Annotated in this window: 50 protein-coding genes, 2 pseudogenes and 1 riboswitch (1 of these 53 cut by a window edge); of the genes and pseudogenes, 37 read left to right on the forward strand and 15 right to left on the reverse strand. The window is 71.7% G+C overall.

What is annotated here, in order from left to right; translation table 11 throughout:
* The first annotated feature begins 190 nt into the window (after positions 1-190).
* From ACH4SI_RS40840 to ACH4SI_RS40885, 10 genes are all read left to right on the forward strand, one after another.
* A complete protein-coding gene (locus ACH4SI_RS40840) occupies positions 191-799 on the forward strand; it encodes a CDP-alcohol phosphatidyltransferase family protein (RefSeq protein WP_398305708.1) in 609 nt (202 codons plus the stop codon).
* Between the two features lie 104 nt (positions 800-903).
* A complete protein-coding gene (locus ACH4SI_RS40845) occupies positions 904-3,399 on the forward strand; it encodes a sugar phosphate nucleotidyltransferase (RefSeq protein ID WP_398305711.1) in 2,496 nt (831 codons plus the stop codon).
* Positions 3,400-3,517: 118 nt separating this feature from the next.
* Complete coding sequence (locus ACH4SI_RS40850) at positions 3,518-4,456, forward strand: DUF881 domain-containing protein (RefSeq protein ID WP_398305714.1); 939 nt, start codon at positions 3,518-3,520, stop codon at positions 4,454-4,456.
* Entirely contained in the window at positions 4,453-4,785 is a 333-nt protein-coding gene (locus ACH4SI_RS40855; RefSeq protein ID WP_014058688.1) for a small basic family protein, read from the forward strand. The genes ACH4SI_RS40850 and ACH4SI_RS40855 overlap by 4 nt, the downstream gene beginning before the upstream one ends.
* A gap of 815 nt (positions 4,786-5,600) precedes the next feature.
* Positions 5,601-6,482, forward strand: a complete 882-nt coding sequence (locus tag ACH4SI_RS40860) for a DUF881 domain-containing protein (RefSeq protein WP_398305890.1) — start codon at positions 5,601-5,603, stop codon at positions 6,480-6,482.
* 133 nt (positions 6,483-6,615) lie between these two features.
* On the forward strand, positions 6,616-7,470 hold the full coding sequence (locus ACH4SI_RS40865; protein WP_398305717.1) for an FHA domain-containing protein: 855 nt from the start codon (positions 6,616-6,618) through the stop codon (positions 7,468-7,470).
* 21 nt (positions 7,471-7,491) lie between these two features.
* The gene (locus ACH4SI_RS40870; protein ID WP_398305719.1) at positions 7,492-8,265 is read left to right on the forward strand and encodes a MerR family transcriptional regulator; all 774 of its coding nucleotides are present in this window, start codon (positions 7,492-7,494) and stop codon (positions 8,263-8,265) included.
* A gap of 52 nt (positions 8,266-8,317) precedes the next feature.
* Positions 8,318-8,791, forward strand: coding sequence for a bifunctional nuclease family protein (locus tag ACH4SI_RS40875; RefSeq protein ID WP_009713203.1), 474 nt, complete (start codon positions 8,318-8,320; stop codon positions 8,789-8,791).
* 168 nt (positions 8,792-8,959) lie between these two features.
* Entirely contained in the window at positions 8,960-9,595 is a 636-nt protein-coding gene (locus tag ACH4SI_RS40880; RefSeq protein ID WP_398305723.1) for a MerR family transcriptional regulator, read from the forward strand.
* Positions 9,596-9,656: 61 nt separating this feature from the next.
* Entirely contained in the window at positions 9,657-11,420 is a 1,764-nt protein-coding gene (locus ACH4SI_RS40885) for a DNA polymerase IV (protein ID WP_398305726.1), read from the forward strand.
* Here ACH4SI_RS40885 and ACH4SI_RS40890 read toward each other — a convergent pair.
* Complete coding sequence (locus ACH4SI_RS40890) at positions 11,396-11,725, reverse strand: PRC-barrel domain-containing protein (RefSeq protein ID WP_398305729.1); 330 nt, start codon at positions 11,723-11,725, stop codon at positions 11,396-11,398. The two genes, ACH4SI_RS40885 and ACH4SI_RS40890, sit on opposite strands and share 25 nt — an antisense overlap.
* A gap of 115 nt (positions 11,726-11,840) precedes the next feature.
* A riboswitch (glycine riboswitch) is annotated at positions 11,841-11,938 on the forward strand.
* A 189-nt stretch (positions 11,939-12,127) separates the two neighbouring features.
* On the opposite strand from ACH4SI_RS40890, the gene gcvP reads away from it, so the two are divergent.
* A complete protein-coding gene (gcvP, locus tag ACH4SI_RS40895; protein WP_398305732.1) occupies positions 12,128-15,034 on the forward strand; it encodes an aminomethyl-transferring glycine dehydrogenase in 2,907 nt (968 codons plus the stop codon).
* 77 nt (positions 15,035-15,111) lie between these two features.
* Here gcvP and ACH4SI_RS40900 read toward each other — a convergent pair whose 3' ends face one another.
* Complete coding sequence (locus ACH4SI_RS40900) at positions 15,112-15,318, reverse strand: DUF5999 family protein (protein ID WP_055551180.1); 207 nt, start codon at positions 15,316-15,318, stop codon at positions 15,112-15,114.
* A 269-nt stretch (positions 15,319-15,587) separates the two neighbouring features.
* Entirely contained in the window at positions 15,588-16,175 is a 588-nt protein-coding gene (locus ACH4SI_RS40905; protein ID WP_398305735.1) for a hypothetical protein, read from the reverse strand.
* Positions 16,176-16,635: 460 nt separating this feature from the next.
* Here ACH4SI_RS40905 and ACH4SI_RS40910 point away from each other — a divergent pair, with 460 nt between their 5' ends.
* Positions 16,636-18,138: a glutamate--cysteine ligase gene (locus ACH4SI_RS40910; protein ID WP_398305738.1), complete on the forward strand. Its 1,503-nt coding sequence runs from the start codon at positions 16,636-16,638 to the stop codon at positions 18,136-18,138.
* Positions 18,139-18,222: 84 nt separating this feature from the next.
* Here ACH4SI_RS40910 and ACH4SI_RS40915 read toward each other — a convergent pair whose 3' ends face one another.
* On the reverse strand, positions 18,223-20,064 hold the full coding sequence (locus ACH4SI_RS40915) for a substrate-binding domain-containing protein (protein WP_398305741.1): 1,842 nt from the start codon (positions 20,062-20,064) through the stop codon (positions 18,223-18,225).
* Positions 20,065-20,224: 160 nt separating this feature from the next.
* Between ACH4SI_RS40915 and ACH4SI_RS40920 the strand changes: the two genes are divergently transcribed.
* Positions 20,225-21,025, forward strand: a complete 801-nt coding sequence (locus ACH4SI_RS40920) for a CPBP family intramembrane glutamic endopeptidase (protein WP_398305744.1) — start codon at positions 20,225-20,227, stop codon at positions 21,023-21,025.
* Positions 21,026-21,063: 38 nt separating this feature from the next.
* On the opposite strand, the gene ACH4SI_RS40925 is transcribed toward ACH4SI_RS40920, so the two are convergent.
* Entirely contained in the window at positions 21,064-21,879 is an 816-nt protein-coding gene (locus ACH4SI_RS40925) for a PhzF family phenazine biosynthesis protein (protein WP_398305747.1), read from the reverse strand.
* Between the two features lie 141 nt (positions 21,880-22,020).
* Here ACH4SI_RS40925 and ACH4SI_RS40930 point away from each other — a divergent pair, with 141 nt between their 5' ends.
* A complete protein-coding gene (locus ACH4SI_RS40930) occupies positions 22,021-22,665 on the forward strand; it encodes a PadR family transcriptional regulator (RefSeq protein ID WP_398305750.1) in 645 nt (214 codons plus the stop codon).
* Between the two features lie 4 nt (positions 22,666-22,669).
* Here ACH4SI_RS40930 and ACH4SI_RS40935 read toward each other — a convergent pair whose 3' ends face one another.
* The gene (locus ACH4SI_RS40935) at positions 22,670-23,098 is read right to left on the reverse strand and encodes an SRPBCC family protein (protein WP_398305753.1); all 429 of its coding nucleotides are present in this window, start codon (positions 23,096-23,098) and stop codon (positions 22,670-22,672) included.
* A 4-nt stretch (positions 23,099-23,102) separates the two neighbouring features.
* Positions 23,103-23,720, reverse strand: a complete 618-nt coding sequence (locus tag ACH4SI_RS40940) for an HAD domain-containing protein (protein ID WP_398305756.1) — start codon at positions 23,718-23,720, stop codon at positions 23,103-23,105.
* A 245-nt stretch (positions 23,721-23,965) separates the two neighbouring features.
* On the opposite strand from ACH4SI_RS40940, the gene ACH4SI_RS40945 reads away from it, so the two are divergent.
* Both ACH4SI_RS40945 and ACH4SI_RS40950 read left to right on the forward strand, forming a co-directional pair.
* Positions 23,966-24,484, forward strand: coding sequence for a peptidase (locus ACH4SI_RS40945; protein WP_398305759.1), 519 nt, complete (start codon positions 23,966-23,968; stop codon positions 24,482-24,484).
* A gap of 41 nt (positions 24,485-24,525) precedes the next feature.
* Entirely contained in the window at positions 24,526-25,578 is a 1,053-nt protein-coding gene (locus ACH4SI_RS40950) for an EamA family transporter (RefSeq protein WP_398305762.1), read from the forward strand.
* Positions 25,579-25,594: 16 nt separating this feature from the next.
* Here the strand turns inward: ACH4SI_RS40950 and ACH4SI_RS40955 are convergent, their stop codons facing one another.
* Entirely contained in the window at positions 25,595-26,275 is a 681-nt protein-coding gene (locus tag ACH4SI_RS40955) for a pyridoxamine 5'-phosphate oxidase family protein (RefSeq protein ID WP_398305765.1), read from the reverse strand.
* Positions 26,276-26,311: 36 nt separating this feature from the next.
* Between ACH4SI_RS40955 and ACH4SI_RS40960 the strand changes: the two genes are divergently transcribed.
* A complete protein-coding gene (locus ACH4SI_RS40960) occupies positions 26,312-27,646 on the forward strand; it encodes an aminotransferase class I/II-fold pyridoxal phosphate-dependent enzyme (protein WP_398305768.1) in 1,335 nt (444 codons plus the stop codon).
* A 17-nt stretch (positions 27,647-27,663) separates the two neighbouring features.
* Here ACH4SI_RS40960 and ACH4SI_RS40965 read toward each other — a convergent pair whose 3' ends face one another.
* Positions 27,664-28,602 (reverse strand): DMT family transporter, encoded by a 939-nt coding sequence (locus ACH4SI_RS40965; protein ID WP_398305771.1) that lies wholly within the window; start codon positions 28,600-28,602, stop codon positions 27,664-27,666.
* Positions 28,603-28,676: 74 nt separating this feature from the next.
* Here ACH4SI_RS40965 and ACH4SI_RS40970 point away from each other — a divergent pair, with 74 nt between their 5' ends.
* Positions 28,677-29,582 carry a LysR family transcriptional regulator gene (locus ACH4SI_RS40970; RefSeq protein ID WP_398305774.1) on the forward strand — a complete coding sequence of 302 codons (906 nt, stop codon included), beginning with the start codon at positions 28,677-28,679 and terminating at the stop codon, positions 29,580-29,582.
* Between the two features lie 41 nt (positions 29,583-29,623).
* Here the strand turns inward: ACH4SI_RS40970 and ACH4SI_RS40975 are convergent, their stop codons facing one another.
* Entirely contained in the window at positions 29,624-30,091 is a 468-nt protein-coding gene (locus ACH4SI_RS40975; RefSeq protein WP_398305777.1) for a pyridoxamine 5'-phosphate oxidase family protein, read from the reverse strand.
* A gap of 34 nt (positions 30,092-30,125) precedes the next feature.
* Between ACH4SI_RS40975 and ACH4SI_RS40980 the strand changes: the two genes are divergently transcribed.
* The gene (locus ACH4SI_RS40980; protein ID WP_398305780.1) at positions 30,126-30,794 is read left to right on the forward strand and encodes an isochorismatase family protein; all 669 of its coding nucleotides are present in this window, start codon (positions 30,126-30,128) and stop codon (positions 30,792-30,794) included.
* On the opposite strand, the gene ACH4SI_RS40985 is transcribed toward ACH4SI_RS40980, so the two are convergent.
* Positions 30,781-31,287, reverse strand: coding sequence for a Rieske (2Fe-2S) protein (locus ACH4SI_RS40985; RefSeq protein ID WP_398305784.1), 507 nt, complete (start codon positions 31,285-31,287; stop codon positions 30,781-30,783). The genes ACH4SI_RS40980 and ACH4SI_RS40985 overlap by 14 nt on opposite strands.
* 187 nt (positions 31,288-31,474) lie before the next feature.
* Between ACH4SI_RS40985 and ACH4SI_RS40990 the strand changes: the two genes are divergently transcribed.
* Positions 31,475-33,061, forward strand: a complete 1,587-nt coding sequence (locus tag ACH4SI_RS40990; protein WP_398305787.1) for a Re/Si-specific NAD(P)(+) transhydrogenase subunit alpha — start codon at positions 31,475-31,477, stop codon at positions 33,059-33,061.
* A gap of 6 nt (positions 33,062-33,067) precedes the next feature.
* Positions 33,068-34,501 (forward strand): Re/Si-specific NAD(P)(+) transhydrogenase subunit beta, encoded by a 1,434-nt coding sequence (gene pntB / locus ACH4SI_RS40995; RefSeq protein ID WP_398305790.1) that lies wholly within the window; start codon positions 33,068-33,070, stop codon positions 34,499-34,501.
* Here pntB and ACH4SI_RS41000 read toward each other — a convergent pair.
* From ACH4SI_RS41000 to ACH4SI_RS41010, 3 genes and pseudogenes are all read right to left on the reverse strand, one after another.
* Positions 34,502-34,770 (reverse strand): annotated as a pseudogene (locus tag ACH4SI_RS41000) (DNA-binding response regulator); the annotation flags it as partial.
* A pseudogene (locus ACH4SI_RS41005) lies at positions 34,765-35,408 on the reverse strand (MMPL family transporter); the annotation flags it as partial. The pseudogenes ACH4SI_RS41000 and ACH4SI_RS41005, both read right to left, overlap by 6 nt.
* A 51-nt stretch (positions 35,409-35,459) precedes the next feature.
* Complete coding sequence (locus tag ACH4SI_RS41010) at positions 35,460-38,516, reverse strand: LuxR C-terminal-related transcriptional regulator (RefSeq protein WP_398305793.1); 3,057 nt, start codon at positions 38,514-38,516, stop codon at positions 35,460-35,462.
* A gap of 527 nt (positions 38,517-39,043) precedes the next feature.
* Here ACH4SI_RS41010 and ACH4SI_RS41015 point away from each other — a divergent pair.
* The 6 genes from ACH4SI_RS41015 (at position 39,044) to ACH4SI_RS41040 (ending at position 44,979) form a co-directional block, all read left to right on the forward strand.
* Positions 39,044-39,511, forward strand: coding sequence for a transposase (locus tag ACH4SI_RS41015; RefSeq protein ID WP_398305796.1), 468 nt, complete (start codon positions 39,044-39,046; stop codon positions 39,509-39,511).
* Between the two features lie 160 nt (positions 39,512-39,671).
* Positions 39,672-40,439: a class I SAM-dependent methyltransferase gene (locus ACH4SI_RS41020; protein WP_398305799.1), complete on the forward strand. Its 768-nt coding sequence runs from the start codon at positions 39,672-39,674 to the stop codon at positions 40,437-40,439.
* A 21-nt stretch (positions 40,440-40,460) separates the two neighbouring features.
* A complete protein-coding gene (locus tag ACH4SI_RS41025) occupies positions 40,461-41,411 on the forward strand; it encodes an FAD binding domain-containing protein (protein ID WP_398305893.1) in 951 nt (316 codons plus the stop codon).
* Complete coding sequence (locus ACH4SI_RS41030; protein WP_398305802.1) at positions 41,402-41,932, forward strand: (2Fe-2S)-binding protein; 531 nt, start codon at positions 41,402-41,404, stop codon at positions 41,930-41,932. The genes ACH4SI_RS41025 and ACH4SI_RS41030 overlap by 10 nt, the downstream gene beginning before the upstream one ends.
* Entirely contained in the window at positions 41,929-44,190 is a 2,262-nt protein-coding gene (locus ACH4SI_RS41035; RefSeq protein ID WP_398305805.1) for a molybdopterin cofactor-binding domain-containing protein, read from the forward strand. The genes ACH4SI_RS41030 and ACH4SI_RS41035 overlap by 4 nt, the downstream gene beginning before the upstream one ends.
* Before the next feature lie 12 nt (positions 44,191-44,202).
* On the forward strand, positions 44,203-44,979 hold the full coding sequence (locus ACH4SI_RS41040; RefSeq protein ID WP_398305809.1) for a class I SAM-dependent methyltransferase: 777 nt from the start codon (positions 44,203-44,205) through the stop codon (positions 44,977-44,979).
* Positions 44,980-45,098: 119 nt separating this feature from the next.
* Here the strand turns inward: ACH4SI_RS41040 and ACH4SI_RS41045 are convergent, their stop codons facing one another.
* Positions 45,099-45,395, reverse strand: coding sequence for an ArsR/SmtB family transcription factor (locus ACH4SI_RS41045; protein WP_398305812.1), 297 nt, complete (start codon positions 45,393-45,395; stop codon positions 45,099-45,101).
* An 80-nt stretch (positions 45,396-45,475) separates the two neighbouring features.
* On the opposite strand from ACH4SI_RS41045, the gene ACH4SI_RS41050 reads away from it, so the two are divergent.
* From ACH4SI_RS41050 to fabG, 10 genes are all read left to right on the forward strand, one after another.
* The gene (locus ACH4SI_RS41050) at positions 45,476-46,927 is read left to right on the forward strand and encodes an MFS transporter (RefSeq protein WP_398305815.1); all 1,452 of its coding nucleotides are present in this window, start codon (positions 45,476-45,478) and stop codon (positions 46,925-46,927) included.
* Positions 46,928-47,395: 468 nt separating this feature from the next.
* Complete coding sequence (ribA, locus tag ACH4SI_RS41055; RefSeq protein ID WP_398305818.1) at positions 47,396-47,974, forward strand: GTP cyclohydrolase II RibA; 579 nt, start codon at positions 47,396-47,398, stop codon at positions 47,972-47,974.
* A complete protein-coding gene (locus ACH4SI_RS41060) occupies positions 47,971-49,659 on the forward strand; it encodes a WD40 repeat domain-containing protein (protein WP_398305821.1) in 1,689 nt (562 codons plus the stop codon). The genes ribA and ACH4SI_RS41060 overlap by 4 nt, the downstream gene beginning before the upstream one ends.
* Before the next feature lie 76 nt (positions 49,660-49,735).
* Positions 49,736-50,770 carry a formylglycine-generating enzyme family protein gene (locus ACH4SI_RS41065; protein ID WP_398305824.1) on the forward strand — a complete coding sequence of 345 codons (1,035 nt, stop codon included), beginning with the start codon at positions 49,736-49,738 and terminating at the stop codon, positions 50,768-50,770.
* An 89-nt stretch (positions 50,771-50,859) separates the two neighbouring features.
* Entirely contained in the window at positions 50,860-51,954 is a 1,095-nt protein-coding gene (gene ribD / locus ACH4SI_RS41070; RefSeq protein ID WP_398305896.1) for a bifunctional diaminohydroxyphosphoribosylaminopyrimidine deaminase/5-amino-6-(5-phosphoribosylamino)uracil reductase RibD, read from the forward strand.
* A 436-nt stretch (positions 51,955-52,390) separates the two neighbouring features.
* Positions 52,391-53,722, forward strand: a complete 1,332-nt coding sequence (locus ACH4SI_RS41075; RefSeq protein ID WP_398305827.1) for a flavodoxin family protein — start codon at positions 52,391-52,393, stop codon at positions 53,720-53,722.
* Positions 53,719-54,306 (forward strand): class I SAM-dependent methyltransferase, encoded by a 588-nt coding sequence (locus ACH4SI_RS41080; RefSeq protein ID WP_398305830.1) that lies wholly within the window; start codon positions 53,719-53,721, stop codon positions 54,304-54,306. The genes ACH4SI_RS41075 and ACH4SI_RS41080 overlap by 4 nt, the downstream gene beginning before the upstream one ends.
* 289 nt (positions 54,307-54,595) lie before the next feature.
* Complete coding sequence (locus ACH4SI_RS41085) at positions 54,596-55,420, forward strand: HipA family kinase (protein WP_398305833.1); 825 nt, start codon at positions 54,596-54,598, stop codon at positions 55,418-55,420.
* Positions 55,393-55,812, forward strand: a complete 420-nt coding sequence (locus ACH4SI_RS41090) for a DUF3037 domain-containing protein (protein ID WP_398305836.1) — start codon at positions 55,393-55,395, stop codon at positions 55,810-55,812. Before ACH4SI_RS41085 ends, ACH4SI_RS41090 begins: the two co-directional genes overlap by 28 nt.
* A gap of 146 nt (positions 55,813-55,958) precedes the next feature.
* Positions 55,959-56,395, forward strand: partial view of a 3-oxoacyl-ACP reductase FabG gene (gene fabG, locus ACH4SI_RS41095; RefSeq protein WP_398305839.1) — the 5' portion only. Its footprint extends 325 nt past the window's final position; the window shows 437 of its 762 coding nt (coding positions 1-437); its start codon is at positions 55,959-55,961; its stop codon lies beyond the right edge, outside the window.

Consider the following 56,395-nt stretch of genomic DNA (forward strand, 5'->3'; position numbering starts at 1 on the left):
TGCAGGGGGGACCCTGTGGGAGAGTAGGACGCCGCCGAACAATCTTTGGAAAAGGCCCTGTGGAGAGCTGATAGCTCCCCACAGGGCCTTTTCGCATATGTACCACCACCTCCCCGGTGAGGGGCCCTGGTGGCACTACCGGTAGAGTCATGGGGCATCATCGACTGATTCCCTCACAGGAGGCCCCCGGGTGGAGGTTCAGGAGACACGGGTCCAGACGGATCGTGTACTCACCATCCCGAACATCCTCAGCACCGCGCGCCTCTTCGGCGTACCGCTTTTCCTGTGGCTGATCCTCCGGCCCGAGTTCGGCGGGCCCAAGAGTGACCTCTGGGCCCTGCTGGTGCTGGCGCTCAGCGGGGTGAGCGACTATCTGGACGGCATGCTGGCCCGCCGCTGGAACCAGATCAGCAGCCTTGGCCGGCTCCTCGACCCCGCCGCCGACCGGCTCTACATTCTGTCCACGCTCATCGGCCTCACCTGGCGGGACATCCTGCCGCTCTGGCTGCCCATCGTTCTCCTCGCCCGCGAGGTCGTGCTCGTGGTGATGGTGTGGATCCTCCGGCGTCATGGCTATCCGCCGCCGCAGGTGAACTTCCTCGGCAAGGCGGCGACGTTCAACCTCATGTACGCCTTCCCCTTGCTCCTTCTGAGTGATGGAAGTGGCCCACTTCACACGACCGCCGCTATTTTCGGATGGGCGTTCGCCGGATGGGGTACAACACTCTATTGGTGGGCAGGAGTCCTCTACGTGGTTCAGGTCCGCCGACTGGTGAAGGCGGACGCCGCGGCCGACTGAGTTCGCCGTCGTGGGCAACCCAGGACCGGGTGCCCGTAGCAATCACGGGCCATCGGGCGTGCGCGGTCGGCGTGACTGTCTCTTTCGAGGAGGACGCTTCCGACATGAAGGCCGTCGTAATGGCAGGGGGCGAGGGTACTCGTCTGCGCCCGATGACCGCGACCATGCCCAAACCGCTGCTTCCCGTGGCCAACAGGCCGATCATGGAACATGTGTTGCGGTTGCTCAAGCGGCATGGCCTGTCCGAGACCGTGGTGACCGTGCAGTTCCTCGCGTCCCTGGTCAAGAACTACTTCGGGGACGGCGAGGAGCTCGGCATGGAGCTCACGTACGCCAACGAGGAGAAGCCGCTCGGTACCGCGGGCAGCGTCAAGAACGCGGAAGAGGCGCTCAAGGACGATGCCTTTCTGGTGATTTCGGGCGATGCCCTGACCGATTTCGACCTGACCGAGCTGATCAATTTTCATAAGGAAAAGGGTGCGCTGGTCACGGTGTGCCTGACCCGTGTCCCCAATCCGCTTGAATTCGGAATCACCATCGTCGACGAGGCGGGTCAGGTCGAGCGCTTCCTCGAAAAGCCCACCTGGGGCCAGGTCTTCTCGGACACGGTCAACACCGGCATCTATGTCATGGAGCCCGAAGTCTTCGACTACGTCGATCCGGACGTTCCCGTCGACTGGTCCGGTGATGTGTTCCCGCAGCTCATGAAGGAGGGCAAGCCCATCTTCGGCTACATCGCCGAGGGCTACTGGGAGGACGTCGGCACGCATGAGAGCTATGTGAAGGCCCAAGCCGATGTGCTGGAGGGGAAGGTCGACGTCGAACTCGACGGCTTCGAGATCTCGCCCGGCGTCTGGGTCGCCGAAGGCGCGGAGGTGCATCCCGAGTCCGTGCTCCGCGGGCCGCTCTACATCGGTGACTACGCCAAGGTGGAAGCGGGCGCAGAAATCCGGGAGCACACCGTCGTCGGCTCCAACGTCGTCGTGAAGACCGGCGCCTTCCTGCACAAGGCCGTCGTCCATGACAATGTCTACGTGGGCCAGCAGAGCAATCTGCGCGGCTGCGTGATCGGCAAGAACACCGACATCATGCGCGCCTCCCGCATCGAGGACGGGGCGGTGATCGGTGACGAGTGTCTGATCGGTGAAGAATCGATCGTCCAGGGGAATGTCCGGGTCTATCCGTTCAAGACCATCGAGGCGGGCGCGTTCGTCAACACCTCGGTCATCTGGGAGTCCCGGGGACAGGCCAATCTCTTCGGGACCCGGGGCGTGTCCGGGATCCTCAACGTGGAGATCACCCCCGAGCTGGCGGTGCGGCTGGCCGGGGCGTATGCCACGACCCTCAAGAAGGGCTCCACGGTCACCACGGCGCGCGACCACTCCCGTGGCGCCCGCGCCCTGAAGCGGGCCATGATCTCCGCCCTGCAGACCAGCGCCATCGACGTCCGGGACCTGGAGAACGTGCCACTGCCCGTGGCCCGCCAGCAGACGGCCCGGGGCAGCGCCGGCGGCATCATGATCCGTACGTCCCCCGGTGTTCCCGACTCCGTCGACATCATGTTCTTCGACGAGCGCGGCGCCGATCTGTCCGCGGGCGGCCAGCGCAAGCTGGACCGCGTCTACGCGCGCCAGGAGTACCGCCGCGCGTTCCCCGGGGAGATCGGTGACCTGAGCTTCCCGTCGAGCGTCTTCGACTCGTACACCGGCTCGCTGCTGCGGGCCCAGGACGTCAGCGGCATCGCCGAGTCCGGTCTCAAGGTCGTCGTGGACGCCGCGAACGGCAGCGCGGGGCTCGTTCTCCCCAGCCTCCTGGGACGGCTCGGAGTGGACGCGCTGACGATCAACCCGGGGCTGAACGAGTCGCGCCCCACCGAGACCGCCGACGGCCGCCGCTCCGGGCTCGCCCGGCTCGGGGAGATCGTCGCTTCGGCCCGCGCGGCCTTCGGCGTCCGGTTCGACCCCGTCGGCGAGCGGTTCTCGCTCGTGGACGAGCGCGGCCGCATCGTGGAGGACGACCGGGCGCTGCTGGTGATGCTGGACCTGGTGGCCGCGGAGCGGCGGAGCGGGCGGGTGGCGCTCCCGGTGACCACAACCCGTATCGCCGAGCAGGTCGCGGCGTACCACGGCACCCAGGTGGAGTGGACGACGACCGCGGCGGACGATCTGACCCGGGTCGCCCGATCGGAGACGACGATCTTCGGCGGCGATGGCCGCGGTGGCTTCATCGTCCCCGAGTTCAGCAGCGTCTTCGACGGTACGGCCGCCTTCGTCAGGCTCATCGGACTGGTGGCGCGCACCCAGCTCACGCTCAGCCAGATCGATGCGCGGATTCCGCGGGCCCATGTGCAGCGGCGTGATCTGGCCACCCCCTGGGCGGTCAAGGGCCTGGTCATGCGGCACGTGGTGGAGGCCGCCGGCGACCGGTCCGTGGACACCACCGACGGCGTGCGGGTGGTGGAGGCCGACGGCCGCTGGGTGATGGTGCTGCCGGACCCGGCCGAGGCCGTCACACATCTATGGGCGGAGGGCCCGGACGACGCCTCCGCACAGGCGCTGCTCGACGAGTGGGCCGGTGTCGTGGACAGCGCCGGGCGCTGATCCGGAGGGTCTTCCGTGGGCTCTTGAACCCGTTTGGACACGTTGGGGCGCCGTCTCCCGACCCCGGATCCGGCACGCCGGTGGGGCCATTGGGAGGCGGCGCCCCCGACGTGCGACGATGTGCGGCATGTCGCAGCAGCCCCCCGTTCGGAGTACAGAAACGTCGAGCCCGCGCCCGCGCCTCGACGCGTCCATGTCGCTGCTGACCAACGTGATGGACCACAGCCTCGACGACGGCTACGCCGAGGCGGCCGCGCGGCGGGGCGAGACCGGGCGGTCCCGTATGCCGCGCACCCTGCGCGGCCGGCTGACGGTGGCCTTCGGCCTGGTGATGGTGGCGGTCGTGGTCACCATCGGGGCGGCCGAGGCCCGGATATCGGCGCCGACGCTGGCCAAGGAGCGGGGAGAACTGATCGACCGCATCGAGTCGGGGAACGAGAAGGCGGACCAGCTCGCCAAGAGCGTGGACAAGCTCCGCGGCGAGGTGGGCGAGAAGCAGCGGCAGGCGCTGGAGAAGCACGGGGGAGCCAAGGGCGACCTGGTGGCGCTGCTCTCGGGAGCCACCCCGGTGTCCGGCCCCGGCGTCAAACTGACGGTCAACGACGCGAAGCAGTCCACGTCGGGGAGCGGCGGGGGTCCCAGGGAGAGCAACGACTTCTCCGATACGGGGCGGGTACGCGACCACGACATGCAGCGGGTCGTCAACGGCCTGTGGGAGTCGGGCGCGGAGGCTGTCTCGATCAACGGACAGCGGCTGACGGCGCTGTCGGCGATCAGGGCCGCGGGAGACGCCATACTGGTCGACAACAAGCCGCTGGCGCCGCCGTACACGGTGCTCGCGGTGGGGGACGGGCAGCGGCTGAGCACCGCTTTCCAGGACAGTGCCGATGGGCAGTACCTGCACGTGTTGCAGGAGAACTACGACATCCGCACCAGCATTTCCGCCCAGGACACGGTCCGGCTGCCTGCCGCGCCGAGCCTGATCGTACGTAGCGCAGAACCCATGGTCGGCGGTGCCGGCAAGGGTGGCACCGAAACAGGGAAGGGCACATCGTGATCGCCGTATTGGGCCTCATCGTGGGAGTCGTGGTCGGACTGGTGGTCCGACCCGTGGTGCCGACGGTGGTCGAGCCCTATCTGCCGATCGCCGTCGTCGCGGCGCTCGATGCCGTGTTCGGTGGCTTCCGGGCGATGCTGGACGGGATCTTCGACGACAAGGTCTTCGTCGTATCGTTCCTTTCCAACGTGGTGGTGGCCGCACTGATCGTCTTCCTCGGCGACAAGCTCGGCGTCGGCGCCCAGCTGTCCACCGGGGTCGTGGTCGTCCTCGGCATCCGTATCTTCTCCAACGCCGCCGCGATCCGTCGGCACGTGTTCCGGGCGTGAGGCCGATGACCACCGACGACACCCCCGAGAAGCCGGAGCGGCCCGAGATGCCGCGTGAGCCGGAACGGCCGGAGCAGGCCGAGCAGGACGGGAAGCCCGAGCAGCTCGGGGGTTCCCGGCAGGCCCCGAGCGCCGAGCGGCCCGCAGCGCCGCGCGAGTCGGAGCGGCTCGAACAGGCCGAGAAGCCCCGGTCGGCCGAGTCGCCCGAGAAGCGGGACACGGCGGAGCCGCGCAACACGGCGGAAGAACCGCGAGACTCCCAGCGCGCGCCCGAGCGGCCCGGTGCAGCCGAGCGGCCCGGTGAATCCGCGCAGCAGGGCGCGCCCGAGCCGCCTGCCCCGCCCGGGCGGTCCGCGAAGCCTCGGCAGCAGGACGAACCGGAGCGATCCGGGGCCTCCGAGCAGCCGCCGAAGCCGCGACAGCAGGGCGCGCCCGAGCGGCCCGCCGCTTCCGAGTCGTCCGGGAAGCCGGGCGCGAAGGGCGCGTCGGAGCAGCGGGCGGTCCCGCCGCGGTCGTCGTTGCCCAAGCCGCCGGAGAAGCGCGCGGAGGCGAGCGGTAAGCCCGAGCACCCCGAGGGGGACGAGCGGCGCAAGGCCGCCCCGCTGAAGCCCCCGGCGCCCCAGGCGGCGCGCCCCGGGCCTGGCGGGCCGGGCGGTCCCCGCCCAGCCCTCAGGGCTCCGCTGCCACAGAGCACCCCGCCCCGCGGCCCGGCCCCCAAGGGCCAGGCTCCCCAGGGCCCGGCCCCCAAGGGCCGGGGGCCCCAAGGCGTTCGGGGACCGGCCCCTCAGGGCGGTCGGGGCCCGGCGCCCAAGGGCGTGCCGCCTCGGGGCCCGGGTGCGGCGGGTCTTCCCTCGGCCTCGGTGCCGAACGGGCGGCGCCCGGCCGAAGGCGCGGGCAGCGGCGGTGGGCCGTCGAACGGGACCGCGCCGCGCGCCGCGTTCACGCCCGGAAACGGGAAGCCCGAGGGCGCGGAGGAGGAGACCGGCAGGCAGCGCCTGCTGAAGGGCGTGTGGCCGCCCCGGGTGACCCGGGCGCAGATGATCGTCGCCGTGCTGCTGTTCGGGCTGGGCCTGGGCCTGGCCATCCAGGTGCGTTCGACCAACGAGAACAGCGTGCTGCGCGGGGCCCGCCAGGAGGACCTGGTGCGGATCCTGGACGAGCTGGACTCGCGCACCCAGCGGCTGCAGGACGAGAAGCGCCGTCTGGAGAATCAGCGCACCGAGCTGGAGAACAGCTCGGACCAGGCGGAGGAGGCCCGTAAGCAGACGCTCCAGAAGGAGCAGCAGCTGGGCGTGCTCGCGGGCACGGTCGCCGCGCAGGGACCGGGGATCACGATCACCATCCACGACGCCCAGGGCTCCGTGGAGGCCGACATGCTGCTGGACACGGTGCAGGAGCTGCGGGCGGCGGGCGCCGAGGCGATCCAGATCGGCTCCGTGCGGGTGGTCGCCGACTCCTACTTCTCGGACTCCGGCGGTTCGGTGGAGATCGATGGACGGAAAGTGACGCAGCCGTACGTCGTGAAGGTGATCGGCAAGCCGGAGGATCTGGAGCCGGCGCTGAACATTCCGGGCGGAGTGGTGCAGAGTCTGGAGAAGGAGCAGGCCACCGTGTCCGTTCGGCGGGAGAAGAAGATCGTTGTGGACGCCTTGCGGTCGGGGAAGCGCCCTGACTACGCTCGGTCGTCATCACGGTGAGGCGGTTCGATATGTGGGTCTCTCGGCGAGACCATGTGGATGCGGGGGGTCGGCGCACCAGAAGAGTCGCGCGTGATGGAAACTGTCTGGTGGTCACGGACGTTGTGAGGATGTCCGGACCGTCTGCTGGTGTGTGCATCGAGGGTTTGTCCTGCCCCACGGGCGGGTCTGTTTCAGTCAAGGGGAATCGCCCGTGAAGTTGTTCGGGAAGTTGTTCGGGAAGAGTGCACGCCAGGACGGCGGCAGCGGCACCGCTCGCCACCGCGCGGGGCGTGGTGCGGACGAGAGCGGAGGGGGAAGCGAGGAGCGCCCGCTGTTCCGGGATCAGGTCGGCGGCCAGGGCGGTGACATTTCGGGCGGCCAGGGCGCGTCTTCTGTTGACCCCTCGGCGGCCGGGCGCATAGGTTTCGAGGACTCATCGGCCTCGCGTAGTGGTGGAGGTCCCGGAATGCCTGTTTGTACGAGGTGCGGGCATCGGAACGCGGAGGACAGCCGGTTCTGCTCCAACTGCGGCGCGCCGCTGCGGGGCCAGGCGCCCTCCGAGCGTGCCTCGGAGACCACGTCGACGATCTCCATCTCCGGTATCGAGGCGTACGACTCCGAGGTGACCGGGCAGAACCCGCTGCCGTCGCTGAGCCCGGAGGCCCAGGCCGCCGTGGAGGCGCTGCCGCTGGGTTCCGCGCTGCTGGTGGTCCGCCGCGGGCCGAACTCGGGCAGTCGCTTCCTGCTGGACAGCGATCTGACCACGGCCGGCCGTCACCCGCAGAGCGACATCTTCCTGGATGACGTGACGGTCTCCCGCCGCCATGTGGAGTTCCGGCGCGGCCAGGACGGCAGCTTCACCGTCGCCGACGTCGGCAGCCTCAACGGGACGTACGTCAACCGGGAGCAGATCGACGCGCCGGTGGTCGTGGCCAGCGGCGATGAGGTGCAGATCGGTAAGTACCGGCTGGTCTTCTACCCGAGCCAGCGGGGCGTCGGCATCTGACCCGTCCGGGGAGGTCCGTCCATGCTTCAGACACCGTCGGGCGGTGCCGATACCGGCACCGCCCCCGCGGGCGGCCCGGGCGGCCGGTCGATGAGTATCGGCACCGTGCTGAAGCTGCTGCGGGACGAGTTCCCCGAGGTCACCATCTCCAAGATCCGCTTCTTGGAGGCCGAAGGGCTGGTGGAGCCGCGGCGTACGCCGTCGGGCTACCGCAAATTCGGTCAGGAGGATGTGGAGCGGCTCGCTCTCATCCTCCGCATGCAGCGTGACCACTACCTGCCACTCAAGGTCATCCGGGAGCACCTGGAGGCCCTGGAGCGGGGTGAGCGGCCGCAGCTTCCTGCCGTTTCGCAGGGGCCGCAGCCGCGCGAGCTGCTGGAGCCGGGGGCCGACGACCAGGGGGCCGCGCCCCCGGAAGGCCCGACCGTGGCCCGCGTGGGCCGGGCCGAGCTGCTGGCATCCGCGCAGGTCAGCGAGGCGGAGCTGGCCGACTGGGAGTCGTACGGCCTGATCGCGCACGACGCGGACGGCGGATACGACGTCGAGGCGGTGACGGTCGCCCGGCTGATCGCCGAGCTGGGCCGCTTCGGTCTGGAGCCACGCCATTTGCGGATCATGAAAGCGGCCGCCGAGCGCGAGGCCGGACTGGTCGAGCAGGTGGTCGCACCGCTGCGGCTGCATCGAAATCCGCAGACCAGAGCGCATGCGGAGGCCAGCGCGCGCGAGCTGGCGACGCTCTCCGTCCGGCTGCACGCGGCCCTGCTGCAGTCGGCGCTGCGGGCCGCCGCACACTGACCGATCCGGCCCCGACTATCCAAACCGGCCGGGCACGTCCTAGGGTTGCTGTGTGAACGAGCTCGACGTCGTGGGTGTCCGGGTGGAAATGCCCTCCAACCAACCGATCGTGCTCCTGCGTGAAGTGGGAGGCGACCGCTACCTCCCCATCTGGATCGGACCAGGGGAGGCGACCGCGATCGCCTTCGCACAGCAGGGCATGGCTCCGGCACGCCCGCTGACCCACGACCTTTTCAAAGACGTACTCGAAGCGGTCGGCCAGACGCTCACGGAGGTCCGGATCACGGATCTGCGGGAGGGGGTCTTCTACGCCGAGCTGGTCTTCGCCAGCGGTGTGGAGGTCAGCGCACGGCCGTCCGACGCCATAGCGCTCGCGCTGCGCACCGGGACGCCGATCTACGGCAGCGACGGCGTGCTGGACGACGCCGGTATCGCCATCCCGGACGAGCAGGAGGACGAGGTGGAGAAGTTCCGCGAGTTCCTCGACCAGATCTCGCCCGAGGACTTCGGAAGCAGCAGCCAGTGAAGCGGTCTGCCGGACCTCGCTAGCGCATTCGAGTAGCCTTTCCCGGACGAGGGACACGGGAAACCACTCTCAGGGTGATTATCACTCGGCGTGCCGAGTGTGGCGATCGTTGACGCACCCCGGGTGACTGCCTACCTTCGAGGAGGCAGGTCGAGGACGGAGGTCGGCGTGAGAAGCACCGGCGACGGCACGGCAGCCGGCGGTCCGTATACGCTCCAGGGGGGCGCACCGGCCGATCCGGCACTGAAGGCTCGGGTCGCGGCACAGCCCACGGCACCACGCGAGCCCGCCACGGGGGGCGCGGGGGGTGCGGAGACGGTCGGCTACCGCGGACCCACCGCGTGCGCCGCCGCGGGCATCACCTACCGCCAGCTGGACTACTGGGCGCGCACCGGCCTGGTGGAGCCGAGCGTACGGCCCGCGTACGGGTCGGGCAGCCAGCGGCTGTACAGCTTCCGGGACGTGGTCGTCCTCAAGATCGTCAAGCGACTGCTGGACACCGGTGTGTCACTGCAGAACATCCGGGCCGCCGTGCAGCACCTGCGCACCCGGGGTCTCGACGATCTGGCCCAGATGACGCTGATGAGCGACGGCGCGACGGTGTACGAGTGCACCTCGCCGGACGAGGTCGTGGACCTCCTCCAGGGCGGCCAGGGCGTCTTCGGGATCGCCGTGGGCGTGGTGTGGCGGGACGTGGAGAGCGCGCTGTCCCAGCTGCACGGGGAGCGGGTGGACACCGGCGAGACCCTGGTGGGGCACAACCCCGCCGACGAGCTCGCCCGGCGCCGCAACCGGGCGGGCTGAGAGCGCTCCCTCCGGGCGCCGGCATCACCGATTGTCAGTGGTGTGCGGCAGCATCGGACGTGTGAGGGGTGCGCCGACGATTCTCCATCTGGACATGGACGCCTTCTACGCTTCGGCGGAGCAGGCGGCCAAGCCCAGCCTGCGCGGAAAGCCGGTGATCGTGGGGGGCCTCGGTCCGCGCGGGGTGGTGGCCACGGCGTCGTACGAGGCGCGGGTGTTCGGGGTGCACTCGGCCATGGCGATGGCGCAGGCCCGCAGGCTCTGTCCGAACGCGGCCTACCTCACCCCCCGCTTCTCGCTCTACCGCGAGGTCAGCGACCAGGTCATGGGGCTGCTGCGGGCGCTGTCGCCGCTGGTGGAGCCGCTGAGCCTGGACGAGGCGTTCGTGGACCTGGAGGCGGGCGGCACCGAGTCGCGGGTGGCGGCGGCACGGGCGGTGGGGGAGCGGCTGCGGGCCGACATCCGCGCCGTGACCGGGCTGACCGGCTCGGTGGGTCTGGCCGGTTCCAAGATGCTCGCCAAGATCGCCTCCGAGCAGGCCAAGCCGGACGGGCTGGCGGTCATCGAGCCCGGCACGGAGCGGGAGCTGCTGGATCCGATGCCGGTGCGCACCCTGCCGGGTGTCGGCCCGGCCACCGCGGAGGCGCTGCGCCGGGTCGGTATCCACACCGTGGCCGAGACGCGGGAGGCGGGCGAGGCGGAGCTGGTCCGGCTGCTGGGCCGGGCCCACGGGGCGTCGCTGTACCTGATGGCCGATGGGCGGGACGAGCGGCCGGTGGTCGCCGAGCGGGACGCCAAGTCCGTCTCGGTGGAGGACACCTTCGACGTCGACCTGACCGACCGCACCCGGGTGCAGCTGGAGGTGGCGCGGCTGGCCGACCGCTGCGTGCGGCGGCTGCGGGAGGCGGGCCGTTCGGGGCGCACGGTCGTGATCAAGGTGCGGCGGTACGACTTCTCGACGCTGACCCGTTCGGAGACCCTGCGCGGGCCGACCGACGACCCCGGCGTGGTCAAGGAGGCCGCGGCGCGGCTGATCGACGGGGTGGACACCACGGCGGGTGTGCGGCTGCTGGGCGTGGGCGTGTCGGGTCTCACGGACTACACGCAGGAGGATCTGTTCGCCCAGGCCGCGCAGTCCGCCCACGAGGCCCTGGAGGAGCCGGAGAGGGCCTCGGGGCCGGAGACGGCCGAGCCGGGAGGCCCGGGCGCCTCAGAGGCCCCTGAGGGCGCTGGGAGGCCGCGTACCTGGCTGCCGGGGCTCGATGTGCGGCACGTCGAGTACGGGGCGGGCTGGGTGCAGGGCAGCGGGGTGGGCCGGGTGACCGTGCGGTTCGAGATGCCCTGGTCGGAGCCCGGGCGGGTGCGCACGTTCGCCGTGGACGACCCGGACCTGGAGCCGAGCGACCCCCTGCCCCTGGTACGACCCCCCGAGCCCACCGAGCCCCCACCCGCCCCGCCGGGCGATGGGCCGGGCGGGCCGGACGGGCGGGGCGATGCGCCGATTGGCGGTGAAGGGCGCGGCGGCGAGCTGGGCGGGAGCGAAGAGCCGCGCGACGCGCCGGGCGGGGGTGAGGGGCCCGGCGGCGAGCCGGGTGGGGACGTTGTGCGCGGCGACGTGCCGGGCAGGGGCCGGGGGCAGGATGGCGAGGCAGGCGGGAGCCAAGGGGCGGGCGATGCGCTGGGCGGAGGCGGGCACGATGAGTGCGGCGACGCGCTGGGTGGGAGCCAGGGGCAGGGCGGCGAGTCGGGTGGGAGCGATGGGCCGGGCGGGGGCCGGGAGTTGGGCGGGGAGCGGTGGGGTCAGCCGGTGACGTCCAGGCCGTAGTGGTGGTACAGCTGCAGCTCCTGCTCCGGGGAGAGGTGGCGGCCGACTCCGAGGTCCGGGGCGTCTTTGATCAGCGCACGGTCGTACGGGACCCGCAGCGAGTCGCCGACGACCTCGCTCGGTTCGAGCGGCACGAAGACGTCCCGGCTGAACAGGCCGGTGCGTACCGCCGCCCACTCGGGCTCGCCGGTCGCGTCGTCGAGGTAGACCTCGTCCACGGTGCCGATCTTGGCGCCCTCGCGGTCGAATGCCTTGCGGCCGATCAGGGTCCGCGGGTCGATGTCCGTCTGCACGCTCTCTCCCACAGGTGGCGATGGTCCAGTGATACCTACCAAAAGCCACATCCCCGCATGCGGCCACTCGAGCACCCGGCGGCCCACTACCCGGCGACAGACGCGCTGGTACCCTGGCTGTGGCTGCAGACCCCGTGCGGGAGAGTCCACCGACAATGGCGTCGGGGGCGCCGAAGGAGCAAATCCTCCCCGGAATCTCTCAGGCACACGTACCGTGCGGGCGAGGTCACTCTGGAAAGCAGGGCGGGCCACGGGGAGCACAGCTCCGGAACCCCTCCTCACCGACGGTGAAAGCCGGTCAGACGCTCGTGGACCGGTGAAGCTCTCAGGTTGCGATGACAGAGGGGGAGGCCGTCCGGGCACCCGCACCGCGGTGCCCCTCGCCGGTCGATCGAGACCAGGAGGCCCCCGCAGATGACCACTCATCGCATCTCGCTCGCCGAACTGGAGCGCGGTACTCCATTCGAGCAGCGCCATATCGGCCCCGACGCCGGAGCGCAGGCCAAGATGCTGGCGCAGGTGGGCTTCGGCTCCCTCGACGAGCTGACCGCCGCCGCCGTACCGGAGGTCATAAAGAGCGCCGAGGCGCTGCAGTTGCCGTCGGCCCGCAGCGAGGCGGAGGTCCTCGCCGAGCTGCGCGCGCTCGCCGACCGCAACCAGGTGCTGCCGTCCATGATCGGCCTCGGCTACTACGGCACCTTCACCCCGCCGGTGATCCTGCGCAACGTCCTCGAGAACCCGGCCTGGTACACCGCCTACACCCCGTACCAGCCGGAGATCTCCCAGGGCCGGCTGGAGGCGCTGCTCAACTTCCAGACCGTCGTCGCCGACCTGACCGGCCTGGACACCGCCGGTTCCTCGCTGCTGGACGAGGCCACGGCCGCCGCCGAGGCCATGGCGCTGTCGCGCCGCGTCGGCAAGGTCAAGGGGGGCGTCTTCCTGGTCGACGCCGACTGTCTGCCGCAGACCATCGCGGTCATCGAGACCCGCGCCGAGCCGACCGGCGTCGAGGTCGTCGTCGCCGATCTGACCGACGGCATCCCGGACGAGCTCGCCGAGCGCGGCGTCTTCGGCGTGTTGCTCCAGTACCCGGGCGCCTCCGGCGCGGTCCGCGATCCGCGGCCGGTCATCGAGCGGGCCCATGAGCTGGGCGCGATCGTCACCGTCGCCGCCGACCTGCTCGCGCTCACCCTGCTCACCTCGCCCGGCGAGCTGGGCGCGGACATCGCGGTCGGCAGCACCCAGCGGTTCGGTGTGCCCATGGGCTTCGGCGGCCCGCACGCCGGGTTCATGGCCGTGCGCGCCGCTCACGCCCGCAGCCTGCCCGGCCGCCTCGTCGGGGTCTCGGTCGACGCCGACGGCGACAAGGCGTACCGGCTCGCGCTGCAGACCCGGGAGCAGCACATCCGCCGGGAGAAGGCCACCAGCAACATCTGCACCGCTCAGGTCCTGCTCGCGGTGATGGCCGGGATGTACGCGGTCTACCACGGCCCGGACGGGCTCGCGGCCATCGCCCGTCGCACCCACCGCTACGCCGCCGTCCTCGCCGAGGGGCTGCGGGCGGGCGGCGTCGAGGTGGTGCACGGCGCCTTCTTCGACACCCTCACCGCGCACGTCCCCGGCAAGGCCGCCGACGTCGTCGCCGCCGCCCGGGAGGCGGGGGTCAACCTCCGGCTGACCGACGCCGACCACGTGGGCATCGCGTGCGACGAGACCACCGGGCGCGCCCAGCTGGCCGCCGTATGGTCCGCCTTCGGCGTCGAGGGCGGGGACGGCAGCGGCGCCCCCGGCATCGACGAGCTGGACGCCGCGGCGGCCGACGCGCTGCCCGCGGAGCTGCTGCGCTCGGGCACGTACCTGACCCATCCGGTCTTCCACCAGTACCGCTCCGAGACCGCGATGCTGCGCTACCTGCGGCGGCTGGCGGACCGGGACTACGCCCTGGACCGGGGCATGATCCCGCTCGGCTCCTGCACCATGAAGCTCAACGCGACCACCGAGATGGAGCCGGTCACCTGGCCGGAATTCGGCGCGCTGCACCCCTTCGCACCGGTCGAGCAGGCCCACGGCTATCTGACGCTGATCCGGGAGCTGGAGGAGCGGCTGGCCGACGTCACCGGCTACGACAAGGTCTCCCTCCAGCCGAACGCCGGATCGCAGGGCGAGCTGTCCGGGCTGCTGGCCGTGCGGGCGTACCACCGGGCCAACGGCGAGCCCCAGCGCACGGTGTGCCTGATCCCGTCCTCCGCGCACGGCACCAACGCGGCCAGCGCCGTCATGGCGGGCTTGAAGGTCGTCGTCGTCAAGACCGGCGAGGACGGTGAGGTGGACGCCGCCGACCTGCGCGCCAAGATCGAGCAGTACGGCGAGCAGCTGGCCGTCCTCATGGTCACCTACCCGTCCACCCACGGCGTGTTCGAGGAGCACATCACCGAGATCTGCGCGGCCGTGCACGACGCGGGCGGCCAGGTGTACGTGGACGGTGCCAACCTCAACGCGCTGGTCGGGCTGGCCGAGCCCGGCCGGTTCGGCGGCGACGTCTCCCATCTGAACCTGCACAAGACGTTCTGCATCCCGCACGGCGGCGGCGGCCCGGGTGTCGGCCCGGTCGCGGTGCGCGCACACCTCGCGCCGTACCTGCCCAACCACCCGCTCCAGCCCGCCGCGGGCCCGGCCACCGGCGTCGGCCCGGTCTCGGCCGCGCCGTGGGGATCGGCGGGCATCCTGCCGATCTCCTGGGCGTACATCCGGCTGATGGGCGCCGAGGGGCTGCGCCGCGCGACCCAGGCCGCGGTGCTCGGCGCCAACTACATCGCCAAGCGGCTGGAGCCGCACTACGAGGTGCTCTACACCGGCCCCGGCGGGCTGGTGGCGCACGAGTGCGTGGTGGATCTGCGGCCGCTCACCAAGGCCACCGGGGTCACGGTCGACGATGTGGCCAAGCGCCTGATCGACTACGGATTCCACGCGCCGACGATGTCGTTCCCGGTCGCCGGGACGCTGATGATCGAGCCGACGGAGAGCGAGGACCTGGCGGAGCTGGACCGGTTCTGCGAGGCGATGATCGCGATCCGTGCGGAGATCGAGAAGGTCGGCTCGGGGGAGTGGACCAAGGAGGACAACCCGCTGCGGAACGCACCGCACACGGCCGCGACGCTGAGCGGGGAGTGGGACCACCCGTACAGCAGGGACGAGGCGGTCTTCCCGGGCGGGGTCTCGGCCGCCGACAAGTACTGGCCGCCGGTGCGGCGGGTCGACGGGGCGTTCGGGGACCGCAACCTCGTCTGCTCGTGCCCGCCGATGGAGTCGTACGAGAGCTGAGCACAACGATGGGGCCGGTTCGGCGGGTGCTCGCCGGGCCGGCCCCTGGTGATGCCAACGTCGCCTGGGTGGTCGGCCTAGGCGGCGGTCACGACGTGCTCGGTGGCGAGCGGTCGGCACGGGGCGATGACGCGCCCGTCCGGCAGCAGCTCACCGGTGTCCTCGAAGAGCAGGACACCGTTGCACAGCAGGCTCCAGCCCTGCTCCGGGTGGTGTGCCACGAGATGGGCGGCCTCCCGGTCGGCGGAGTCGGCTGACGGGCACGGTGGTTGATGCTGGCACATGGCGAGGTTCTTTCGCTGCGGTGAGGTGTATGTCCTGCTGCTCGCTGCGGCGTTCACGTTGGCCGCCCCCCGGTTGTGTGTCGGTCGGATGCTCCCAGTGTTGCCCTGCGGCACGGATTCCGCAGGGATTTCGCGGCACCGGTCTTGCTAGATAATGACGCATCACCCGACCGGACGGTTCACCGTGGCGGGACTGTTACCCGTCCGCTGCACGGCGCCCCGTGGCCCGGCGGGCAACGGGGCGCTCCGTCCGTCGCGGAAGGGACAGGTCAGGCAGGGGAGCCCAGCAGCGGGGCCGGGGTCAGCCGATGCGTGAGGACGGGCAGCAGATCGGCCGCGCGGTGCGGGCGGTGGGCGGCGATGCCGGGCGGTGCCGGGGCGAGCGGCACCAGCAGGTCCCCGGCGCCGAGGCCGCCCTCGGCGGCGTCCGCTGCGGGGTCGCCGTGCAGCCACAGCGCGACCATGTACAGCTCGGGAATGGACAGCAGCCGCGGCTGGTACGCCGAGGGCAGTGACTCGGCCTGGAGCAGGGCGAGTTCGGCCGAGGCCACGTACGGCCCCTCGGAGAAGTGCGAGAAGGCCCAGCCGTCGGCGGTGAGCATGGCCTCCGCCGCGGCCACCGTGCGGTCGCCGTCGCGGAGCATGAAGCGCCAGCCGGTCAGCCTGACCCGGGGCGGGCCGGCGTGGGTGGTGATGTCGTCCAAGACGTGGACGGGCAGCGGGAGTTCGGGTTCGAAGGGGCCGGACAGGGAGCTGAGTGCCGGGGTGCGAACCTCATGGACAGCGGTGGGGGAACCAAGGGCCGTGAGGACGCTGCGCAGGGCGGGCGCGGGGGCCGGGGGCACGAGCAGCGGCATGGTGGGTCGCCTCTCACTTCGGAGACACGGTGGAGCGATAGCGGGCCGGGGTAGGGGCGCGCGCTGTCGGTGTACGTAGCTCGGTACGCGGGTCAGAGGGGGCCGGGACGAACTTGTCCGGGCGTTATCTCTCCGCCTCGTAAAGCGAGTTTATACGACTCATGTTCCGGGCGTGTTTCGGCTAGCTGTCCCCGATATTGCACACAAGGTGATTTCAGGTCCGTGTGTGCGCGGGGATTTCTCCCGATTCGATGCCGGATGCACGGATATGACCTGGCGGTTTACGTCCGCCGCGGTAGGCTGGATCCCATCGGTCCATTTTCATGGAGCAATGCGTCACTGTTGAGAGCCTACCGGCTGGGCGGGCCGCATGGGGCGTTATCGATCACATTGGCGGGCATCATCGAGCGTGGTGTGCGCGCCCCGGGCGCCCGGTGATCCACTCGAGGAGGTAGCTCCGATGGGGGAGAAGGTCGTAGCCGGTGAGTTCGATCCGTCGGGTCGGCAGCGGCAGCGCGGACGGTTGCGGCAGGGCCTGGAGGCGCTGTCCCGGCTCCTGGCCGACAAGCGATTCGACCGCCCGAAGAATCTCATGGGGCTGGAGATCGAGCTGAATCTCGCAGGCGCCGACGGGCTGCCGAGGATGATGAACACAGAGGTTCTGGAGCGCATCGCGAGTCACGATTTCCAGACCGAACTCGGACAGTGCAATCTTGAAGTAAACATCGTGCCGCACCGATTGCACGGGAGGGTTCTCGACCAGCTCTCGGAAGAGCTGCGAACGGGACTGTCATATGCCGACCGCAAGGCGCGAGAGGTGTCCTCCGAGATCGTGATGATCGGTATTCTGCCGACGCTGGCCGCCCGGGATCTCGGATCCGCCAACCTGTCCTACGACGACCGTTACAAACTTCTCAACGAACAGATGCTGGCCGCCCGCGGCGAGGATTTCCTCATCGATATCGAGGGCCGCGAGCGCATCAGCTACGCCAGCGCCACCATCGCCCCCGAGGCCGCCTGCACCTCCGTCCAACTGCATCTCCAGGTCACTCCCGGGCGCTTCGCCGCCGTGTGGAACGCGGCGCAGGCCGTGGCCGCCGTGCAGATCGCCATCGGTGCCAACTCCCCCTTCGTGTTCGGCCGCGAAGTGTGGCGCGAATCCCGCCCGCCGCTGTTTTTGCAGGCCACCGATGTGCGTGCACCGGAATACGCGACGCAGGGGGTGCGGCCGCGCACCTGGTTCGGCGAGCGCTGGATCACCGACGCGTACGAGCTCTTCGAGGAGAACCTGCGCTATTTCCCCCCGCTGCTGTCCACCGGTGCCGACGAGGAGCCGCTGCGGACCCTGGACGAGGGCGGCGTGCCCGACCTCCAGGAGCTGGTGCTGCACAACGGCACGATCTACCGCTGGAACCGGCCCGTCTACCAGGTCGTGGACGGCGTGCCGCATCTGCGCGTGGAGAACCGGGTGCTGCCCGCGGGGCCCACCGTCACCGACGTCATCGCCAACGCCGCCTTCTACTACGGGCTGGTCAGGGCGCTCGCCGAGGAGCCCCGCCCGGTGTGGACCCGGCTGCCGTTCGGCGCCGCCGCGGCCAACTTCGACGCCGCGTGCCGCCATGGCATCGACACGGTCCTGCAATGGCCGAAGCCCGGCCGTTCCTCGTCCCTGGCGCGCACCCCCGCCGTCCGGCTGGTCCGCGAGGAACTGCTGCCGCTGGCCGCCGCCGGACTGGACGCCTGGGGCGTCGAGCCCGCAGACCGCGACCGCTACCTCGGGGTGATCGAGCAGCGCTGCGCCCTGCGTGTCAACGGCGCGTCCTGGCAGGCCGCGACCTATCACCGGGCACGGGACAGCGGGCTGGGGCGGGACGCCGCGCTCGCCGCCATGACCCGCCGCTACTGCGCCCTGATGCGGACGGACGCCCCGGTCCACACCTGGCCCGCCGACCTCTCGGCCTGAGGGTCCGCCTTCGGCGCTCGGGCAGCCCGCCTGACCGGCAGGGGGGGGCACCTCCCAGCGGAGGCCGGGGGAGAACCGAGCCCTTTAAGACGGGGGCGCGCCGGCCTCGCCCGCGGCCACGATGGCCTTGAGCATGGCGGTGTTGATCTGCGCGGGGTCGTTCACCCGCTGTGCCGATCCGCCGGTCGCCCGGGCGATCTCGCGGCACGCGGCCAGGTCGGCGTCCGGGCCGACCGCGATGGCGATGAGCGGCACCGGGCGGTCCGGGTCGACCAGCCCTTTCAGCTCCTTCACCAGCGCGGCGCGCGAGATGCCGTCCGGATCCTGGTTGGCGCCGTCGGTGAGGAGCACCACCGCGTTGAACTTGCCGCGCACGAAGGTCTCCTGGGCCTTTTCGTAGGCGGCCAGCGTGGTGTCGTACAGCCCGGTCGAGCCCTCGGGGAGCGGCTCCAGCGCGTCGAAGGCGGCCGCCAGCTCGTCGCGCTGGCCGGTTCCGTCCGGGGTGCGCGCCCCGAGCCGGCGGGCCGCGACCAGTTCCCGGTAGTCCCGGTCGCCGTCCAGCTCGGTCGAGAACTCCCACAGCCCGATCTCGTCCCCCGTGTTGAACCGCGAGAGGGCCTGCCGCAGCGACGCCTTGGTGACGTCCATCCGGCTCTGCCCGGAACGGCCCGGCACCGGATCGCCCATCGAGGCCGAGGCGTCGACGACCGTGTTCAGCCGGGCGCTCTGCACGGTGATCGTCCACATGCCCAGGGCCGCCTCCACCTCCCGGGCGGAGGGCCCGGGGGAGGGCGTCACCGCGTACGGCTGTGGGGTGCGGCCGCCCGCGGCCTGCGCCACCGGCTCGCTGACCTTGCCGTCCGCCGTCCGGAAGCCGTCCTTCGTCAGGGTCCGGCGGCCGCGGGCGTCGGTGAGCAGCGTCAGGAAGCGGGTGGCGGCGCGCGCCCGTACGGTGGTCAGCTCGCGGTCGTTGAGCACCGTGTACGGGTAGTCCAGCTCGGCCGTGTCGTCCTTCGGATAGAACAGGTCGAGGCGGGACGCCTCGTCGGCCTCCGCGTTGTGGGCGAAGGCGGCCTGTTCGGACAGGACCACCGCCTGGTCGCGCTGGGGCAGCGTCTTCAGCAGGGCGGCGTCGGTCGTAGCGGTCCGCCGGGAGAGCAGTTTGGCGTGGGCCGCGGCGCGCGTGTCGGTCGCGGCCTTTCCGTCGGCCGCCCCCGCCTTCGCGATGGACCCGTTGATCCGGGCGAGGGCCAGCAGCCCGGTGGCGCTGCGCGCCGGGTCGGCGGTGCGCAGCCGCAGGGAGTCACCGCCGGTTCCGGCCTCGGCGAGTCGCGCCCAGTCGTAGGTCTTCTCCGGCCAGCCAAGACGGCCGGCCGTGGTGGACGTGGCGGCGACCGTGACCGGGGAGGACGCGACCCCGCCGAGCGTGTCCAGGGGCGCGGCGCTGACCGGGGAGGTGGTGGTGCGCTCGACCCAGACGCTGGAGTCCGGCACCCACACCTGGAACCCCGGGCTGCGGTTCGCGTTGCCGAGCGCGTGCGCGACCTCGTACGCCGGGCGACTGGCGATCCTCACGTCCAGACAGCGGCCATCGGACCGGATGCCCGCCCTCCGGGCGTGGTCGGCCACGGTGCGCAAGCTCGGGGCGATGTCCGGCGACGCGGCCACCGTGAGCCGCACCGCATTGCTCCGGCAGGACTCGGCGGACGGCAGCAGCCCGCCGCGTAAGACCACGACGGCACCGGTCGCGACGGCGAGCACCAGCGCTGTGGAGATCGCCACGGTCCGGCGTCGGGAGGACGCGCCGGGTCTGGACCCCGTATTGTCCGGTGCGGAGTGATCAGTGTGATCGGCGCGGTCCATGGCATCGAATATGCCGGAGTAGTCGGGACCGTCGGATTCGTCGGGCTGGCTGTGGCGTCCCATGGCGATCTGTCTCTCCTGGAAGATGACGCTGTCAGGAGGGACGGAGCGCCAGCGGATGGCGCCCGGCCCGGCCTGCTCGTGCGCGATCTCGGATGTTTTTTCGAGACCTTAGCGGGGCGGGCGCGCCGATGAGGTATGAAGAGCGGAAGTGGAGGCAGGAGTGCATTCAGAGGCGCGTGGGGCGGAGCTGCCCGCGATCGAGGGTGACCTGCCGCGACGGATCCTGCGCAACGAGACGCTGCTGGTACTGGCGCTGTCGCTCGGCGCGAGCGCCCTGTCCGCGCTGATCAGCTTCATCGGCTCGGTGACCAAGCCCGGCGGACTCAAGGACCAGGCGGCCACCCTCAACGCCTCCCAGGCGCCCGGCCGCCCCTGGCTGGACCTCGCCTGGCAGCTGTTCGGGATCGCGACCGCTCTGGTGCCGGTCGCGCTCGTGGCCCATCTGCTGCTGCGGGAGGGCGTCGGGCTGCGCGTGATCGGCTTCGACCGCACCCGGCCGCGCTCGGACCTGGCGTGGGGCGCCGCGGTGGCGGCGGGCATCGGCGGCACCGGGCTGCTGCTCTACCTGGGCGCGCGGGCGGCCGGCGGCAATCTGACGGTGGTGCCCGAGGCGCTGCCCGACGTGTGGTGGAAGCTGCCCGTGCTCATCGTCTCCGCCGTGCAGAACTCCGTGCTGGAGGAGGTGGTCGTGGTCGGCTATCTGCTCCGCAGGCTCGGGCAGTTGGGCTGGACGCCGATGGCCGCGCTGGTGGCCAGCGCGGTGCTGCGCGGTTCGTACCACCTGTACCAGGGGATCGGCGGCTTCTTCGGCAACATGGCGATGGGCGTCGTCTTCGTCCTGCTCTACCGCAGGTGGGGGCGGGTCGGGCCGCTGGTCGCCGCGCATGCGCTGATCGACATCGTGGCGTTCGTCGGCTATTCCCTGCTGGCGGGCAAGGTGGGCTGGCTGCCCACCGCCTGACCCGGCCCACCGCCTGACCCGCGCCCCCGGCGGGACGTTCAGACCAGCAGCTCCCCGTCGATGACCGTGACGGCCCGGCCGGTCAGCAGCGTACGGTCGCCGCGCAGCGTGGTGCGGACCAGCCCGGTGCGGGCGGAGGCCTGGAGTCCGGTCAGCTCGTCGCGGCCGAGCCGGGCGGACCAGAAGGGTGCGAGCGCGGTGTGCGCGCTGCCGGTCACCGGGTCCTCGTCGATGCCGACGCCGGGCGCGAAGACGCGCGAGACGAAGTCATAGCCGCAGGCGGGTTCGTCGGGGAGCGCGGTCGCGATGACGGCCCGCTTGACGAGCCGCCCCAGCGCCGCGAGGTCGGGGGTGAGGGCCCGTACGGCCTTCTCGTCGGCCAGCTCCACCAGCAGATCGCCGACCTGGGGGCCGGTGTCCCTGGCGGACAGGACCGTGGCGCCGAGCGCGTCGGTGACCTCGCTCGCGACGGTGGTCTCGGCCAGCGGGGCGGTGGGGAAGTCCAGGGTGATCGTGCCGCCGGGGTCGCCGGTCGCGGACAGCACCCCGCTGAGCGTGGCGAACCGTACGGTGCCGGTCGCGGCGCCCGTCGTACGCAGCACATGAGCGGTCGCGAGCGTGGCGTGGCCGCACATGCTGACCTCGGTGGCCGGGGTGAGCCAGCGCAGCGCCCAGTCGGCCTCGGCTCCTTCGGGAAGCGGATGGGCGAAGGCGGTCTCGGAGAGGTTGACCTCGGCGGCGACCTCCTGGAGCCAGGTGTCGTCCGGGAAGGCGTCGTCGTCCAGGAGGACGACTCCCGCCGGGTTGCCGGCGAACGGGCGGTCGGTGAAGGCGTCGACGATTCGTATCCGCATGGTCCCGACCGTAGGCGGCGGGTGGAGCGCCGAGCCATGGCCAATCCCCGAACGGTGGACCTCGTCCAGGCATTGCCATCCGATCGGTTCCGATATATCGTTGAGCTATCGTGATGGATCGATGATGAAAGGAGTGTCACGATGAGGCACCACCGTGGACATGAACACTGCGGACCCGGTCGGCGCGACCGGGGTGACTTCGAGGAGCGGCGCGCGGCTTTCGGGCCGTTCGGCCCCGGACCCGGCGGCTTCGGCGGACCCCCCTTCGGCGGGCCTCCGTTCGGCGGCCGTGGGCGCGGCGGCGGCGGTCGCCGCGGCCGGGCGCGGCGCGGGGATGTGCGCGCCTCGATCCTGGCGCTGCTCAAGGACCGCCCGATGCACGGCTACGAGATGATCCAGGAGATCGCCGAGCGCAGCGGGGGAGCGTGGAAGCCGAGCCCCGGTTCGGTGTATCCGACCCTGCAACTCCTCGAGGACGAGGGGATGATCAGCAGCGAGAGCGACGGCGGCAAGAAGCTGTACGCGCTCACCGAGGCCGGGAGCGCCGAGGCCGAGGCGGGGCCGCAGGCGCCGTGGGAAGAGGCCGGGCGCGGCATCGACTGGGAGGCCATGCAGGAGGTCAGGCAGGCCGGATTCGGCCTGATGGAGGCGTTCGCGCAGGTCTGGAAGACGGGCAGTCCCGAGCAGCGGCAGAAGGCGCTGTCCGTCATCAACGAGTCGCGCAAGCGGCTGTATCTGATTCTCGCCGAGCAGGAAGACGAGGACGCCGGCGACGCCGAGGGCTGAGTGGCTATGTCGTCAGGGCGGCGAGCCTGCGCAGTGACTCGTTGAGGGCCGCGGTCGCCGAGTCCTTGAGCTTTCCGGCCATCAGGGACACCGCCGCCCCCGTGAAGTCGCCGTCGACGCGGACCGTCGTCGCGTCCCCGTCCGGCGTCAGTGCGTAGCGCATGCCGAGGTTCACGCCCATCGGGCCCTTGCCCCGGGTGCCGAGCACCCGTCCGGGTTCGTACTCCTCGACGGTCCAGGTCACTTCGGCCGGGAAGCCCATGAGTCTCATGTTCTCCTGGTAGGTCGCCGCGGCTTCGAGAGGGGCCGGGGCGCCCTGCGGGAACCCGGTGTGGGTGACGTTCCAGTCGCCGTACGAGGAGAAGTCCGTGAGCCGGGCCCACACCCTCTCGGCCGGTGCGTCGATGCGTAACTGAGCGCTGACCTCGGCCATGGGGTCATGTCCCTTCCGGGTGTCCGGCGGCGGGGCTCCGCACCGTAGCCCCGCCGCCTGGAACATTCAATACTGACAGCCCGTCAGTTCGTTGCCTCCGGGCGGATCGTGGGCGCGGCCGCTGCAGGCGGCGCGCCCGGGGCGGGTGCCGCAGCAGCCGGTCGACGTGTTCCCGGCGCAGCCCGTGCGCCGGGTCGACCGGGAGCAGCAGCCGGTCGCGCCGCAGCCGGGACCGGGTGACCAGCCGCTGCGGCATCACATCGTCCAGCCAGGCGAACGGGCGGCCCGCGGCGTACCGCACGATCGGCGCCCACTTGTGGCCGGTGAGGAGGTCGAGGATCGGCAGCTTCGGATCGTCCGGCCGCGGCTCGTAGCCGGTGAACTCCACGACCGGGAGCCGGGGCAGTTCGAGGAGTGGCGCGATATGGCGGTTGGCTTCGTGCTCCCAGGTGGTGGCCCAGACCAGTTCGTAGGTGGAGGACAGCTCGCGCAGCCAGTCGGCGTGGGCGACGGAGAGGAGGACGGTGAAGTCGAGTACGTCGTGGGCGGTGAACCCGTCGGTCGGCAGGACCGGGTTGAGGACACCGTCGATATCCAGGAAGAGCAGCGGCCGGGCGGTCATCGGACTCCTTGGCGGCACTGTGCGGGACGGTGCGGCGGAAAGACGCGGTTGTGAGAGGGGGGACGGCGCCCGGGCTGCGGTGGTTGCGTACCGCGGGAGTTTCGAGGGGTTTCGGAGTCGGGAGGAAGGCCGGGTTCTCTCCTCCCCGAGGATGATTTCCGGTCATCCGCGCCCAACTACCGTGGGATGCGCACATGCTTCCCGCTGAGGACGCTTCGGCCTCAAGGGACTGATGGGGTGAGAGCGTGCGAAGTCCTACCCTTTCCGCTTCCGCCGGCCCGGCCGGTGCCGGGTTCGAGGACCGGCTGAGCGAGCCGCTGACCGCCGTGGTCGCGGGAGCCCGTCGGCGTGCCGTACGCGACGCGGACAGACAGCTCGACACGGCCCATCTGCTGCACACCTTGGTGGAGAACGACCCGCGGGTGTGGGGCGCGTTCGCCGGTGGGCCTCCCCAAGTGGTGCGGCTGCTGGGCTATCTGGTGCAGCGCACCATCGGCTACGGCCTCCGGTGGAGCGGCACGGTCGAGACCTCCCCGGCCGCCGCCGGTGACGGGGTGCCCGGCTGGTCCCCGGCGGCCGCGGCCGCGATGGCGGCGGCGGTCGAGCGCGCCGCGGCACGGGGCGCGCTCCTCGCCGAGGGCCCCGACCTCCTCGCCGCGCTGACCTACGACCGTGAGTGCCGGGCCGCCGAGGTGATGCGGCGGGTCGGGGTGGATGTGGATCTGCTGGTCACTGCGCTGGACGGCGAACCGTGCCAGTGGTAAACGGGGTGACGGTCCTGACATCGGGCTGACATGATGGCCCGATGCACAGCACCCAAGGCCGGCGCCGCGATCAGGGAAAGGGTGTCGGTCTGGGGCTCGCCCTGGTCTCGGCGCTCGCGTTCGGCGGCTCGGGCGTCGCCGCCAAACCGCTGATCGGGGCGGGGCTCGAACCGTTGCAGGTCACCTGGTTGCGGGTCGCGGGCGCGGCCTTCGTCATGCTGCCCCTGGTCTGGCGCCACCGCCGGCTCCCGTTGCGGCGCCCGGGGCTGCTCCTGGGTTTCGGCCTGCTGGCCGTGGCGGGCGTTCAGGCCTTCTACTTCGCCGCGCTCTCGCGCATCCCGGTCGGGGTCGCACTGCTCGTCGAGTACCTCGCGCCCGCGCTGGTGCTGGGCTGGGTCCGGTTCGTCCAGCGGCGGCCGGTGAGCCGCGCGGCCGCGGTCGGCGTCGTCCTCGCCGTGGGCGGGCTCGCGTGTGTGGTGGAGGTGTGGTCCGGGCTGAGCTTCGACGCGCTGGGACTGGCGCTCGCGCTCGGCGCCGCCTGCTGCCAGGTCGGCTACTTCGTCCTGTCCGACCACGGCAGTGAGGGGCAGGACGCGGCCGATCCGCTCGGCGTCATCGCCTACGGGCTGCTGATCGGCGCCGCGACGCTGACGGTCATCGCCCGGCCGTGGGAGATGGACTGGCCGGTGCTCGCGGGACAGGCCGATCTCGCGGGCGCGCGGGTGCCCGCGGTGCTGCTGCTGGGCTGGATCGTGCTGGTCGCCACGGTGGTCGCGTATCTGACCGGAGTGCTCTCGGTGCGCCGGCTGTCGCCGCAGGTGGCCGGGGTGGTGGCCTGTCTGGAGGCCGTCGTCGCGACGGTGCTGGCCTGGGTGCTGCTGGACGAACACCTGGGCGCGGCCCAGGTCGTGGGTGGTGCGGTCGTCCTGGGTGGGGCGCTCATCGCGCAGACGTCGGCGCCGAAGGCGGCGGGGGCGGAGCCGGTGGCGGCGGGGCCGTCCCCCGCCGCGCCCGCTCCCGCCGCGTCCGAGCCGGGCCGCCGCCGCGCGGCGGCGGACGAGCCCCCGGAGGGCCGTCCCGAGGGCCCGGTATAGCGCTTCGCGCAGGGCACTAGCCCAGCGACGCGAGATAGCCGGGTACGGGCGTGTCCGGCGCGAGGTCGTCCGAGGGGATGAGCGCGCCGTATGTCCGGGCGACCGGGACCACGCCGCTCCAGTACGGAAGCGCCATGTCCTCCGCGTCGTCGTTGGGACCCCCGGTGCGCATCTTGGCGGAGACCTCGTCGAGGTCGAGGCGGAGCACGGCGGTCGCGGCCAGCTCCTTCGCGTTCGCGCGGCGGGAGTCGTCGGCCCGGCCCGGGATCACATGGTTCACGATCGCGTCGAGTGCCGCCGCGCGCTCGGCCTCGTCCCGTACCTGATGGGCGGTGCCGTGCACCACCACCGAGCGGTAGTTGACCGAGTGGTGGAACGCCGAGCGGGCGAGCACCAGGCCGTCGAGGTGGGTGACCGTGAGGCACACCGGCAGCCCCGGATCCTCGGCGCCCGCCATCCGCAACGGGCGTGAGCCGGTCGAGCCGTGGACGTAGAGGCGGGTCCCGGACCGGGCGTAGAGGGTCGGCAGGACGACCGGCGCGCCGTCGCGTATGAAGCCCAGGTGGCAGAGGTATCCCTCGTCGAGGATCGCGTGCACCACGTCCTCGTCGTACGAGGCGCGTTCCCGGGCGCGGGTCGGGGTGGTGCGGTCGGTCGCGGCGTAGACGGTGCCGCCCGACTCGGCGGTCGCACTCATTTGCGTTCTCCATTGCACTAGTGCAAACTGTGTTTTGTGCTAGGAGAATATCCGATCGAAGGGCGTGGCGCAGCGGAGATCGCGGCCAGTGTGGAGCGGGCGGTCGGCGGCGGGGCGCTGTCGCCCGGCCAACCGCTGCCGCCGCAGCGTGAGTTGGCCACACGGCTGGGCGTCAATCCGAACACCGTCGCGGCCGCGTATCGCGTCCTGCGCGAGCGCGGGGTCATCGAGACAGCGGGCCGCCGGGGCACCCGGGTGCGGGCGCGCCCCGCGAGCACGCCCCGCGAGTGGATCCGGGTCGAAGCTCCGGGCGCGCGCGACCTCGCGAGCGGCAACCCCGACCCCGCCCTGCTGCCGCCGCTCGGCGCGGCCCTCGCGGAGGCCGCGGTGCGCGCCGCCGACCGCCCCACGCTGTACGGCGCACCGGGGGTCGCCCCCGGTCTCGGCGAGTCGGCGCGCGCCGCCTTCGACGCGGACGGCGTGCCGGACGGGCCCGTCGCCGTCACCTCCGGCTCGCTGGATGCCATCGAGCGCGTCCTCGCCGCCCATCTGCGGCCCGGCGACGCGGTCGCCGTCGAGGACCCCGGCTGGGGGAGTGTGCTCGACCTGATCCCGGCGCTCGGGCTGCGCACGGTGCCCGTCGGGGTCGACGACGACGGGCCGCTGCCGGAGGAGGTGGAGCGGGCGCTGCGGCAGGGGGCGCGGGCGCTCGTCGTCACCGACCGGGCGCAGAACCCGACGGGCGCGGCGGTGAGCGCGGCGCGCGCCCGCGAGCTGCGCGCCGTCCTCGTCGGTCATCCCGGCGTGGTGCTCATCGAGGACGACCACGGCCACGGCATCGTGGATCTGCCCCTGCATCCGCTCGCGGGCGGCACGGACCACTGGATCCTGGTCCGCTCCACCGCCAAGGCGTACGGCCCCGACCTGCGCCTCGCGGTGCTCACCGGCGACGCCGTCACCCTGGACCGCCTGCGCGGACGGCAGCGCCTCGGTCCCGGCTGGGTCAGCCATCTGCTCCAGGACACCGTGACGCATCTGTGGCGCACCGGCGCGGTGGACGCCGCCGTGGTCGCGGCTGCGTACGACGCGCGCCGCGACGCCCTGGTGAGGGCCCTGCGGGAGCGGGGAGTCGCCGCGCACGGGCGCAGCGGGATGAACGTCTGGGTCCCGGTGCCCGACGAGACGGGCGCGGTGGCCCGCCTGCTGTCCTCGGGCTGGGCGGTCGCCCCGGGCGCCCGGTTCCGGGTGGCCTCGGGGCCGGGGCTGCGGCTGACGGTCTCTCCGCTGCGTACCGACGAGGTGGCCCGGCTCGCCGACGCGGTGGCGTCGGCGGTGGCGAGGGGGCCGGTGCCGGCGGGGCGGATGGATTGATGAGGCGTACCGGGGACTTATCGGCGCTGGGTGAGAGCCGCGCCGACGAGGATGATGAGGGCGCCCACGGGCGTGTTCCAGCTGAGGTGTTCGCCGAGGAGGAGCACGCCCGCCGCCGTGGCGATCACCGGGACGAAGTACGTCACCATCATCGCCGTCGTCGGGCCGACCTCGTCCACCAGGCCGTACTGGATCAGGAAGGCGACGCCCGTGCCCAGGGCGCCGAGGGCGAGCACCGACAGCAGGGGAAGGAGAGGGAACGAGCCGGGAGCCGGGGCGGCGAGCGGGGCGGCGACCGCGAGCTGGACCGTGCCGAGCAGCAACTGGCCGGAGGACATGGTCAGATGGGAGTTCCCGGTGCCGGAGAGCGTACGGCGGACGTAGGCCCAGCCGATCGCGTAGCTGAGCGAGGCGGTGAGCGCGAGTGCCGTGCCCAGCGGATCCTGGCCGGAGAAGCCCTGCCACGCGCCCAGCACGATCAGCACGCCCGTGAAGCCGAGGCCCAGGCCCGCGACGCGCCGCCTGCTCGGGCGGTCGTCGGAGAGGACGGCCACCGCGACGACCATGCCCCACAGGGGCGAGGCGGCGTTGCAGATGCCGGCCAGGGTGGAGGGGATGGTCGTCTCCGCGTAGGCGTAGAGCGAGAACGGGAGGGCGTTGAGGAAGAAGGCGGCCACGGCCAGGTGGCCCCACACCCGGGCCCCGCGCGGCAGCCGCTCCCGCTTCGCCAGCAGGACCGCGAGGAGGACGGCCGTGCCGAACAGCATCCGCCCGAGCGTGACGTACAGCGGCGCGAACGCCTCGGTGCCCACCTTGATGAGCAGGAAGCTGAAACCCCAGACCAGGGCGAGCACGCCGAAGCGGATCCGCCAGTCGAGCAGCCGACGTGGGCGGGCGGCGGAGGCGGGCGGCTGGTCGGTGGCAGGGGAGGACGCCGTGGTGGTCGCTGAGGTCATGGCATCCAGAGTGGGAGCTACAACTTCTTAGAACAAGCGAGAATTCATATGCATTATCGCGTAGCATTGCTTACATGAATCTGGATCGCCTGCGCACTTTGTACGCCGTGGCCCGGCACGGTTCCGTGAGCGGCGCGGCCGAGGGGCTGCATGTCACCACCTCGGCCGTTTCCCAGCAGCTCTCCAAGCTGGAGCGGGAGACCGGGCAGCAGCTGCTCGCCAAGAACGGCCGCGGAGTGCGGCTCACCGACGCCGGGCGGCTGCTCTCCGACCACGCGGCGCGGATCCTGTCCCAAGTGGAGCTGGCTCAGGCCGACTTGGAGGCCCAGCGCGGACACGCCGTCGGCGAGCTGCTGCTGGGTGCCTTCCCGACCGCCGTCCGCGGCCTCTTCCCCGCCGCGCTGGAGCGGATGCGGTCCGACCATCCGCAGCTGCGCGCCCGGTTGCAGGAGATGGAGCCGGACGAGTCGGTGCCCGCGGTGGTGCGCGGCGACATCGACCTGGCCGTCGTCCTCGACTGGTACAACAAGCCGCTTCCGGTGCCCGGCGGGCTGGTCAAGGCGGCGCTGCTGGACGACCTGGTGGACGTGGCGATGCCCGCGGACCACCCCTTCGCCGACCGCTGCGCGGTCGAGCCGGAGGACTTCGTGGACGACGAGTGGGTGTCCTGGCCCGAGGGCGGGTTCTGCTACGACTGGCTGATGGTGACCCTGCGCGGCAAGGGCATCGAGCCGCACATCCGGCACACCGCGCGGGAGCACCAGACCCAGCTCGCGCTGATCGCCTCCGGGCTCGGGATCGGCGTCATCCCGCGGCTCGGCCGGGGCCCGGTGCCCGAGGGCGTGCGGATGGTGCCGGTGAGCCCGCCCACGATGCGCCGGCACGTCTACGCGATCTGGCGCGCCGACGCCGACCGCAGGCCCTCCATCCGCGCGGCGGTGGATGTGCTGCGGGCGGTGGGGGAGAAGGTCGTCGACTGACCGGCAGGCCCGGCGTACGGGGCCCGGCCGGTCAGGCCCGCTCAGCCCTGGGGCAGCTTGCGGAAGTCCCAGGAGCTGACCGTGTCCGGGGTCAGCCGCAGCCACGCATGGCGCCCGTCGTGCGGCATGGCGTCCAGACCGAAGTACTTCGCCGCGAACATCCGCTCCGGCGCGTCGAGTTCGGGGCACGGCGCGCCCGAGCGCGGCGCCTCGCCGACGAAGACGGCCTCGCCGCTCAGCTCGGCGCCGCGCAGCTCGCCGTAGTCGTGCCCGTCGTCGACGATCACCGCGATCCGCGGATCGCGGCGCAGCTCGGCCCAGCGGCGGCTGCGGGTCAGGGAGTAGAGCCAGAGGGCCGTGCCGTCCCAGGCGAACCACAGCGCGCTGAGGTGCGGCCGCCCGTCCGCGGCCACGGTCGCGACCCGGCAGGTGCGCTGCTCGGTGAGGAACGCGTCCAGCTCGGCCGGGGTCATCATGATGCGGCGTCCCCGCCGCTGGGTGACGGTCATCCGCACAGAATCGCGACTCTTCCCTCCACACGCAATGGCCGTTAGCCTCCCGCCGCGAGACCAGGAGGCCGCCGTGTCGCTGTCCGAACTGCTCCGGCCCGAGGGCTGTGCCCTGCTCACCGTGGAGTGCCAGCGCGGCGTCGTGGGTCCGGGCAGCGCACTGCCCGAACTCGCCGCCGAGGCCCGGGAGTCCGGCGCACTCGGGCGTGTCGCCCGGCTGGTGTCGGCCGCCCACGACACGCGCGTAACCGTGCTGCACGCGGTGGCCGAGCGGCGCGCCGACGGGCGTGGCGCGAACCGCAACGCGCCGCTGTTCCGGGCCGCCGAGCGGCTGCCGGTGCGGCAGCTCACCGGGAGCGACGCGGTACGGATCGCCGAACCGGTCCCGGTCGGCGCGGAGGATCTGCTGGTGCGGCGGCTGCATGGCCTGTCGCCGCTCGCCGGGACCGGCGTGGACGCGCTGCTGCGCAATCTGGGCTGCCGCACCCTGGTCATCGTCGGCGTGTCGGCCAATGTGGCGATACCCAACGCCGTCTTCGACGCGGTCAACCTCGGCTATACGGCCGTGGTGCCCGCGGACGCCATCGCCGGGGTGCCCGCCTCGTACACCCCGGCAATGGTCCGTCACACCCTCGCCCTCGTCGCGACCGTCACCACGACCGAGGACGTCCTCGCCCGCTGGCAGGCGGTCAGGCCATCTTGATCGAGCTTCCCTCCACCTTGATCTTGGCGCCGGGCAGCGGCTTCGTGGCCGGTCCGCCCTTCGGGCTGCCGTCGTTGATGTCGAACTTGCTCTGATGACACGGGCAGTTGATGGTGCCGTCCGACACGTCGCCGACCGAGCACCCCTGGTGGGTGCAGATCGAGGAGAACGCCTTGAACTGCCCCGAGGACGGCTGGGTCACGACGACCTTGTGATCCTTGAAGACCATGCCGCCGCCCTCCGGTATCTGGGAGGTCTTGGCCAGCTCCATCCCGCCCCCGCCGCCGCCCGACGTGTCGCCTCCCGATCCCGCCGCGCCCGACTGCCCGGACCCGGCCGACTCCTGGGCGGAACCGGCGTTCTGTGAGTCGCCCGACCCGCCGCCGTCGTCCTTGCCGCAGGCCGTGAGGGCGGCGGCCAGCCCGGCCGCTCCGGCAGCGGAGACGACGGCGCGACGGGTGGTGCCCCATCCGGTGGTTTCCGGCTGCGTCATGGTGGTGCCTCCTGATCCAGGGACGTTTCGCTTCCATACGCAGCCCGGCGCTCAAGCGTTCAACCGACGAGTTGTCGATCCGGGCAGGGTCGAAAACGAGGAGATCCGGGCACCGATGGATGGACAGGCACGAAGCGCCGGGCGGACAGGCCCGGGGCCCGGGCGTCAACGGCGAGAGAGGAAGACGATGGTCGAACCGGAACCTGAGCCGGAAGCGGAGCGGATCGGCGTGCCCGCCGAGTCCACCGCGGGCGAGACCAGGGTGGCGGCGACACCGGCCACCGTGGGCCGGCTGGTCGAGCTGGGGTACCACGTGGTCGTCGAACCGGGGGCGGGAGAGTCGTCCCGCTTCTCCGACGCGGCCTACGAGGAGGCGGGGGCCCGCCTCGGAGACCCCTGGTCGGCCTCGATCATACTGAAGGTCAACGCCCCCTCCGGCGAGGAGATCGGGCGGCTGCGCGACGGGACGACACTGATCGCGCTCATCGGCCCCGCGCTCCACCCGGAGCTGGTCGAGGAGCTGGCCCGGCGGCCGATCACCGTGCTGGCCATGGACGCCGTCCCGCGCATCTCGCGCGCCCAGTCCCTGGACGTCCTGAGTTCGATGGCGAACATCGCCGGATACCGGGCCGTGGTCGAGGCCGCGCACGCCTTCGGCCGCTTCTTCACCGGTCAGGTCACCGCCGCCGGCAAGGTGCCGCCGGCCAGGGTGCTGGTGGCCGGTGCCGGGGTGGCCGGACTCGCGGCGATCGGCGCGGCGCGCAGCCTCGGCGCCGTGGTCCGCGCCACCGACCCCCGGCCCGAGGTCGCCGAACAGGTGCGCTCGCTGGGCGGGGAGTTCCTGGAGGTGCGGCCTGAACGGGCCGAACAGTCCGGGCATTCCGAACAGGGGGTCAGCACCGACGGTTACGCGAAGGCCACCTCGGACGACTACAACCGGCTCGCCGCGCGGCTGTACGCCGAGCAGGCCGCCGACGTCGACATCATCATCACCACCGCACTCGTCCCCGGCAGACCGGCGCCGAAGCTGATCACCGCCGAGGACGTGGCGCGCATGAAGCCCGGCAGCGTGATCGTCGACATGGCCGCGGCCCAGGGCGGCAACGTCGAGGGAACGGTCGCCGGGAGGGCGGTCGTCACCGGCAACAACGTGACGATCATCGGCTACACCGACCTGCCCGGCAGGCTCCCGGCCCAGGCGTCGCAGCTGTACGGCACCAACCTCGTCAACCTGATGAAGCTGCTCACCCCCGGCAAGGACGGCCGGCTCGTCCTCGACTTCGACGACGTGGTGCAGCGGTCGATGACCGTGGTCCGCGAAGGCGAGAAGACCTGGCCGCCGCCACCGGTGCAGGTGTCCGCCGCGCCCACGCCCGCCGGGGCCCCGCAACCCGCCACGCCTCCCGGCCCACCGGCCGGGGCCGCGCGCTCCCCGCGGTCCGGCTACGCTCTCGTCGGTGCCGGAGCGCTCGCCCTCTTCCTGGTGACCGCCTTCTCACCGCACCAGCTCATCGGCCACTTCCTGGTCTTCGTCCTGTCGATCGTCATCGGCTTCTACGTCATCGGCAATGTGCACCACGCGCTGCACACTCCGCTGATGTCGGTCACCAACGCGATCTCCGGGATCGTCGTGGTCGGCGCGCTGCTCCAGATCGGGCGCACGGACACCGCGGTCACCGTGCTGTCGTTCGCCGCGATCCTGCTGGCGAGCATCAACATATTCGGCGGATTCGCCGTCACCCGCCGCATGCTCGGCATGTTCTCGAAAGGCTGATCGCGGATGACCACCACCACGGCCGCACAGGCCGCCTACCTCGTCGCCGCCCTGCTGTTCATCCTCAGCCTCGCCGGACTCTCGCAGCACCGGACCTCCCGCTCCGGAGTGGTCTGGGGCATCGCGGGCATGGGTCTGGCGCTGACCGCCACCATCGCTCTGGCCTCCCGGAGCATCACCGCCACCGGTCTGGTGCTGATCGCCGTCGCCACGGCCGCCGGCGCGGGCATCGGGCTGTGGCGGGCTCGTGTGGTCGAGATGACGGGCATGCCGGAACTGATCGCCGTCATGCACAGCTTCGTCGGTCTCGCCGCCGCGCTCGTCGGCTGGAACGGCTACCTCGACGCCGACTCCGGGCTGACCGGCTCGCTGCTGCGCATCCACCACGCCGAGGTCTTCATCGGCGTGTTCATCGGCGCCGTCACCTTCACCGGCTCGGTCGTCGCCTATCTGAAGCTGTCGGCGCGGATCAAGTCCCGGCCGCTCATGCTCCCCGGCAGACACGCCCTCAACCTCGGCGCGCTCGCCGCGTTCACCGTGCTCACCGCGGTGTTCGTCGCGCGCCCCCACATGGGCCTGCTCATCGCGGTCACCGTGCTGGCCCTCGCCCTCGGCGCGCATCTGGTCGCCTCCATCGGCGGCGGTGACATGCCGGTGGTCGTCTCGATGCTCAACAGCTATTCCGGCTGGGCCGCGGCGGCCTCGGGCTTCCTGCTCGCCAACGACCTGCTGATCGTCACCGGCGCGCTGGTCGGCTCCTCCGGCGCCTACCTCTCGTACATCATGTGCAAGGCGATGAACCGCTCCTTCCTCTCGGTGATCGCGGGCGGCTTCGGGGACCAGCCGGTGACGAGCGACGACGGCGCCCACGGGGAGCACCGGGAGATCAGCGCGGAGGACACCGCGGAACTGCTGCGCGACGCCTCCTCGGTGATCATCACTCCGGGCTACGGCATGGCGGTCGCCCAGGCCCAGTACCCGGTCGCGGAGCTGGCGCGCAAGTTGCGGGAGCGCGGCGTCGAGGTGCGCTTCGGCATCCACCCGGTCGCCGGCCGGCTGCCCGGTCACATGAACGTGCTGCTGGCCGAGGCCAACGTGCCCTACGACATCGTCCTGGAAATGGACGAGATCAACGCCGACTTCGCCGGCACCTCGGTCGTCCTGGTCATCGGCGCCAACGACACCGTCAACCCGGCCGCCACCGACGACCCGGGCAGCCCCATCGCCGGGATGCCGGTGCTGCACGTGTGGGAGGCGGCCGATGTCGTCGTCTTCAAACGCTCCCTGGCCACCGGGTACGCGGGTGTGCAGAATCCGCTGTTCTTCCGGGAGAACAGTCAGATGCTCTTCGGCGACGCCAAGCAGCGGGTGGAGGACATCCTGCGCAGCCTCGACGCCACCGACGGGTCGGCCGTGGCCATGGTGGGCACGGCGAACTGATCAGCCGCCCTGCTGCGGGCGCGCCCGGACGAGCCTTGACGGGTAGGCGATCACGACCAGTTGGGCCCGGTCGCGGACGCCGAGTTCGGACATGGCGCGCTGGATGTGGCTGTGTACGGTCCGACAGGGAAGCGGGTGATGAGGGTCCGGGTCGCGGTGGGGGAGAGGTGGGAGTCCCCCGCCGCGACGGTGCGGATGCCCGACAGGAGGAGTTCCGGGCCGACGTCCTTGCCGAGGAATCCGCTCGCGCCGGCGCGCAGGGCGACGGCGGAACCCGCGGTGCCGGCCGCGATTCCGGCCGCCTCACCCGGGTTGTGCCCGCGTCCGCGTTCCGCCCGGTAGCGGGAGACCACGATCAGGGAGTAGTCGATGCCGACCGCGAGCCCGAGCATCGAGGCGAGCGTGCCGGTGGTCATGTTCAGCCCGAAGGTGCTGCCCAGGGCCAGGATCGCGCCCCATGCTGATCCCGACGCCGACGACCGCGGTGAGCAGCGGAAGGCCGGCGGCCGCCAGGGAGCCGAAGGTGACCAGCGGCACGACGGCGGCCAGGGCGATGCCGATGCCCTCGGCCGGTCCTCCGGCAGCCGGTTGCGTGGCGAGCGCGCTGCCGCCCGCCTCGACCGTGAGCCCGGCGTCGCGGGCCGCGTCGATGGCCTTCTCCAGGGCAGCCTTGCGCACGTCGCTGAGGTCGTCGGCCTTGGTCTTGCAGGTGACCGTGGCGTACGCCGTGGAGGCGTCCCCGCTCACGGCGTTCGGCTTGAAGGGGTTCACGGCACCGGCGATTTGGGGCCCGTCGGCGGCCGTGGCCACCAGCTTGCCGATGGCGGCGTGGAACCGGGCGTACAGCGGTCACCTTCTCCCCGTCCGGGGCGATGAAGACGATCCGCGCGTCGGCACCGTTGGCGTCCGGCTCGGTTGTTGCTTGCCCGGTCGTTCCGAGCTGCCGCGTGCGCTGGGATCAGCGCGCGCGACGGCTCGACGCGCTCTCCACTCTCGGGTTCATCCGGCGGGCCCGTACCAGTGCCGAGGAGGGGGACTGGACGACCGACACAGGCGGCACGGACTGCACCGGCTGCGGCATGTGCTGCGGCACCGGTTGCACCGGCTGTTCCGCGCAGGGCTCGGGGAAGGCCCGGCGGGCGGGCTGCGGGGCGGCGGCTTCGGCCTCCGTCCCGCTCTCCTGCGGCACATTCCCCTGAAGCTCGTCGGCGTAGGCCGCGAGGCCGGGGCGGCCCGTGATCGAGAGCTTGCGGTAGGCGTTGCTCAGATGGAGTTCCACGGTGCGCTGGGCGACGAAGAGGCTCGCCGCGATCTGCCGGTTGGTGTGCTTTCGGGCGGCCAGCAACGCCACCCTCCGTTCGGTGGGCGTCAGAGCGTCCACCCCCACCTCGGTGGCCCGGCGCGGCCTGGCGCCCGAGACGAGGAGTTCCTCCCGCACCGTCTGCTCCAGCTTCGCCGCCCCGCACACCTCCGCCATCGAGAGCGCACGGCGGAGGAGGTCACGGGCGTCGCGCAACCGGCTGGAACGCCGGGTCTGGATGCCGAGGTCGGCGAGGACCCGGGCCAGTTCGAGCCGTGCGGGCGAGGACTCCAGGACCTGTACCGCGTCGCCCAGCATCGCCTCGCCCTTGTGGCCCTCCGCCAGCAGTCCGGCCGCGCGCAGCGCTCGGCCGATGGCGCGGGGCGCACCCCAGCGGCGGGCCCGCGACAACTCGGCGTCGACGAGCCGCCGCGCCTCCTGCCGGTCGCCCCGCGCGGCGTACACCAGCGCCGCTTCGGAGCGCCATGCCAGCACGGCCGGGTTGAACGTCCCCGCCCGCTCCAGCCTGACGCCGGACTCCAGAAGGTCGGCCAGACCGCCCTCCTGGTCCCCGTCCGCCAGCCGCAGCCGTCCCCGGTGGAAGAACAGCGGGCCGAAGCTGCTGCGTTCGGGGATCCGCCGGTCGAGCCGGAACCGCTCCAGCACGTGGTACGCCTCTTCCGTCCTGGCCGTCTCCACCAGCGCGCCCACGCCGGCCGCGACCGCCTGGCCCGTACACACCCAGTAGTGCGGGGAGGTCAGCGGCATCAATTCCAGGGCCTGGTAGGAGTCTTCCAGCGCGCGGGAGAGGTTGCCGATGTGCAGGTTGACCTCGGCGCGCATGCTGTACGCCAGCGCGCCCAGCGTCCGCGAGCAGGAGGCGGTCGCCTGGTCGACCAGGCGGTCGGCCTCGGCGAGCGCGCTGTCGAGCTTGTCGGCGGTGGCCAGCACCTGGATGGGGACGGTGCGGGCCGCCAGCCGCTCGTTGAGTCCGGTGTACGGCCTGCGAAGGGCCCGCTCGGCCTGCCGGACCGCTTCCAGCCGGTCCTTGCCCCGGCAGCACGAGAGCAGGCTGGCGAGGTCGAGCCGGAGCCGCTGGTCGAGAAGGTCGGCCGAGTGGAGCCGGAAGAACTCGGCGGCGCTGTCGTCCGGCGGTTCGCTCTCCGACAGCACGGCGCCGGTCTGCGCCGACGCCACGGCGGCCTGCCCCGGCTCGGGGTGCGGACGCAGTGGGCCGAGCCCGCCGAGGACGAACTGCTCGCCCCGCAGCGTGGGGACGTCCTGCGGGTCGACGCCACCGTCGGCGATGCCCTCGTCCAGTACCGTCCGGGCGTCCTGGGGCCGGTCGAGCAGGTAGAGCGAATGCGCCAGGTCGATGCGGATGCCGGTGCGCTCCGCGGGGTCCGGGCTCAGGGTGAGGGCCCGGCGCAGGTACTCGGCGGCTGCCGCCGGGTCCTGGGACAGCTCGATCTGCCCGAGGACGCGCAGCAGTTTGCCCTGGCACTGTCCCTCGCACTCCTGGAGTCCGCGCCTCAAGTAGTCGCGGGCCACGTCGTACGCGCCGCGCTCCACCGCCTCGCGGGCGGCGTCGCTGAGCACCGTGCACGTCCAGTGCTGCGCGGGCTCGTTGTGACTGCCCAGTATCTGGACGGCGATCTGCTCGCGGGGCGCGTCGCTCTCGTACAGCATGTGCGCGGCCCGTACGTGGAGGGCGTTGCGCCTGCTGGGCGGCACCCGGGTGAGGGTCGCGGTCCGTACCAGCGGCTGGGCGAAGCGCACCGCCGGTCGGTCCTGGGCCAGCAGGCCGGCGCGGGTGAGGGAGGCGACGGTGTCCGCGACCGCGAGTTCGTCCGCCTCGACGAGGCGGGCGAGCGCGGGCACGGTCGCCGCTTCGCCGAGCACCGCGACGGCCTCGGCGATCGGCTCGGCGCCGGGCCAGGTGCGGTCGTACCGGCTGAGCAGCATCTCCGCCACCTCCACCGGCCCGTGCTTCACGATGTCGCGCGGGGCGAGGGTGGCCGGGCCGGGGCCGCTGAGCCGCAGGTCGCGGAAGAGGGCGTCCAGCAGGTAGGGGTTGCCCCCGGTCACGGCGAGGGCGGACTCGACGGTGTCGGCGCGCACGGGCGCGCCGAGGATCTCCGCGGCGAGGACTGCGGTTTGCTCCCGGGACAGTCCGGTCAGCACCAACCGGTGCTGGAATCCGGCGAGCACCTCCGCCATCATGAAGTTCCGCGGGGCCTCGCCGGGGGCGAGGGTGGCCACGAGCGCCACCGGAGCGTTTTCCAGCCGGGCCATCAGATAACCGAGGCACTTCAGCGAGGATTGGTCCATCCACTGGAGGTCGTCGATGGCGAGAAGCACCGGGGTGTCGTTGGCGAGAACGCGCAGCAGAGGGTGCAGATCTGCTTCGACCGGCAGGAGCGGGCTGCCCCGGGGGGAGGGGCAGTAAGGATCCTTCTCCTCGGTTTCGTATTCCATTCCGAGCACGTCGGACGCCCGGGACACCAGCTGCTGGGCGACGCCGTAATCGGAGTCCGATTCGGAAGCACGGGCGCGCGCGCTGAGTACGCGCAACCCGTATATTGGGGCTGCTGCAACCGCACTGCGCAGCTCCGTGGTGCGCCCCATGCCTGCGGTGGCCTCAATCAGTAGTCCCTGGCCCTCGCCGTCCCTGACTCGGGAAAAGAAATCCCACATCATTCCCCCGCACATCATAGGATGTCATTGCATTACGGGAATTGAGCATATTCTCTCAAGTTAAGGTAAGTCAGCCGCTGCACACCGGTCAAGAAGTTTATTGCCCGGTTGGCGATCTTGTCCGGACCCGCGCCCTCAGGGTGGTCGTACGGGGAACGGTACCCAGGCACCTCAATGATATCCAGCAAGAGACTGGCCTCCGCGTTTCGCTTGGGCTTTGGTCCGGATTGTGAGCGAGAACCCAAAAGTGCCTTCTTGACTGGGACTATGCACCTTGCCGAGGGGGTCTGTCGGTCCAGGTGGGAAGGCGCTTTCTGCGTGCCGGGTATCGGTTTCTCGTCCCAGGCTTCATGTCTCCGCCGACGGTGCGGGGTGCACTGGCCATGCCCCTGGCCGGATCGCTGCCGACCTCGTGGTGACGGTGACTGACGGCGGTCGGACCTGCACGGATCCGGCCGTGCTGCGCGACCGGGGTGAGGCGTTCGGCCCGGTCGCCTGTCACCGACCGCCTGGCGGCTGCCGGTCGCTGTCGAGGACCACATCCGGTGCGGCAAGACCACAGGCCTCGGCCGCTCCCCTCCCGCCGCTTCCCGGTCAACGCCGTCCGGCTCGAACTCGGCTTCGCGGCGATCGACCTCCTCGCCCGGACCCGTGTCCTCCTGCTGGACAGCGATCCGGCCGCTGCCGAACCCAGGAAACCGCGCCACCGGATCCCGTACGTCGCCGTCCGGATCACCCGGGGCGGCCGCCGCCCGCGCTTACGAATATCGACCACCTGGCCCTGGAGACATGAACTCGCGGCCGCATTTCACCGAATGGCCGCAGTGCCCCGCCCCGCCATCCGACTCGCGGGCCCCGCCCACCTCGACTCAAGGGCCTTGGGGAACCCGGCCCCGCGTCGGCCCCACCACATGCCCACCTGCCGACGCGGCCTCAAAGAACCACGCTCAGCCGCCGAGCAGGCCCAGCCGAAACAGCGAAGCCAGAAAAGTATTACGTTACTTTTCGGGTAATGGGCAGACATGTCCGCCCCGCGCCGGGCTAATCCTGCGGTAGGTCCCGCATAACCCTTCGGTGGCATTGCGGCGCCGCACCGGACTGAGGACGGCGGCTCGGGAAAGGATCGGGGACGCATGCGCAAGAAAAGCAGGTCGCCGAAACTGAGGACGCGCCGTGACTGACGCCTATTCATTTGTCAAAGCCCAGTACGATTGCATAGGTGAAACTTACGAAAAATCCAAGCAGCTGCCACTGGCCCGTTTCGTGGAGCGCCCGAGTGTTTCTCGACTATTGGGCGATATTCAAGGCAGAAACGTCCTCGATCTTGCCTGCGGAAGCGGCTTCTACACCCGGCTCGCACGCCGAATGGGCGCATCACGGGTGACCGGTGTGGATGTTTCCGCCGAAATGGTGGGCGTGGCGGAGAGGATCGAGGAACAGGAACCCCTGGGCATCGGATACCGGGTCGGGGACGCCATGGCTCTGCCATCCCTGGGCGCCTTCGACACTGTGATGGCGATCTATCTGCTCAATTACGCGGATTCCCAGGAGGCAATGCAGGCGATGGCCAGGACCGCCGCGGCGAACCTGCGGCCCGGCGGCACGTTCCTCTCCTTCAACGCCCGCCCCGACCTGGACCTCGACGGCGCCAGCCTGTCCCGGTACGGCTTCTCCTTCGACCGGGCCGAGCCGCTGCGCACCGGCACCCGGATCAGGGTCTCGGTGGCCACCGTCCCGCCGTTCGACTTCCATGCCTGCCTCCAGCACGCGTCGGTGTACGAGGAGGCGTTCACCGCGGCGGGCTTCGAGGACTTCGTGTGGACGCCGACCGAGCTCTCTTTTGACGGAATCCTGGAGTTCGGCACGCCCTACTGGCAGAGCTACTTCGACAACCCGCCCTGGGTCTCCTTCCGTTGCCGCCGCTCGGCCGAGGTCGGCTGACCACAGGAAGGCGTGCCGACGATGGAGTACCTGCTGCCGCGCGACCACGAGGACGCGCTCACCGCCCTCGCGGAGCGGCCCGGCGCCGTGCCCGTGGCGGGCGGCACCGAACTGATGCTGCGGTTGAACGCGGGCGGCGAGCCGCCGGCCGCACTGCTGGATCTATCCCGGCTGGCTGGGCTCTGCGCCTGGTCGCCGGTCGAGGAGGACGCCGGCACCGACGCTGACGGGAGCGGGGAGTGGAACGGCATCCGCTCCGCCGGGCGCCCGATCCGGCTCGGCGCGACCCTGACGTACGCCCGGCTGATCGGAGAGCTGAGCGGTCCGTTGCCCGGCCTCGCCGAGGCCGCCGCCGCCGTGGGCTCCCGGCAGATCCGCAACCGGGGCACCCTCGGCGGCGCCCTGGGATCCGCCTCGCCCGCGGGGGACCTGCATCCCATGCTCCTCGCCTGCCGGGCGGACGTCGTCCTGGACTCGGCGCGCGGCCGGCGGCGCGTACCGGCCCGTGCCCTCTACACCGGGCCTGGCCGCACAGTGCGGGAGCCCGACGAGCTCTTCACCGCGATCGAAGTGCCGAGGGCCGGCGGCCCGCAGTGCTTCACCGCGCTCGGTCGCCGCAGTTCCCTGACGGTCTCCACGGCGTCCTTCGCGGTGGCCCTGTGGCCGGACCCCGGGTGGGTGGGCACCGGCATGGGCGGCATCGCCGGCACGCCCCGGCCCGCGTCGGCCGCGGAGGAGTTCGTATCCGCTGAACTGGCCCGGCGCGGGGCCTGGGAGTCCGCCGCGCCCCTGCCCGACGGCCTGCTGCGGCACTTCGGAGAGCTGGCCGCCGCAGAGACCGCCCCCGTCGACGACGTACGGGCGAGCGCCTCCTACAGGCAGCACGCGGTCGCAGTCCTGGCCCGCCGGGTTCTCTCCCGGGCCTGGCAGCACCGACACCACCGCAGGATGGAGCGGCAACCATGCGCCTGACCCTCACCGTGAACGGCGAGCAACACGTCCTGGACGACGTGCGTGAGACCGAGAACCTCCTGTACGTGCTGCGCGAGCGCGTCGGCCTGACCGGCACCAAGAACGCCTGCGAGGAAGGGCGTTGCGGTTCCTGTTCGGTACACCTGGAGGGGCTGCTCTGCTGCGCCTGCCTGGTGCCCGCGGCGCAGGCCGACGGGCAGAAGGTACGGACCGTCGAAGGCCTCACCGACCCGGACACCCCCGGCAGGCAGCACCCGGTGCGGCGCGCGTTCCTGGAGGCGGGGGCTGTGCAGTGCGGGTTCTGCACCGCGGGGATGCTGATGGCCACCGAGGACCTGCTGAGCCGGGAGCCCAATCCGGACGAGGCCGGAGTGCGGTCCGCCATGTCGGGCAACGTCTGCCGGTGCACCGGCTACCAGCACATCGTGGACGCGGTGCTGCGGGCCGCCGAGTACCGGCGCGACGCTGCGGCCGGCGCCCCTGAGCCCCACGGCCCGCACGTCGCCCGGGAGCTGCGGTGAACGCGTCCGCCGGTTACCCGACCGGCCGCGCCGGCGGCCCGCTCGGCGAGAGCGTGCCGCGCCCCGACGGCCCAGCGAAGACCGACGGCACCTTCGTCTACTCCTCCGACCTGCGGGCCCCGGAGATGCTGTGGGGGGCCACCACCCGCAGCCCGCACCCGCACGCCCGCATCCTGCGCATCGACACCGAGGAGGCGCGCGCCCTGCCCGGGGTGCACGCCGTCCTCACCCACCGGGACGTGCCGGGGCGGAACCTGCAGGGCTCGATGGTCGTCGACAAGCCGGTGCTGGCCGTGGACGTCGTGCGGTACGAGGGCGAGGCCGTCGCCCTGGTGGCCGCCGACCACCGGGAGACAGCGCGCCGGGCCGCCGCCCTGGTGCGCGTCGAGTACGAGGTGCTGCACCCGCTCACCGACCCGGCCGCCGCGCTCGACGAGGACGCGGTACGGGTGCATCCGGAGGGGAACCTGGTGCGCCGGGTGCCGCTGCTCCGGGGCGCGGCGCAGCATGGCCGGCTGCCTCGCGCGGAGGTGGTGGTGCGCGGCGAGTACGAGATCGGCATGCAGGACCAGGCATTCCTCAGCCCGGAGTCGGGGCTCGCGGTGCCGACCGCGGACGGTGGGGTGGACCTGCACGTCGCGAGCCAGTGGATCCATGAGGACCATGCCCAGGTGGCGGCCTCCCTGGGGCTGCCGGGTGAGCGGGTGCGGGTGCTGCTGGCCGGTGTGGGCGGCGCGTTCGGCGGACGCGAGGACCTGTCGATGCACGTGCACGCGAGCATGCTGGCGCTGCGCACCGGACGACCCGTGAAGATGTGCTACTCCCGCGAGGAGTCCTTCTTCGGCCATGTGCACCGGCACCCGGCCCGGATGGCCTACGAGCACGGCGCTACCCGCGACGGCAAGCTCGTCTACGTCAAGGCGTCGATCCTACTGGACGGCGGTGCGTACGCGTCCACTTCGACCGCGATCACGAGCACTGTCGCCATGTGCGCGGCCGGACCGTACGAGGTGGAGCACGTCGATGTGGAAGTGCGCTCGGTGTACACCCACAATCCGCCGTGCGGCGCGATGCGCGGCTTCGGCGCGGTGCAGGCATGCTACGGCTACGAGTCCCAGATGGACCTGCTCGCCGCGAAGTTGGGCCTGGACCCGGTGGAGCTGCGGCTGCGCAACGCGGTCGCGGAGGGCTCCACGGTGGCGAACGGGCAGGTACTGGACCAGCCGGCGCCGATCGCCGAACTGCTCCACCGGCTGCGGGCCGTCCCCCTCCCCGGTCCCGCGCAGCCTCCGCACCCCCACGTGCAACGGGGTGTGGGGTACGCGGTGGGGCTGAAGAACGTGGGCTTCATCGAGGGCTTCGACGACTACTCCACCGCCCGGGTACGGCTGGAGCTCCATGGCGGGGTGCCGCGGGCCCGGGTCACCACCGCCGCCGCCGAGGTCGGACAGGGGCTGGTCACCGTGCAGTCCCAGATCGTCACCGCCGAACTGGGTGTGTCCGAGGTACTGGTGGAACTGGGCGACACCGCCTTCGGCGACGCGGGCCCCACGTCATCCGCTCGGCAGAGCTACGTCACGGGCGGCGCGGTCAAGGCGGCGGCCGAGGCGGTGCGCGCCCTCGTGCTCGCCCGTACGGACCGGCTGCTCGGCACACCGGGCGCCGCGGCGGGTCTTGAGCGGGCCACAGTGGTCGACGCCGCCGGCCGGCCGCTGGCCAAGCTCGCGGACATACTGGCGGAAGGGCCGGTGGAGGAGACCCGGGAGTTTCACCACCGGCCGACCCGTCCGCTGGACCCGGTCACCGGGCAGGGCGACGCGATTTTCCAATTCGCCTTCGCCGCGCACCGGGCGGTGGTGGACGTGGACATGGAGCTGGGCACCGTCGAGGTGGTCGCCCTCGACACCACCCAGGACGTGGGGCTGGCCCTCAACCCCCTGGCCCTGCGTGGACAGTTGCACGGCGGCAGCTGCCAGGGACTCGGCCTCGCCCTGATGGAGGAGATTCAGGTGTCCGGAGGCCGCATCTCCAACCCCTCCTTCACCGACTACCTGATCCCCACCATGACCGACATACCCCGGATGCGGCTGGAGATCCTGGAGCACTCCGACCCGCACGCCCCGTACGGGCTGCGGGGCGCGGGCGAGATGCCGACCGTCACCTCCACCTCGGCGGTCGCCGCCGCCGTGCGCGCCGCGACCGGGCGCACCCTTCCGCGCATCCCCATCGGCCCCGAGGACATCCTCGGGCTCTCCTGAAAGGCCTTACGCATGACGGAAACACCCGACATCCGCACCCGGACGGCGGCGGCCGCTACGCAGCAGTATGACGCGATCGGCGCGCAGTGGGAGAACGCCCGGGAACTGCCCACGGTCTACCCGGAACGCTCCAGTTTCCGGCGCCTGCTCGGCGACGTCCGCGGGGCCGAGGTCCTCGACCTGGCCTGCGGCGACGGGTTCTACACCCGGCAGGTCAAGCAGTGGGGGGCGCGCCGCGCGCTGGGCGTGGACATCTCCCCCGCGATGGTCGACTCGGCCCGGGCGATCGAGCAGCGCGCGCCGCTGGGCGTGGAGTACCTGGTCGCGGACGCGGCACAGCCCGACCTCTCGGAGCTGGGCAGCCACGATCTGGTGCTGGCCGCGTACCTGGTCAACTACGCGCGGTCCGAGGAGGAGTTGACGGACATGTGCCGGGCAGCGCTGAGCGCACTGGCCCCCGGTGGTCGGTTCGTCGGGGTGACCCAGCGCCCCGGCTTCTCCTTCCGGGGGCCGCGCCCCGACCCGTACGGATTCACCTTCACGCGGCAGCGGGAGTCGAAGCTCGGCACCCACATCAAGGTCACCGCGGCCCTCCAGCCGCCGATCAGCTTCGAGACCTGCCTGATCCGGCCCGAGGTGTACGAACGCGCCTTTGCGGCAGCCGGATTCGGGGAACTGACGTGGGTGGCGATGACGGTCGGCGAGGAGGGCGAGCAGCGGTTCGGCACAGCCTTCTGGGAGGGGTTCCTGGCGAACCCGCCCATCGTGATGTTCGAGGCGCGCCGCTGAGCCGACATACGGGGGGTATATCGGGGAGCACCCCGCTCGGCCGACGCGAGGATGTGCCCCGCCGAACCGGCAAGCGGGGCGCGTCTCTGGGCCTGCGAACAGAGGTGCCCCAAGCCGGCTCAGACCGTCTCGGCCAGATTCGGCGCGCGCAAGGTGTCCACCAGTTCCTGCAGGACGGGGACCACTTCGGGCCGCACCGAGTAGCAGATCTGGACGCCGCGCCTGCGGGTGCTCACCAACCCCGCCTCGCGCAGCACCTTCAGATGCTGGCTGACGGTGGGTTGCGAGACGCCGAAGACGTCGGCGAAGTCGCAGGCGCAGGTCTCCGGCTCGGCGGCGAGAGCACGGACGATCCCCAGCCGCAGTGGGTGGCCGAGCGCCTTGAACATCTGGGCAGTCGATACGAAGTCGGTCACGCTTGACAGCATATCGACCTTCGCCTATATGGTGGATCCACTATATAAGGAAACTGACATATAGCTGAGATGGGGAACCGATGACCACGTCCGCTCCTGGGAGCACCGAAGAGGGGATCTGGGCCCCCCGTTACCGGGCCCTGACCATCGGGCTGATCCTGTCCGTCACGCTGGTGGCGTTCTTATGGCTCGGAGTGGCGACCGTGCTGCCATCGGTCGCCAAGGAACTCGACGGTCTGGGCCTGTTCGGCTGGGCGTTCACCGCGTTCATGCTGGCCAACATCTTCGGCACGGTGCTCACCGGCAAGGGCGCCGACCAGCGCGGCCCGGCCGCACCGTACCTCCAGGCATTCCTGTTCTTCGTGGTCGGCTGCGGCATCTCCGCGATCGCGAACAACTGGTACGTCTTCCTGCTCGGCCGCACCCTCCAAGGCGCCGGCGTCGGAGGCGTGCTCGCCATCGCCTACCTGGCCGTCGGGCGGGCCTACCCGGACGCACTGCGTGCCCGGATGCTCGCCATGGTGGCCTCGGCATGGACGCTGCCCGCACTGTTGGGCCCAGCCATCGCGGCGGGGATCGCCGAGGCGACCAACTGGCGGGTGGTGTTCATCATCCTGGTGCCGCTGGTACTGATCGGGGTGCTGCTCACCCTGCCCGCCCTGCGCAAGCTCGGCGCCCCCGAGGCGTCCGCCCCCGACAAGGGGCGCATCCCGTACACCCTGCTGCTGGTGATCGGCACGGGTGCGGTGCTGGCCGGGCTCGAGGAGCACAACCTCGCCATCACGATCCCCGTGGTCCTCGCGGGCGCGGCCCTCGCCCTGCCCATGCTCCGCAAGCTGCTGCCGCCCGGCACACTCACCGTGCAGCGCGGAATGCCCGCCGGAATGATCGTCCGCGGACTCGTCAGCACCGCCTACTACGGGGCGGAGTCGTTCTTCCCGTTGAGTATGACGCTGGTCCTGGGCCTGAGCACCCTGGAGTCGGGCCTCGCACTGTCCACGGGGGCGCTCACCTGGGTCACCGGTGCGTGGATCCAGGCGAAGCTGGACGCCCGCAGCGAGGGCAAGAGGCGGCACAGTCGGGTGGTGGCGGGCTTCGTCCTGCTGGTCATCGGCGACGCGATGATTGCCCTGGCCATCGGCACTGACCTCAAGAGCGTCACGCTCGCCGTGGTCGGCTGGGCGATCGCGGGCTTCGGCATGGGCCTGGTGTACCCGGCGGTCACCACCATCGTGCTGTCGATCGCCCCCAAGGGGCAGGAAGGCGCGGCCAGTTCCAACCTCCAGCTGTCCGAGACCATGTCCGTCGCCGTCATGACGGGCCTGGGCACCGCGGTCAGCGCCTACGGAGCCACTCAGGGCTGGGCGAAGAACGGAGCGCTCGGCGTCGTCTTCGCCATCACCACGCTGGCGGCCCTGGCGGGCATCGGCGCAGGTCTGCGCACCCGGGTCAAGGACGTTCCGGGCACCGGCGCAGACGCACCCGTGCCAGTCGGGAAACCGGACCGGCACGACGCGGGGCGCACCGCCTGACCGACGCGCATCCGCACTTTCCGGCCGGCCGACCGCGGCCCGTCGCACACCTCGCTGTGTGCGACGGGCCGCTTTCGTGCGTCCGGAGGTCCCCGGGCCCCTCGCGCGGCCGGCCGCTGTCGTACGGTCGGGCGCCCCGCCCCGTGCTCCCGTGTGAACGGCCGGCAACTCCGGTGCGGCCCCAGCGCGTTTACTGCCTCGGCCGGTCCTTCGGTACACCTGCGGTTCCCTCGGTACCGGAACATGCGCCGCCGGAAAATGCTTCGGGCGTATCTCGGTGCGCACCGCATGTCCCTCGCGCGCCGCACCGTGAAGACTCCAGTTGATCCACGGGAAAGGCCCACGTGGATCTTCTCCCCTGGAGGACCAGTGACCGACGCACGCAACGGTGGGACGACGGCCTCTTCCACCGCGCAGAAGAGCCAGGTACAAGATGCGGTGACCGTCCGGAGCACAGTAGAGGTTCCGGTGCGACTCACCGACGGCTTCACCACGTCCGCGCAGGTGACCACCTTTCGCGGCCTCAGCGACGGCGAGGAGCACCTGGCCCTCGCCTTCGGACCCACGCCGGACACCCCCCTGGTCCGACTCCACTCCGAGTGCCTCACCGGTGACGTCTTCGGCTCCGCACGCTGCGACTGCGGCCCGCAGCTGACGGAGTCGCTGAAGCTGCTGTCCGCGTCCGGCGGGCTGCTGCTGTACCTGCGCCAGGAAGGGCGCGGCATCGGGCTGTACAACAAGCTCGACGCCTACGACGTACAGGACCGGCTGGGGCTCGACACCTTCGCCGCCAACCGGCACCTGAACTTCTCCGACGACCTGCGGGACTACCGGTCCGCAGCGCAGATGCTGCACGTGCTCGGCGTCTCCCGGCTGCGCCTACTGAGCAACAACCCCGACAAGACGGCGCAGCTGCGCGAGTACGGCATCGAGATTGTCGACCAGGTGGCCACCGGCGCCTTCCTCAACGAACGGAACCTTCACTACCTCCGCGCGAAGGCGGAACTGCACGGCCACTGCATCGAGATCACGCAGGAGATCGCATGATTCAGCACCGCGGCCCCATCAGTGGAATCGCCGCCTGGCAGGACCGCTACGTAGCGACGGCGGGCTACGACAACCAAGTCATCTGCTGGGACCAGCGGACCGGGGAGTCGCTCGCCCGCTCCCTGCACGACCACCTCGCCAACCAGTGCTCCTTCTCCCTCGACGGACGCTTCCTGCTGACCTCCTCCAGCGACCACTCGGCCCGCCTGTGGACCGTGCCCGACCTGCGTCTGGCCGCTGTCTTCGACGCCCAGGAGGACGATGTCGAGATGTCGGTGTTCCATCCGACGAAGGAGCTGGTGGCGACGGCCTCGCGCGACCACCGGGTGCGGGTGTACGCCTTCGACGGCCGGCTGGAGCGGACCTTCACGGGGCACACCGCCGACGTGATCTCCGTGGAGTGGAGCCACAGCGCCGACGAACTGATCTCCTCCAGCGACGACGGCACCATCAAGCGGTGGTCGCTGGCGACCGGGGAACTGCTCGCGGACCTCGACATGGACGGGGTGGAGACCGACACAATCGCCATCGCCACCAGCGGCGTCATCTTCGCGGGCAACGACGAGGGCCAGATCATCGTGGTCGACGACGACGGCCGCGAGGTGCTCCCGGCCCACGAGGCGGGCATCAAGCGCCTGGTCCTGGACAGCGAGCGGGACCTGCTGGTCAGCTTGAGCTACGACCGCACGATGCGGCTGTGGAACGTGGCCTCCCTGCGCCCCGAGCCGATGGGCACCACCGCGCTGCCCGACGACGTGTGGCCGCGCTCCTGCGCCTTCGCGGGCGGCTCCCGGCTCGTGTTCGCCACCTTCGGCGCCACCTACCGCGGCTACGACTACGAGACACAGACCTGGGACACCACCCCGGTTCCGCCCACCGGCGGCGTCAACGCGGTCCTGCCGTTGCCCTCGGGGCTGCTGCTCACCGTGGGCGACTCGGGCACGGTGCACCGCGACGGCAAGGCGGTCGCCGACACCGGCAGTCTGTGCAACTTCTTGGCACCACTGGGTGACCTGGTGCTGACCGGAGGCCAGTTGGGCAAGGTATTCGACGCGTCCACCGGCGGGGAGCTGTACCAGCACCGCTCCCCGCTGAACTGTGCCGCCTCCTTCGAGCACGACGGCGCGCAGCACGCGGTGGTCGGCGCGTACACCGGCGAGGGGCTCGTACTGCGTCTTGACGCCCGGGGGCGGGCCGAGCACGTGCGCGATCTGCCGCTGCACACCAACGCGGTGAAGGGCGTCGCCGTCTCGGGTGACCTGATCTTCTCGGTGGCGGCGGACGCGTCGGCGACCTGGTACCGGGCCTCCACGCTGGAGAAGGTGGCCACGATCGAGGACGCCCACGACAGGATCGCCAATGGGTGCGCGGGGCTCGCCGACGGCTGGTTCGCCAGTGTGAGCCGGGACCTCAAGCTCCGGCTGTGGGACCCCGAGCAGCGGGTGCGGGTGCTGGACACCCCGCACACGCACTCCATCAAGTGCGTGGCCGCCTCCGACGACGGCCGGCTCATCGCCACCGGCGGTTACCACGGGCAAGTCGCGATCTACGACCGCGCGACGTCCTCGTGGAGCCGTGACACGCGTCCGACCGCGGCGGGCATCTCCGCGCTCGCCTACGACGCGGAGCGCAAGCTCTTCCTCGCCGCGTCCTACGACGGGCAGGTCTACCCGCTCGCCGGGTGAACCCCCACAGACAGCGGTCCGGGAGGCGTGGCACGTCCCGCCTCCCGGACCGCCCCAATGCTCCGGAGGCACAGACATGACCAGCACTCCGACGATCGGCACCCCCATCGACGCCACGACGCCCGGCGCCCGCCCGCCCGTCGTCATGGCCAACCCCAACACCCTGACCGACCGAGCGGCCATGGGGCTGCCGGAGACCTTCGTGGCGCGCGGCCCCTCCTGGGCACTGCGCGACCATCAGGACCTCCTGGGCAGGACCCCCGAGGAACTCGTCACGGTGGCCGAGGACCCGCGGCAGGAGTTCACCACCCGGTATGCGGCCGGCACCGTGCTCGGCCTGATCGGGGACCCCAGGGTGCGTTCGTACTCCCCGCCGATGGCCGAAGTGCCCGCCGCACGTGTGGTGTTGGGGCTCGCTCCCGGTGCGGTGGACTCCGTGCTGGAGCAGTGGCGGCACGCCGGGGTGGAGCGGGAGTGGATCGCCAAGGAGTGCCCGCAGTACGAGGCGGACCTCGCCGCGTTCCGGATCGCCCTGCACCCGGTGACGAACGCCGAGTACCGGCTGTTCCTGGAGGAGACGGGCGCACACTGGCTGCCCAGCTCCTGGCGGTTCGGGGTGTATCCGGAACTGCTCGCCAACCACCCGGTGTGGACCGTCCCCGCCGAGGCCGCCGACGCGTACGCCGAGTGGCTGGCCGGGGCCACCGGGCGGGCGTTCCGGCTGCCGTCCGAGGCCGAGTGGGAGTACGCGGCCTCCGGCGGCGAAGGGCGCGCCTACCCGTGGGGCGCCTCCTTCCGTCCCCAGTGCACGAACACCGTGGAGGGCGGCCCGCTGCAAACAGTCCCGATCGGCGTCCATCCCGGCGGGTGTTCGCCGTTCGGGGTGCACGACATGGCGGGGAACGTGGAGGAGTACGTGAGCGACCTGTACCGCCCCTACGACGGCGGCGACCGCGTCGACGACGACCTGGCCGTGACCCGGGGCAGTTACCGGATCGCGCGCGGCGGGAGCTTCACCCGGTTCGGCGACCTGGCGCGCTGCCGACGCCGGCACGGCTGGTATGAACGGGACATCTACGCCATGGGCTTCCGACTCGCGGAGTCCCTGTGAGCGGGACGGACGGGTGGCAGGTGCCCACCCTCGCCGCAGGCCCGGCCGGTGCGTCCGCTCCGGCTGCCACCCCCGCCGAGCACGCCGCGATGGACCGGGCCGTCGCCCTCGCCCGGTCCCACCTGGGGCGCACCAGCCCCAACCCGGTCGTCGGCTGCGTCCTCCTGGACGCCCGCGGCACGATCCTCGGCGAGGGCGTCCACCGGGGTGCGGGCAACCCGCACGCGGAGGTGGAGGCGCTGCGGGCTGCGGGCGCGCGGGCGCGCGGGGCGACCGCTGTGGTCACCCTGGAACCGTGCACGCACACCGGTCGCACCGGCCCCTGCACCGGCGCGCTGCTGGCCGCCGGGGTGGCCCGGGTGCTGTACGCGGTGCCCGACCCCACCCCCCGGGCCGGCGGGGGCGCCGCGCTGCTGCGCGCCGCCGGGGTGCAGGTGGTCGGAGACGTCCGGCGCGAGGCGGCGGAGCACGCCAACGAGCTGTGGCTGACCTCGGTACGCAGGGAACGCCCCTGCGTCACCTGGAAGTTCGGCGGCACCCTGGACGGCAGGAGCGGCGCGGCCGACGGCACTTCCCGCTGGATCACCGGCAGCGAGGCCCGTGCGGATGCCCACCGGCTGCGCGCCGAGCACGACGCGGTGCTGGTCGGTGCGGGCACCCTGCGCGCCGACGACCCGCACCTGGGGCTGCGGCACGGCGTCCTGGGCAAGCCGCCGTTGCGGATCGTACTGAGCCGTGACGGGGTGCTCCGCCCGGACGCCAGGGTGCTGGACGCCGCCGCGCCGACGCTGGTGGTGACCGCCGAGAACGCCGTGGCGGCGCGGCTTCCGCACGGGCACGAGACGGTAGCCCTGCCGTACGACACGGAGGGCCTGGACCTCACGGCGCTGAGCCGTGAGCTCTACCGGCGGGGGCTGCGCTCGGTGCTGCTGGAAGGCGGGGCGGCGCTCGCCGCGGGGTTCGCGCGCCGCGGAATGCTGGACCGGGCGGTCTGCTACCTGGCGCCCTTGTTCCTGGGGGCGAACGGCCGCCCGGTGCTGGACGAATTCGGCGCCGACCGCCTCGCGGACGGCCTGCGCTTCGAGTTCGGCGAGATCGACCGGCTGGGCGAGGACCTGCGCTGCGTACTGCGCACGCGCACCGCGGCGGAGCTGCGTCCTGAGCCGCGTCCGGACTCCGGGTGACGGCCGCCGGCGGGCCCGGGGCGGCAGCCGCTGGAGTTGAGGGCCATCACCTCCTTCGCCAGGGTGTGCACCATCTTCGCGATGGCCGTCTCGCCCGCGACGCCGGGGCCGCCGCCTGCCATGTCCAGCGCCCAGGTGACATCCCTGCCTTCGGCGAGGTCCAGGACGTCTCCGACGAGCTTCAGCAGCTCGAGTTCGTCGTTGGCCACCCGCCGCGACAGCGTGCGTGCAGTGCGTACCACGGACGACCTCGCAGGCATTGCTGTACACAGCGACCTGTTCGCATTTCCCCATCGGCGGCCGAGACGTCATGGGGGGCCGGGCGGCCAAGCCTCCCGAGCCACAGCCGGCAGCCGCATGAAAGCCACACCCGGCTCCCCTGGGTGACACAACCCTGCGAATGGCTGGGGCAGAACCAGGAAGAAGGTAGAGCCGCATGACGAGCACCCGGCGCCACCCCGCCACCATGCCGAGGGTCGCCGTGATCTACCACAGCCGCCGGGGCACCATGCTCCGGCTGGCCGTCGCCGCCGCCGAGGGGGCCGCCGCACGCGGGGCCCGGGTGCGGCTGCTTCGGGTCGTGGACGACGGGCCGGGCCCGTCGCAGCGGCGGCGGCACGCCGCGGTCGACACGGAGCATTCCGTGGCCTCGCCGGAGGACGTGCGCTGGGCGGACGGCCTGGTTCTGGCGACGCCGACATACTTCGGGAACGTCTCCGCCCCCTTCAAACGCTTCCTGGACTCCACCGCCCGGCTGTGGGCGCGCGGTCTGCTGGCCGACCGGGTGGTGACCGCGATGACCTCCGCCGAGTGCGACTACGGCGGACGGGAAGCCACCCTGCTGAGCCTGTACCAGACCGCCTGGCACTGGGGTTCCTGGGTGCTCGGCGCGGACCTCACGGACCCGGGGCACGCCCGGGCGAGCAGCAATCCCTACGGACTCTCGGTCAACTACCGCAGCGAGGAGCAGGAATCGGCCCTGGACGTGGACACCGCCCGGGCACAGGGCGCACGACTCGCGGAGTTCGCCGCGCGCACCCCGCGCCCGCGCTGCCTCTCCTCACCCCGGCCGATGCGCGGCCCCGCCCGCGTCACCGTCGTGCACCATGCCCTCCACGACACGGTCCGGGTAATGGCCCAGGAGTGCGCGGCCGGCGCCAGGGAGCTGGGGGCGGAGGTCAGACTGCGCCGGGTGCCGGACGGCGCGACCGTCCCCGGCGGGGCGCGCTCCACCGTCAAGGGTCCGCCCAGTGCGCTCCCGGCGACGAAGCGGGACCTGGAGTGGGCGGACGCGGTGGTGTTCGGCTCGCTCGCCCGGCTCGGCGCGCCGGCCGCCCCGCTGGTGGACTTCCTGCAGCAGCTGCCGGAGGGGGCCGGGCCGCTGACCGACAAGGCGGCGAGTTCCTTCGTGGTCACCCCGCAGCCCCATGCGGGAAGCGAGTCGGCACTGCTCGCCATCCACCACCTGCTGTTCCACGGCGGGGCGGTGGTGGCCCCGCCCGGTTACACCGACCCGGCGTCCTTCGCGGCGGGCGGCAATCCGTACGGCAGCGCCCATGCCCTCTCGCACGGGGCCCTGCCGAGCCCCGCGGCCCTGGAGGCGGTCCGGTACCAGGGGCAGCGGGCCGCCGTGGTCGGCGACCTGCTGCGCCGCACGGACCGGGCCCCCTGCCGGCTGCCGGTCTCCGGCACCCGGGAGGATCCCCACATCGAGCACACCCGGCGCACCGACCGCACCCATCACATCGCGGGAAAGGCGACGTCATGACCGTGCAGCAGTACGACGAGATCGGCGAGGCGTACGAGGGGTTCAAGACCCTGCCGCTCGCCCGGTATTCCGAAGTGCCCAGCTTCCTGGGCATGCTGGGCCCCCTGGCCGGGCGCAGCGTGCTGGACCTGGCGTGCGGCACCGGCTTCTACAGCCGGTCGATCAAGCGGCTGGGCGCGGCCGACGTGCTGGGCGTCGACATCTCCGGGGAAATGGTCGCCGCCGCACGGGACATCGAGGAGCGGGACCCGCTGGGCATCCGGTACGAGGTCTTGGACGCAGCGCAACTCCCGCTCCCCGAGCAGGCGTTCGACGCTGCCACCGCCGTCTACCTGCTGAACTACGCGGACGACGAGGAGACGTTGTTCCGGATGTGCCGCGGGGTGCACCGGAGCCTCGCGGACGCGCTGGGCAGGGCCGGCTTCCGGGACGTCGCATGGGTGCCGCTGGAGGTGCCGGACGCGTCGGCTGCCGCATTCGCACCCGGTTTCTGGGACGACTACCTCGCCAATCAGCCGCTGACGATGCTGCGCTGCACCGCTTGGAAGTCCGCCGACGACGCAGGTTCACCGCCCCCAGCCTGAGGAGTGTTTCCATGCCCAGCCGTCGACGCCATGCCGGCTCGACGTTCCGAGCCGTACCAGGACGCCGGGTGGCGGTCGCCCTCCAGGGTGAGCGAGGATTGGCAACCCGAGCTGGACGGGTCTGGACCCGGACGACGTGGACGCCGCGGTCGTCCTCCCCGGGGCCGAGATGCCTGAGGCTGGCAGCAAGGGGCGCACTGTGATGGACCGGCTGCGTAGCTTCCCCGGCTTGTGTGCCTAGGGAGCCAATTGTGGATTGTAAGGCCAGTACGTCCGCTAGCCTGGGAAAATGCTGACCGAAGTCACGGCCACCCGCTATGTCACGCCCTTGCGTGAGGGCGGGTCGCTCCCCGGCATCGTCGAGGCCGACGATCTCGGCACGTACGTCATGAAGTTCATCGGCGCGGGCCAGGGCCGGAAGACCCTCGTCGCCGAGGTCATCTGCGGACAGCTGGGCCGTCGGCTGGGGCTGCGCGTCCCGGAGCTGGCGCGGATCCGGCTCGACCCGGTGATCGGGCTGAGTGAGCCGGACGAGGAGGTGCAGGCGCTGCTCAAGGCCAGCGGCGGGCTCAATCTGGGCATGGACTATCTGCCCGGTTCGCTCGGCTTCGATCCGCTGGCCTTCGAGGTGGGCGCGGCGGAGGCCGGGCGGGTGGTGTGGTTCGACGCGCTCGTCGGCAATGTGGACCGCTCCTGGCGCAACCCCAACCTGCTGGTGTGGCACGGCAAGCTGTGGCTCATCGACCATGGCGCCACGATGATCTGGCACCACAGCTGGCGCGGTCTGGACGTGGCCGCCACCAAGCCGTACGACGCCTCCGACCACGTACTCGCGTCCTTCGCCCCGGACGTGGCCGCGGCCGCGGCCACGCTCGCGCCGCGGATCACCGAGGAGTTGCTGACCGAGGTCACCGCCGACGTGCCCGACGAGTGGCTGGCCGACGAGCCCGGCTTCGACAGCCCGGACGCCGTGCGGCGCGCCTATGTGCGTGTGCTGGGCGAGCGGGCCGCGGCCGTGGGTGAAATGATCACGATCGGGGAGCGCTCCGGTGACGGGCCGTCGAAGGCTCCCGACTGGCTGCGCGTATGGGTCGACGGAAAGGCAGCGAAGTGAGCGGGCTGCACCAGGGCCGGGAAGTCTTCGAGTACGCGGTGGTGCGCGTCGTTCCCCGGGTGGAGCGCGGTGAGCTGATCAACGCGGGCGTCGTCGTCTACTGCCGTGCGACGTCCTTCGTGGCGGCCCGCACCCATCTGGACGAGACGCGGCTGCTCGCGCTCGACCCGTCGGCGGACGTGGCGGGCGTACGGGCCGCGCTGCACGCGGTGGAGGGCGTCTGCCGCGGCGGAGAGCAGGCAGGACAGGCGGCCGGTGATGCCCCGGGGCGGCGGTTCCGCTGGCTGGTCGCGCCGCGCTCCACGGTCGTCCAGCCGGGCCCGGTGCACACCGGGCTGACGACGGACGCGGAGGCGGAGGTCGAGCGGCTGCTCGACCTTCTGGTGCGCTGACGGGCGAGGGTGAGCAAGGGCATCACAGCGGGTCGTTGACAGGGGGCGGCGGGCCTCATAGCGTCTCGTCCACTGAAGAGACTAAGCGGTTGCTCACTGCCCGGTACCGGAACGGTGAGCCGCTACCCGAGGCGAGGAGAACCCGCATGTCCACCAACGAGCAGCGTGTCGCCATCGTGACGGGCGGGGCCCGCGGCATCGGCGCGGCGACCGCCGCGCGGCTGGCCGAGGAGGGCCGCGCCGTCGCCGTGCTCGACATCGACGAGGCGTCCTGCGCGGAGACCGTGGAGAAGATCACCGCGGCGGGTGGCAAGGCCATCGCCGTGGGCTGCGACGTGTCCGACGCGGGGCAGGTGGAGGCCGCGGTCGGGCGGGTCGCCGAGGAGCTGGGCGCGCCGACGATCCTGGTGAACAACGCCGGTGTGCTCCGCGACAATCTGCTCTTCAAGATGAGCGAGTCCGACTGGGACACCGTGATGAACGTGCATCTGCGGGGCGCGTTCCTGATGTCGCGCGCCTGTCAGAAGCACATGGTGGACGCCGGATTCGGACGGATCGTCAACCTCTCCAGCAGCTCGGCCCT

The sequence above is a fragment of the Streptomyces sp. NPDC021212 genome, assembly GCF_044332925.1.
Taxonomy (GTDB): domain Bacteria; phylum Actinomycetota; class Actinomycetes; order Streptomycetales; family Streptomycetaceae; genus Streptomyces.

Excerpts from the sequence above, each read along its gene's own strand:
- ACH4SI_RS40845 (WP_398305711.1), top strand. The coding sequence starts at position 904 with ATGAAGGCCGTCGTAATGGCAGGGGGCGAGGGTACTCGTCTGCGCCCG.
- ACH4SI_RS40850 (WP_398305714.1), top strand. The coding sequence starts at position 3,518 with ATGTGCGGCATGTCGCAGCAGCCCCCCGTTCGGAGTACAGAAACGTCG.
- ACH4SI_RS40870 (WP_398305719.1), top strand. The coding sequence starts at position 7,492 with ATGCTTCAGACACCGTCGGGCGGTGCCGATACCGGCACCGCCCCCGCG.
- gcvP (WP_398305732.1), top strand. The coding sequence starts at position 12,128 with ATGACCACTCATCGCATCTCGCTCGCCGAACTGGAGCGCGGTACTCCA.
- ACH4SI_RS40900 (WP_055551180.1), bottom strand. The coding sequence starts at position 15,318 with ATGTGCCAGCATCAACCACCGTGCCCGTCAGCCGACTCCGCCGACCGG.
- ACH4SI_RS40905 (WP_398305735.1), bottom strand. The coding sequence starts at position 16,175 with ATGCCGCTGCTCGTGCCCCCGGCCCCCGCGCCCGCCCTGCGCAGCGTC.
- ACH4SI_RS40910 (WP_398305738.1), top strand. The coding sequence starts at position 16,636 with ATGGGGGAGAAGGTCGTAGCCGGTGAGTTCGATCCGTCGGGTCGGCAG.
- ACH4SI_RS40915 (WP_398305741.1), bottom strand. The coding sequence starts at position 20,064 with ATGGGACGCCACAGCCAGCCCGACGAATCCGACGGTCCCGACTACTCC.
- ACH4SI_RS40925 (WP_398305747.1), bottom strand. The coding sequence starts at position 21,879 with ATGCGGATACGAATCGTCGACGCCTTCACCGACCGCCCGTTCGCCGGC.
- ACH4SI_RS40930 (WP_398305750.1), top strand. The coding sequence starts at position 22,021 with ATGAGGCACCACCGTGGACATGAACACTGCGGACCCGGTCGGCGCGAC.
- ACH4SI_RS40935 (WP_398305753.1), bottom strand. The coding sequence starts at position 23,098 with ATGGCCGAGGTCAGCGCTCAGTTACGCATCGACGCACCGGCCGAGAGG.
- ACH4SI_RS40940 (WP_398305756.1), bottom strand. The coding sequence starts at position 23,720 with ATGACCGCCCGGCCGCTGCTCTTCCTGGATATCGACGGTGTCCTCAAC.
- ACH4SI_RS40950 (WP_398305762.1), top strand. The coding sequence starts at position 24,526 with ATGCACAGCACCCAAGGCCGGCGCCGCGATCAGGGAAAGGGTGTCGGT.
- ACH4SI_RS40955 (WP_398305765.1), bottom strand. The coding sequence starts at position 26,275 with ATGAGTGCGACCGCCGAGTCGGGCGGCACCGTCTACGCCGCGACCGAC.
- ACH4SI_RS40965 (WP_398305771.1), bottom strand. The coding sequence starts at position 28,602 with ATGACCTCAGCGACCACCACGGCGTCCTCCCCTGCCACCGACCAGCCG.
- ACH4SI_RS40970 (WP_398305774.1), top strand. The coding sequence starts at position 28,677 with ATGAATCTGGATCGCCTGCGCACTTTGTACGCCGTGGCCCGGCACGGT.
- ACH4SI_RS40975 (WP_398305777.1), bottom strand. The coding sequence starts at position 30,091 with ATGACCGTCACCCAGCGGCGGGGACGCCGCATCATGATGACCCCGGCC.
- ACH4SI_RS40980 (WP_398305780.1), top strand. The coding sequence starts at position 30,126 with ATGGCCGTTAGCCTCCCGCCGCGAGACCAGGAGGCCGCCGTGTCGCTG.
- ACH4SI_RS40985 (WP_398305784.1), bottom strand. The coding sequence starts at position 31,287 with ATGACGCAGCCGGAAACCACCGGATGGGGCACCACCCGTCGCGCCGTC.
- ACH4SI_RS40990 (WP_398305787.1), top strand. The coding sequence starts at position 31,475 with ATGGTCGAACCGGAACCTGAGCCGGAAGCGGAGCGGATCGGCGTGCCC.
- pntB (WP_398305790.1), top strand. The coding sequence starts at position 33,068 with ATGACCACCACCACGGCCGCACAGGCCGCCTACCTCGTCGCCGCCCTG.
- ACH4SI_RS41010 (WP_398305793.1), bottom strand. The coding sequence starts at position 38,516 with ATGATGTGCGGGGGAATGATGTGGGATTTCTTTTCCCGAGTCAGGGAC.
- ACH4SI_RS41025 (WP_398305893.1), top strand. The coding sequence starts at position 40,461 with ATGGAGTACCTGCTGCCGCGCGACCACGAGGACGCGCTCACCGCCCTC.
- ACH4SI_RS41030 (WP_398305802.1), top strand. The coding sequence starts at position 41,402 with ATGCGCCTGACCCTCACCGTGAACGGCGAGCAACACGTCCTGGACGAC.
- ACH4SI_RS41040 (WP_398305809.1), top strand. The coding sequence starts at position 44,203 with ATGACGGAAACACCCGACATCCGCACCCGGACGGCGGCGGCCGCTACG.
- ACH4SI_RS41050 (WP_398305815.1), top strand. The coding sequence starts at position 45,476 with ATGACCACGTCCGCTCCTGGGAGCACCGAAGAGGGGATCTGGGCCCCC.
- ACH4SI_RS41060 (WP_398305821.1), top strand. The coding sequence starts at position 47,971 with ATGATTCAGCACCGCGGCCCCATCAGTGGAATCGCCGCCTGGCAGGAC.
- ACH4SI_RS41065 (WP_398305824.1), top strand. The coding sequence starts at position 49,736 with ATGACCAGCACTCCGACGATCGGCACCCCCATCGACGCCACGACGCCC.
- ribD (WP_398305896.1), top strand. The coding sequence starts at position 50,860 with ATGGACCGGGCCGTCGCCCTCGCCCGGTCCCACCTGGGGCGCACCAGC.
- ACH4SI_RS41075 (WP_398305827.1), top strand. The coding sequence starts at position 52,391 with ATGACGAGCACCCGGCGCCACCCCGCCACCATGCCGAGGGTCGCCGTG.
- ACH4SI_RS41080 (WP_398305830.1), top strand. The coding sequence starts at position 53,719 with ATGACCGTGCAGCAGTACGACGAGATCGGCGAGGCGTACGAGGGGTTC.
- ACH4SI_RS41085 (WP_398305833.1), top strand. The coding sequence starts at position 54,596 with ATGCTGACCGAAGTCACGGCCACCCGCTATGTCACGCCCTTGCGTGAG.
- ACH4SI_RS41090 (WP_398305836.1), top strand. The coding sequence starts at position 55,393 with ATGGGTCGACGGAAAGGCAGCGAAGTGAGCGGGCTGCACCAGGGCCGG.